Annotated in this window: 49 protein-coding genes and 2 pseudogenes (1 of these 51 only partly in view); 34 read left to right on the top strand and 17 right to left on the bottom strand. The window is 63.2% G+C overall.

The features are described from left to right. Positions 1–30: the 5' portion of a choice-of-anchor D domain-containing protein gene (locus ACSVHC_RS22830; protein ID WP_439181343.1), read on the bottom strand. Its footprint begins 4,005 nt before the window's first position; the window shows 30 of its 4,035 coding nt (coding positions 1–30); it begins with the start codon at positions 28–30; its stop codon lies beyond the left edge, outside the window. Positions 31–1,164: 1,134 nt separating this feature from the next. On the opposite strand from ACSVHC_RS22830, the gene ACSVHC_RS22835 reads away from it, so the two are divergent. Next, entirely contained in the window at positions 1,165–4,044 is a 2,880-nt protein-coding gene (locus ACSVHC_RS22835) for a fibronectin type III domain-containing protein (protein ID WP_439181345.1), read from the top strand. A gap of 279 nt (positions 4,045–4,323) precedes the next feature. On the opposite strand, the gene ACSVHC_RS22840 is transcribed toward ACSVHC_RS22835, so the two are convergent. Both ACSVHC_RS22840 and ACSVHC_RS22845 read right to left on the bottom strand, forming a co-directional pair. Next, a complete protein-coding gene (locus ACSVHC_RS22840) occupies positions 4,324–4,581 on the bottom strand; it encodes a response regulator transcription factor (protein ID WP_439181346.1) in 258 nt (85 codons plus the stop codon). Continuing rightward, entirely contained in the window at positions 4,524–5,030 is a 507-nt protein-coding gene (locus tag ACSVHC_RS22845) for a hypothetical protein (RefSeq protein ID WP_437773798.1), read from the bottom strand. The genes ACSVHC_RS22840 and ACSVHC_RS22845 overlap by 58 nt, the downstream gene beginning before the upstream one ends. Before the next feature lie 660 nt (positions 5,031–5,690). Here ACSVHC_RS22845 and ACSVHC_RS22850 point away from each other — a divergent pair. Further along, positions 5,691–6,803 (top strand): tetratricopeptide repeat protein, encoded by a 1,113-nt coding sequence (locus tag ACSVHC_RS22850; protein WP_437773797.1) that lies wholly within the window; start codon positions 5,691–5,693, stop codon positions 6,801–6,803. 34 nt (positions 6,804–6,837) lie between these two features. On the opposite strand, the gene ACSVHC_RS22855 is transcribed toward ACSVHC_RS22850, so the two are convergent. Then, positions 6,838–7,485: a helix-turn-helix domain-containing protein gene (locus tag ACSVHC_RS22855; RefSeq protein WP_437773796.1), complete on the bottom strand. Its 648-nt coding sequence runs from the start codon at positions 7,483–7,485 to the stop codon at positions 6,838–6,840. A gap of 673 nt (positions 7,486–8,158) precedes the next feature. On the opposite strand from ACSVHC_RS22855, the gene ACSVHC_RS22860 reads away from it, so the two are divergent. From ACSVHC_RS22860 to ACSVHC_RS22885, 6 genes are all read left to right on the top strand, one after another. Further along, positions 8,159–8,554 carry a hypothetical protein gene (locus ACSVHC_RS22860; RefSeq protein WP_437773795.1) on the top strand — a complete coding sequence of 132 codons (396 nt, stop codon included), beginning with the start codon at positions 8,159–8,161 and terminating at the stop codon, positions 8,552–8,554. A gap of 93 nt (positions 8,555–8,647) precedes the next feature. After that, positions 8,648–10,069: a glycosyltransferase family 2 protein gene (locus tag ACSVHC_RS22865; RefSeq protein ID WP_437773794.1), complete on the top strand. Its 1,422-nt coding sequence runs from the start codon at positions 8,648–8,650 to the stop codon at positions 10,067–10,069. Positions 10,070–10,186: 117 nt separating this feature from the next. After that, positions 10,187–10,897, top strand: coding sequence for a hypothetical protein (locus ACSVHC_RS22870; RefSeq protein ID WP_437773793.1), 711 nt, complete (start codon positions 10,187–10,189; stop codon positions 10,895–10,897). Positions 10,898–11,237: 340 nt separating this feature from the next. Beyond that, on the top strand, positions 11,238–11,771 hold the full coding sequence (locus ACSVHC_RS22875) for a hypothetical protein (protein WP_437773792.1): 534 nt from the start codon (positions 11,238–11,240) through the stop codon (positions 11,769–11,771). Between the two features lie 688 nt (positions 11,772–12,459). Next, complete coding sequence (locus ACSVHC_RS22880) at positions 12,460–12,849, top strand: lipopolysaccharide assembly protein LapA domain-containing protein (RefSeq protein ID WP_437773791.1); 390 nt, start codon at positions 12,460–12,462, stop codon at positions 12,847–12,849. Between the two features lie 294 nt (positions 12,850–13,143). Then, positions 13,144–13,422 (top strand): hypothetical protein, encoded by a 279-nt coding sequence (locus ACSVHC_RS22885; RefSeq protein WP_437773790.1) that lies wholly within the window; start codon positions 13,144–13,146, stop codon positions 13,420–13,422. A 108-nt stretch (positions 13,423–13,530) separates the two neighbouring features. Here ACSVHC_RS22885 and ACSVHC_RS22890 read toward each other — a convergent pair whose 3' ends face one another. Both ACSVHC_RS22890 and ACSVHC_RS22895 read right to left on the bottom strand, forming a co-directional pair. After that, entirely contained in the window at positions 13,531–14,898 is a 1,368-nt protein-coding gene (locus tag ACSVHC_RS22890; protein ID WP_437773789.1) for an MFS transporter, read from the bottom strand. A 123-nt stretch (positions 14,899–15,021) separates the two neighbouring features. Beyond that, positions 15,022–15,957 carry a dihydrodipicolinate synthase family protein gene (locus ACSVHC_RS22895; RefSeq protein ID WP_437773788.1) on the bottom strand — a complete coding sequence of 312 codons (936 nt, stop codon included), beginning with the start codon at positions 15,955–15,957 and terminating at the stop codon, positions 15,022–15,024. Positions 15,958–16,119: 162 nt separating this feature from the next. Between ACSVHC_RS22895 and ACSVHC_RS22900 the strand changes: the two genes are divergently transcribed. Next, complete coding sequence (locus ACSVHC_RS22900; protein ID WP_437773787.1) at positions 16,120–17,142, top strand: LacI family DNA-binding transcriptional regulator; 1,023 nt, start codon at positions 16,120–16,122, stop codon at positions 17,140–17,142. Positions 17,143–17,165: 23 nt separating this feature from the next. Here ACSVHC_RS22900 and ACSVHC_RS22905 read toward each other — a convergent pair whose 3' ends face one another. Genes ACSVHC_RS22905 through ACSVHC_RS22925 form a run of 5 tightly spaced genes read right to left on the bottom strand, consistent with a single transcriptional unit; the run spans position 17,166 to position 22,819 of the window. Next, positions 17,166–18,146, bottom strand: coding sequence for a D-2-hydroxyacid dehydrogenase (locus tag ACSVHC_RS22905; RefSeq protein WP_437773786.1), 981 nt, complete (start codon positions 18,144–18,146; stop codon positions 17,166–17,168). After that, positions 18,143–19,279: a tartrate dehydrogenase gene (locus ACSVHC_RS22910; RefSeq protein WP_437773785.1), complete on the bottom strand. Its 1,137-nt coding sequence runs from the start codon at positions 19,277–19,279 to the stop codon at positions 18,143–18,145. Before ACSVHC_RS22910 ends, ACSVHC_RS22905 begins: the two co-directional genes overlap by 4 nt. Further along, entirely contained in the window at positions 19,276–20,823 is a 1,548-nt protein-coding gene (locus tag ACSVHC_RS22915; protein WP_437773784.1) for an aldehyde dehydrogenase family protein, read from the bottom strand. The genes ACSVHC_RS22910 and ACSVHC_RS22915 overlap by 4 nt, the downstream gene beginning before the upstream one ends. 17 nt (positions 20,824–20,840) lie before the next feature. Next, the gene (locus ACSVHC_RS22920; protein WP_437773783.1) at positions 20,841–22,118 is read right to left on the bottom strand and encodes an NAD(P)/FAD-dependent oxidoreductase; all 1,278 of its coding nucleotides are present in this window, start codon (positions 22,116–22,118) and stop codon (positions 20,841–20,843) included. A gap of 26 nt (positions 22,119–22,144) precedes the next feature. After that, positions 22,145–22,819 carry a haloacid dehalogenase type II gene (locus tag ACSVHC_RS22925; protein WP_439181347.1) on the bottom strand — a complete coding sequence of 225 codons (675 nt, stop codon included), beginning with the start codon at positions 22,817–22,819 and terminating at the stop codon, positions 22,145–22,147. 340 nt (positions 22,820–23,159) lie between these two features. Between ACSVHC_RS22925 and ACSVHC_RS22930 the strand changes: the two genes are divergently transcribed. The 7 genes from ACSVHC_RS22930 to ACSVHC_RS22960 all read left to right on the top strand — a co-directional run bounded on the left by ACSVHC_RS22930 (position 23,160) and on the right by ACSVHC_RS22960 (position 30,480). Next, positions 23,160–24,086: an ABC transporter substrate-binding protein gene (locus ACSVHC_RS22930; RefSeq protein WP_439181348.1), complete on the top strand. Its 927-nt coding sequence runs from the start codon at positions 23,160–23,162 to the stop codon at positions 24,084–24,086. Positions 24,087–24,099: 13 nt separating this feature from the next. Then, positions 24,100–25,032 carry an amino acid ABC transporter permease gene (locus ACSVHC_RS22935; protein WP_437773782.1) on the top strand — a complete coding sequence of 311 codons (933 nt, stop codon included), beginning with the start codon at positions 24,100–24,102 and terminating at the stop codon, positions 25,030–25,032. Next, on the top strand, positions 25,029–25,796 hold the full coding sequence (locus tag ACSVHC_RS22940) for an amino acid ABC transporter ATP-binding protein (protein ID WP_437773781.1): 768 nt from the start codon (positions 25,029–25,031) through the stop codon (positions 25,794–25,796). Before ACSVHC_RS22935 ends, ACSVHC_RS22940 begins: the two co-directional genes overlap by 4 nt. Positions 25,797–25,799: 3 nt before the next feature. Continuing rightward, positions 25,800–26,933, top strand: a complete 1,134-nt coding sequence (locus ACSVHC_RS22945) for an FAD-dependent oxidoreductase (RefSeq protein ID WP_437773780.1) — start codon at positions 25,800–25,802, stop codon at positions 26,931–26,933. 79 nt (positions 26,934–27,012) lie between these two features. Then, the gene (locus tag ACSVHC_RS22950) at positions 27,013–28,266 is read left to right on the top strand and encodes an aspartate aminotransferase family protein (protein ID WP_439181350.1); all 1,254 of its coding nucleotides are present in this window, start codon (positions 27,013–27,015) and stop codon (positions 28,264–28,266) included. A 27-nt stretch (positions 28,267–28,293) separates the two neighbouring features. Beyond that, complete coding sequence (locus tag ACSVHC_RS22955) at positions 28,294–29,748, top strand: NAD-dependent succinate-semialdehyde dehydrogenase (RefSeq protein WP_437773778.1); 1,455 nt, start codon at positions 28,294–28,296, stop codon at positions 29,746–29,748. Between the two features lie 39 nt (positions 29,749–29,787). Beyond that, positions 29,788–30,480, top strand: coding sequence for a GntR family transcriptional regulator (locus ACSVHC_RS22960; RefSeq protein WP_437773777.1), 693 nt, complete (start codon positions 29,788–29,790; stop codon positions 30,478–30,480). 319 nt (positions 30,481–30,799) lie between these two features. Here the strand turns inward: ACSVHC_RS22960 and ACSVHC_RS22965 are convergent, their stop codons facing one another. Next, positions 30,800–31,090, bottom strand: a complete 291-nt coding sequence (locus tag ACSVHC_RS22965) for a MerR family transcriptional regulator (RefSeq protein WP_437773776.1) — start codon at positions 31,088–31,090, stop codon at positions 30,800–30,802. A gap of 133 nt (positions 31,091–31,223) precedes the next feature. Here ACSVHC_RS22965 and ACSVHC_RS22970 point away from each other — a divergent pair, with 133 nt between their 5' ends. The 4 genes from ACSVHC_RS22970 to ACSVHC_RS22985 all read left to right on the top strand — a co-directional run bounded on the left by ACSVHC_RS22970 (position 31,224) and on the right by ACSVHC_RS22985 (position 33,046). Then, the gene (locus tag ACSVHC_RS22970) at positions 31,224–31,649 is read left to right on the top strand and encodes an Hsp20/alpha crystallin family protein (RefSeq protein WP_437773681.1); all 426 of its coding nucleotides are present in this window, start codon (positions 31,224–31,226) and stop codon (positions 31,647–31,649) included. Positions 31,650–31,862: 213 nt separating this feature from the next. Beyond that, positions 31,863–32,318 carry a J domain-containing protein gene (locus tag ACSVHC_RS22975; protein WP_439180395.1) on the top strand — a complete coding sequence of 152 codons (456 nt, stop codon included), beginning with the start codon at positions 31,863–31,865 and terminating at the stop codon, positions 32,316–32,318. A 34-nt stretch (positions 32,319–32,352) separates the two neighbouring features. Beyond that, positions 32,353–32,727, top strand: a complete 375-nt coding sequence (locus ACSVHC_RS22980) for a hypothetical protein (protein WP_437773775.1) — start codon at positions 32,353–32,355, stop codon at positions 32,725–32,727. Between the two features lie 22 nt (positions 32,728–32,749). Continuing rightward, the gene (locus ACSVHC_RS22985; protein WP_439181351.1) at positions 32,750–33,046 is read left to right on the top strand and encodes a hypothetical protein; all 297 of its coding nucleotides are present in this window, start codon (positions 32,750–32,752) and stop codon (positions 33,044–33,046) included. Between the two features lie 536 nt (positions 33,047–33,582). Here ACSVHC_RS22985 and ACSVHC_RS22990 read toward each other — a convergent pair. Both ACSVHC_RS22990 and ACSVHC_RS22995 read right to left on the bottom strand, forming a co-directional pair. Continuing rightward, positions 33,583–34,014 carry a hypothetical protein gene (locus ACSVHC_RS22990; RefSeq protein ID WP_437773773.1) on the bottom strand — a complete coding sequence of 144 codons (432 nt, stop codon included), beginning with the start codon at positions 34,012–34,014 and terminating at the stop codon, positions 33,583–33,585. Positions 34,015–34,214: 200 nt separating this feature from the next. Next, the gene (locus tag ACSVHC_RS22995) at positions 34,215–35,198 is read right to left on the bottom strand and encodes an aldo/keto reductase (protein ID WP_437773772.1); all 984 of its coding nucleotides are present in this window, start codon (positions 35,196–35,198) and stop codon (positions 34,215–34,217) included. Positions 35,199–35,424: 226 nt separating this feature from the next. On the opposite strand from ACSVHC_RS22995, the gene ACSVHC_RS23000 reads away from it, so the two are divergent. Both ACSVHC_RS23000 and ACSVHC_RS23005 read left to right on the top strand, forming a co-directional pair. Further along, complete coding sequence (locus ACSVHC_RS23000; protein ID WP_437773771.1) at positions 35,425–36,435, top strand: aldo/keto reductase family protein; 1,011 nt, start codon at positions 35,425–35,427, stop codon at positions 36,433–36,435. Between the two features lie 49 nt (positions 36,436–36,484). Then, a complete protein-coding gene (locus tag ACSVHC_RS23005) occupies positions 36,485–36,826 on the top strand; it encodes a hypothetical protein (protein ID WP_437773770.1) in 342 nt (113 codons plus the stop codon). A 39-nt stretch (positions 36,827–36,865) separates the two neighbouring features. Here ACSVHC_RS23005 and ACSVHC_RS23010 read toward each other — a convergent pair whose 3' ends face one another. Both ACSVHC_RS23010 and ACSVHC_RS23015 read right to left on the bottom strand, forming a co-directional pair. After that, the gene (locus tag ACSVHC_RS23010; protein WP_439181412.1) at positions 36,866–38,329 is read right to left on the bottom strand and encodes an HIRAN domain-containing protein; all 1,464 of its coding nucleotides are present in this window, start codon (positions 38,327–38,329) and stop codon (positions 36,866–36,868) included. A gap of 60 nt (positions 38,330–38,389) precedes the next feature. Beyond that, positions 38,390–38,530: pseudogene (locus ACSVHC_RS23015) on the bottom strand (DUF4236 domain-containing protein); the annotation flags it as partial. Between the two features lie 266 nt (positions 38,531–38,796). Here ACSVHC_RS23015 and ACSVHC_RS23020 point away from each other — a divergent pair. The 7 genes and pseudogenes from ACSVHC_RS23020 to ACSVHC_RS23050 all read left to right on the top strand — a co-directional run. Beyond that, entirely contained in the window at positions 38,797–39,606 is an 810-nt protein-coding gene (locus ACSVHC_RS23020; RefSeq protein WP_437773769.1) for an IclR family transcriptional regulator, read from the top strand. A gap of 1,072 nt (positions 39,607–40,678) precedes the next feature. After that, the gene (betA, locus tag ACSVHC_RS23025; protein ID WP_439181352.1) at positions 40,679–42,376 is read left to right on the top strand and encodes a choline dehydrogenase; all 1,698 of its coding nucleotides are present in this window, start codon (positions 40,679–40,681) and stop codon (positions 42,374–42,376) included. After that, positions 42,373–43,926, top strand: a complete 1,554-nt coding sequence (locus ACSVHC_RS23030; RefSeq protein WP_439181353.1) for an aldehyde dehydrogenase family protein — start codon at positions 42,373–42,375, stop codon at positions 43,924–43,926. The genes betA and ACSVHC_RS23030 overlap by 4 nt, the downstream gene beginning before the upstream one ends. Continuing rightward, positions 43,923–44,957 (top strand): quaternary amine ABC transporter ATP-binding protein, encoded by a 1,035-nt coding sequence (locus tag ACSVHC_RS23035; protein WP_439181354.1) that lies wholly within the window; start codon positions 43,923–43,925, stop codon positions 44,955–44,957. Before ACSVHC_RS23030 ends, ACSVHC_RS23035 begins: the two co-directional genes overlap by 4 nt. After that, positions 44,957–46,990: an ABC transporter permease gene (locus ACSVHC_RS23040; RefSeq protein WP_437773765.1), complete on the top strand. Its 2,034-nt coding sequence runs from the start codon at positions 44,957–44,959 to the stop codon at positions 46,988–46,990. The genes ACSVHC_RS23035 and ACSVHC_RS23040 overlap by 1 nt, the downstream gene beginning before the upstream one ends. Positions 46,991–47,061: 71 nt before the next feature. Continuing rightward, positions 47,062–48,039 carry an ABC transporter substrate-binding protein gene (locus ACSVHC_RS23045; protein ID WP_437773764.1) on the top strand — a complete coding sequence of 326 codons (978 nt, stop codon included), beginning with the start codon at positions 47,062–47,064 and terminating at the stop codon, positions 48,037–48,039. Between the two features lie 209 nt (positions 48,040–48,248). Further along, positions 48,249–48,419 (top strand): annotated as a pseudogene (locus ACSVHC_RS23050) (MFS transporter); the annotation flags it as partial. A gap of 130 nt (positions 48,420–48,549) precedes the next feature. Here the strand turns inward: ACSVHC_RS23050 and ACSVHC_RS23055 are convergent. After that, positions 48,550–49,230 (bottom strand): GntR family transcriptional regulator, encoded by a 681-nt coding sequence (locus ACSVHC_RS23055; RefSeq protein WP_437773763.1) that lies wholly within the window; start codon positions 49,228–49,230, stop codon positions 48,550–48,552. Positions 49,231–49,349: 119 nt separating this feature from the next. Between ACSVHC_RS23055 and purU the strand changes: the two genes are divergently transcribed. From purU to ACSVHC_RS23080, 5 genes are all read left to right on the top strand, one after another. Next, a complete protein-coding gene (purU, locus tag ACSVHC_RS23060) occupies positions 49,350–50,264 on the top strand; it encodes a formyltetrahydrofolate deformylase (protein WP_437773762.1) in 915 nt (304 codons plus the stop codon). A gap of 54 nt (positions 50,265–50,318) precedes the next feature. Then, on the top strand, positions 50,319–52,811 hold the full coding sequence (locus tag ACSVHC_RS23065; RefSeq protein WP_437773761.1) for a GcvT family protein: 2,493 nt from the start codon (positions 50,319–50,321) through the stop codon (positions 52,809–52,811). Between the two features lie 119 nt (positions 52,812–52,930). After that, complete coding sequence (locus tag ACSVHC_RS23070) at positions 52,931–53,557, top strand: cyclodeaminase/cyclohydrolase family protein (protein WP_437773760.1); 627 nt, start codon at positions 52,931–52,933, stop codon at positions 53,555–53,557. Further along, positions 53,554–54,429, top strand: a complete 876-nt coding sequence (locus tag ACSVHC_RS23075) for a bifunctional 5,10-methylenetetrahydrofolate dehydrogenase/5,10-methenyltetrahydrofolate cyclohydrolase (RefSeq protein ID WP_437773759.1) — start codon at positions 53,554–53,556, stop codon at positions 54,427–54,429. The genes ACSVHC_RS23070 and ACSVHC_RS23075 overlap by 4 nt, the downstream gene beginning before the upstream one ends. Positions 54,430–54,714: 285 nt before the next feature. Continuing rightward, positions 54,715–57,042 carry an FdhF/YdeP family oxidoreductase gene (locus ACSVHC_RS23080; RefSeq protein ID WP_439181355.1) on the top strand — a complete coding sequence of 776 codons (2,328 nt, stop codon included), beginning with the start codon at positions 54,715–54,717 and terminating at the stop codon, positions 57,040–57,042. Positions 57,043–57,047: the final 5 nt, after the last annotated feature.

A 57,047-nucleotide genomic window follows, 5' to 3' on the forward strand; every position in this document is an offset into this window, starting at 1 on the left:
GCGGGGCAGCGGTTTGGGTTGACCACGCATGTGAGAGACCTGTTTCTGACCCTTGGCTACTGACTCATTGCGTGGAGCCTAGGCGCGGAAAAAGGGCCGCACAGGAGTGGTTCGTGCCCGACTTTGTGGCGCAGGACACCCTATTCCTGAGCCGTCACTACCTGCACTGTGTGTGCAGATCCGCGTGACTACTTGCTTGGTCGAAACCGCGCAGGCCAGAGCATGAGGCCAATCTGCGGTCGACAAAGACCGCATTAGAGACCGCATTCGACGAGGACTTGAGATCCTCCGGCTTCGAGTAGGCACTGGCGACCCACTCCGAAGCCGAAAGTGTTAACACTTTCAACGGCGCCGGATTCGAAGTCCGGTCGCTGGGAGCGCTCCAGTACCCAGGACATGCGAGTATTCCCACACAAAAACAGGTGCCGCCCACTCTCGCCCCAGGCACTGGCCGGCACCTAGGCTCCGGATCGGGCCGCTTTCACGGCCGTCATGAGGCGGGCCCAAATGACATGAGGAGAGCTTTCGATCGCGCGGCCACCGAGGTGCTGACTATGAACGGCTCTGTCCATCCACAGGAGGTCATGATGCGGGCCTGGATCACCAATGAAGTCGTTAACGCCGGCGGTGGTCCTTGGGCTAGCTCTCTGACCGGTCAGCGGCACCCTCGAGGTCCCGGCAAGCCGGCACCTCGCCCTCCGGCGTACCAGTGCCAGCCCCCGGAGGAACACAGCCCTCCGGGGCGAGTGGGAGTGGTCCGTGCCGCACAGTTCTCAGGTATAGCGCCTGCACCGATACCACCTCATAAGGGACACTCCCATGGCAAATACGGGGCATAAGGGAAATTCGGCACGAAGAGGGCGCCGCCCGGCTCTGGCAGCCTCGCTTGTAATGGCCGCTTTAGTGATTTATGCAAGCTTTGGTTCGGGAGGCAGCGTTCAGGCCAGTACGTCCCCCTGTAACCCCACCGCTCCGGCTCCCACTAACGCTGACCCCGGCACAGTGGTAGTGGCCGATAACTTTGAAACCAATGATTTCAGTAGATGGACGACTGTCACCCAGTTGGGCGACGCCACCGCCACGGTGCAATCGGCAATTTCCAACTCCCCCGCCTGCGCTGCACAAATACATGTGACGGGGAATAGCGGTTCCGAGGCTAACGTGGTGAAAAATTTGCCGGCTTCGGCCAGCGAGGTTTGGGCCAGCGGCTGGTTTGACATCACGCGCGAAGGCAGCGCTTCGAACAGTAACGTTCCCACCTTGCGCTTCTTCAACGGCAGCAACCGCCTGTTTGACGTATCGCGTCAAAACGGATCGGGCAGCCTGTTCGTGAGGTGGGCTAGCGGCTCCGGCTTCACCATCGTGGGCGTGGGTAATGTAGCCGTCGGCCAAAAGTTTGCCCTGAAAATTCACCTGGTAGTCAATGGTGCGCAAAGCCAGGTCCAGGTATGGCAGGACGGCACGAAACTCTTTGACCGTTCGAACAGCACGACCGGGTTTATAGATCTCGGTTCATATACTTCGATGAATGTGCTCCAGCTGGGAGCAGAGCACGCGGTGCAGGATGGCGACATGATCGCTGATGACATTATTCTGAAGACGGTGGCTGCCGGTATACCGGCACCTCCGGTGTTCACCGCGGACACTCCCCCGGGCACCGCCACCGCCCGCACCGCCTACAGCTACACCTTCGCCGCGACCGGCAGCCCGGCCCCGACCTTTGCAGTGTCTTCCGGTGCCCTGCCCGGCGGGCTGAGCCTGGACCCCACCACCGGGATCCTCTCCGGCACCCCGACGACGGCCGGCACGGCAACGTTCACGGTCGCCGCGACCAACGGGGCCGGCCCCGACGCGGTCACCCCACCCCTCACGATCACCGTGGCAGCGGCGCCGACCGCGCCTGCCGCGCCCACCGGCGTGACCGCGACGGCGGGCAACGCCTCGGCGTCCGTGTCGTGGACGGCGCCGGCCAACGGCGGCTCCCCGATCACCTCCTATGCGGTGACGCCTACCTCCGGGGGCACGTCTCTGGCTCCGGTGACGGTTACCGGGAATCCGCCCTCGACGACCGCGACCGTCACCGGACTGACCAACGGCACGGCCTACACGTTCACGGTCACCGCCACGAACGCCGTCGGGACCTCCGCGCCCTCCGCGGCCTCGGCCCCCGTCACCCCGACGGCCCCGACCGCACCCGCCTCACCGACAGGTGTGAGCGCGACGGCGGGCAACGCCTCCGCAGTGGTGTCCTGGACGGCGCCGGCCAACGGCGGCTCCCCCATCACTTCGTATGCGGTGACGCCTACCTCCGGGGGCACGTCTCTGGCTCCGGTGACGGTTACCGGGAATCCGCCCTCGACGACGGCGACCGTCACCGGGCTGACCAACGGCGCGGCCTACACGTTCACGGTCACGGCCACGAACGCCGTCGGAACCTCCGTGCCCTCCGCGGCCTCGGCCCCGGTCACCCCGACGGCCCCGGTTCCGGGCGTTGTCAACGGCGGGTTCGAATCCGGGCTCAGCTCCTGGACCACCGGCGGCGCCAGGGCACCGGTGGCCTCCGCCGTTGCCCACACCGGCACCGGCTCCGCGCTCCTCGGATTGGCGTCGGGGGCCGAGCCGCTCGGGGACAGTTCCCTGTCCCAGATGATCACCGTCCCCGCCGCCGGGACCTCCACCCTGTCCTTCTGGTACCAGCCGCACACCGCCGACGAGACCTGCACCGGCACCGCCTGCCGCTACGACTGGATGGAAGCGCAGGTCCGCACCACCAGCGGCACGGTCCTGGCCAGCCTGTTCAAGCTCTGCAGCGACTCCGGCACCTGGACCCAGCTCAGCGCCAACCTCTCCGCCTACAACGGGCAGAGCATCGTGCTCTGGTTCAACGTCCACCTCGACGGTTCCAGCCCGGCCGATGACACCTGGATGTACCTGGACGACGTGGCCCTCACCAACACCCAGACCAACCCCACGGCACCCGCCGCCCCCACCGGGGTCACCGCGACCGCGGGCAACGCCTCCGCGGCCGTGTCCTGGACCGCCCCGGCCAACGGCGGCTCCCCGGTCACCTCCTACACCATCACCCCGCACGCCGGCGCCACCACCCTGGCCCCGGTCACCGTCACCGGGAACCCGCCCGCCACCAGCACCAACGTCACCGGCCTGGCCAACGGCACCGCCTACACCTTCACCGTCACCGCCACCAACGCCGTCGGCACCTCCGTTGCCTCGGCGGCCTCGGCACCGGTCACCCCCACCGCCGGGGCCACGGCACCCGCCGCCCCGACCGGGGTCACCGCGACCGCCGGGAACGCCTCCGCGACCGTGTCCTGGACCGCCCCGGCCAACGGCGGCTCCCCGATCACCTCCTACACCATCACCCCGCACGCCGGCGCCACCACCCTGGCACCGGTCACCGTGACCGGGAACCCGCCCGCCACCAGCACCACCGTCACCGGCCTGGCCAACGGCACCGCCTACACCTTCACCGTCACCGCGACCAACGCGATCGGCACCTCACCGGCTTCGGCGGCCTCGGCGCCGGTCACCCCCACCGGAACCACCACTTCGGCCATCACCAACGGCGGCTTCGAATCCGGACTCAGCTCCTGGACCACCGGCGGGGTCAGGGCACCCGTGGCCTCCACCACCGCGCACACCGGCACCGGCTCCGCGCTCCTCGGTCTGGCCTCCGGGGCGGAACCGTTGGGTGACAGCAGCCTGTCCCAGACCATCACCGTCCCCGCCACCGGAACCACCACCCTGTCCTTCTGGTACCAGCCGCACACGAATGACGACACCTGCAACGGCACCACGTGCCGGTACGACTGGATGGAAGCGCAGTTCCGCTCCACGAGCGGCACCACCCTGGCCAGCCTGTTCAAACTCTCCAGTGACTCCGGCACGTGGACCCAGTTCAGCGCCGATCTCTCGGCCTACAAGGGACAGACCATCACGCTGTGGTTCAACGTCCACCTCGACGGCTCCAGCCCCGCCGACGACACCTGGATGTACCTCGACGACATCACCCTCACCACCAGGTGAATTGCTGGGTCTCAACCGTCCGCCGCGACCGAGGGCTCATGACCTCCACAACCACCAGAGCCGTGCAGTGTCCATAGTGGGTCGGTCCCTCGACCTGCCGGGCCAGATCATCGAATTACCGATGGTGTACGGCGCGTCAAGGTAGCGGGACCGCTGGGCCTCGTTCAGCGTCGTAGCGGTACCAATGCTTCGCCCCGGGAGGCGTCAGTCAAGACGAGGTAGTCATCCCGACGGTGCGATCGGGGCAGATGGGGCGCCGGAGCGCAGCTTGAGCATAGGTCATCCCTCGCCCCTCAGGCGGCGGAGGGCGTCCACCCGGTTGTTGCTCCCGAGCTTGGCGTAGGCGTGTTCGAGGTGTTTCGCAACGGTCCTGGGACTACAGCCGAGCAGGTGCCCGATTGCGGCCGTCTTGAGACCTTGACCGAGCAAGCGCATGACATCCTGCTCGCGTGCGGTGAGAGAGAACGCTTCCGCACCGGCTATCTCCGATGAACTGTCCGCATTGCCTGCATACGCAGAATCGAGCAGCTGCAGCATTGGCTGGACCTGCCGGGCCAGCTCGACCTCGTTGTCATTGTCCAGCAGTGAAACGAATCCAGACGGCTGCCCACCGTGAGAAGCGCCAGCTGCCGCTTCACGTCAAGCAGCGAAAGTACTTCCTGGAAGGCGCGGGTTCGGTACAGCTCGAGGTCCGAGATCACGTCGCTCAGGCGGCGGGGACGCCAATCTCCATCCACGCTGTCAGCCTGGAAGCTGACAACGAGCGGGTGCTCGTCATACCTCTCGAGCAGCATCTTGGGCACCTCGGGGCAAGAGTAGTAAGGGTAGGCCAATATCTCCACGTGGCCGGCTCGCGCGTCCAAGGAATTCCAGGTTGCGTGGTCTGAGGGGAAGAGCTTCAGGAGGAGCTGGCTGGCCGCGTCCAGATACGCTTCCCGGTCCCCCAGGTGGTTCAGCTGCGCGGCGAAGTCGGCTGCAGGGTCCATTGCTCCCCCTCGAAGCGGGCGGGAAGGCTGCGGAAGGTTATAACCGCGCCCACCGCGACGTACAAGAAGGTTAGGACCGGGCCGTCCATACGTACAAGAGCGTATTTACGGATTCTTGAACAGAGCGGAACGATGTAGCTGAAATCATTCGACTCGTCGCCTTGAAACAGGGAGAGGGGAGCGATCCGTGTCTCACAGCACCCCTCTGAACCAAACGGGGCTGGGCCGGTAAAAAGCATCAGGGCCGTGGGCGCAAAAGCGTGTACAGGACATCCGCATCGCCAGATAACGAGCATGCTGGAGAGGCCCCCGGCCACCTACACCCACGACCTCGTATCGGAAAGGAGACTGAAACGAAACTCACCCTCAAGCGGGCCCTCTTGGCTGCCGCAGCAGGCATCGGCGCCGTCGTCGTCTCGGCAGGTCCCGCCCTCGCCGGCTCCGGCAATAACCACGCTGAGCCGCTAACACGTCGCTGAAGCGAGGGGCGGCCCTGCACCCCTGAAGTCCGGGGCCGCCTCATCATGAACAATGCCAGGAGGCCGGACATGAAGCCCACCATCACGCGAACGCACGTCGCGGCAGCCTTCCTCCCAGCCACGTCGCGGGAAGTCCCCCAGCCAACCCAGGAACCAAACGGCAGCGATTGCAGGGGGAAAAATGGTCAGGGAAGAGCGCACCAGTTGGACCCTCGTGCGGGCCTGCCATGCGCTGAGCCGGGCAGCTCCGGCGGAGTCGGCGCGTCTCGCGGGTTCGGCGCTTGGACTGCTACCGGCGCAGACGCCTCCATACCTCGCGGCCGTTGCCCGCCGCAGCGGGGTGCTCATGGCCCTCGCGTCCGCCGCTGCGGCACTCCGCGATCACGGGACGGCGATCGCCAACCTGCAGGAAGCCGAGCACCTGCTGCTGCGACTGCCCGGATCGAAGGGCCGAGACAGATGGCTGGCAGAGGTCCTCCTGCGGCTCGGGAACGAACTTCGACTCGCCGGAGATTACGACCAGTCAAGGCTGGTACTTGAGCGCGCTGAGCGCCTCGCGTCAGCAGACCTGGCACGGCCGCTCCGGCTGGCCGCTGTACGGAACCACCAAGGCATCCTGGCCAAAGACACGGGCCGGTTCCCTGAAGCCTCAGAGCGTTACACCATGGCACGCAAGGCGATAGAGTCTCAACTCGGCCCCGCGGCACCGGAGCTCGCTGGCGTCTACCACAATCTTGCCGGGCTTCTCTGTGCACAGGAACGCTTCGCCGACGCCGCGACCCCGGCACTCCGGGCCGTCGCGCTCCGCATGAAGGCCCGCCCTCCCGACGCGGAAGGACTAGCCTCGGACCAGTCCGTACTCGGTACCGTGCTCATCGGCCTCAACATGTTTGACCAGGCCGAGGACTCGTTCCGACGCTCAAATGCGATCTGGTCCACACGGTTAGGTCACGAGCACTACGAGGTCGCCGTCCAGCTGAACGGGCTGGCAGTCATCCACCAGGCGCAGCACCAGTTCGAAACGGCAGCATCGGAGTTTCAGGAAGCACTGCGCATCAAGGAGCGCGTGCTCGGGCCGGCACACCGCGAGATCGCGGCCCTGCTGAACAACCTCGGCACGCTGGAGACGGACAGGGGAGACCTCGAGGAAGCTATGCGCCTCTACGTTGACGCCCTGCGCATCTTCAAAGCCGCGGTGGGCGACCGGCACCCGGACGTCGTCGTCTGTGCCTCCAACTTGCAACGGGCGAGACGCCGACTCGCTTCGGATCCGTCCGGCATAGGCAAACTGTAGGTAGGGAATCGCTCCGCGGATCGTGGCCGGTTCGTCAGCACGTTGGGCCTGGGCCCCTGTGCCCGGTGCCGGAGTTCTTGGATCCTGCATCTTTTGCACCGGCCAGGATCTTCTGGATGCGCTGGTAGGACACTCCGACGACCTCGGCGATTTCCGGAGGGGTCATGCCTTCATCCATCAGTCCCCCGATCGCGTGCACCCGCCGTTGCCCGGCCTCATTCAGCAGTTCGTCGGCCCGGATCTTCAAGGACTCGGCCTGCATCCATGCGAGCATGCCAGGGCACATAGCCTCATAGACGACGTCGAAGAGTATCTGGTCCCTTCCAATCCGCAGGATATCGGAGAGCCGCTCGGCCAAGGACCGTTGCGCGGCCATCAGGCGGGGGCCCGTGACACTCACAGACCTTTCAACATCGCAGATGGTCCACTTCGCACCGTCCCAGGTGGCCCTGATCTTAACCGTCACCGGGGACTCTTCGGGCATCCCCCGGCTGCTGAGCCAGGTGCGGAGCTGCACCGGGTCGTACCGGGCCGCGCCACGGTTCCCGGGCAGACGCAGATCAGCCGCCGTCCCGTTTAGTGCATCAGCCAGGGCTTTGAAGGACATCACGTCCTGCCCTGCCCGCATGGCTGCTTGCCGCAAAGTCAACGGAGCCTCCCGTGACGGCACTCCAGCATCCATCCCATGTCCTCCCCAAAGGCATCAAGGTTCCTGGTTAGAGCAAACAGCCCACGGGTAAGTAGTGGCACGAGTAGCGGCTACTTGATTTCTGGTGGTCGATTCGGACGGAAACACTCAGCCTACTTAGTATCCGGGGTCGTTGCGCTTCCAAGGAAGTCCTTGCCGATGCAGTACGCGGAAAGCCCGACGACGGGCTGTGGTCCCTGCCGCGGAGCGGTTTCGGACCAGGAAATTCACTCCCCCTGAACCGCGCGCCCGAAACCCGGAGGGTGGATCTCGCTACCTGAGAGGGATTCACACTGGCGTTTCAACGTTGAAATCCAAGGGATTTCACAGGCAAATCGCGTCTCGATCACACCTGTCCCGTCAAGCGCGTCTCAGTGTCTTCCAAGTAGCGATTTCCGAGTGTTGCGGTCGAAACGACCGCCCCCAGGCACACGCCGTGCAAGTGCACTTGTCCGGCCACCCAGACGTTCCGCGCCGGATTCGGGTAGCGGCCACTCGGGGCCGCGGCAGCTTCCCGCGCATAGATTCCAACACGAAGGAAACCAAACAAAACGGACAGGAGCCGGGCACGTATGGGTGCAATCCATCGATCGAAACCACCGAAAACCAGTGTGATTCACCGTGTCCGCGACCGGTCAGGGAACGCCCGAGCCTCCGGAGCCCCGCAATGACGATGCCGAAGCAACCCGAAGGCGGGCAGAAGGCCTACCGGGAAGCCGTGAGCATGGAGGTCCCCGCGTTGGTGGAAGCGCTCTGTGATCTGCTCGGGCCGCGTCTGGTGGCCCAGATCGGCGCCGTCAAGGAAACCCGGGCCGTGCGTCAGTGGATTGCCCATGAGCGCGCCCCATCCGCACCCACCGTGAGACGACTCCGCGACACCTACCAGATTGCCCATTCCTTGTCCGAATCATGCAACCCGGAGGTAGTTCAAGCCTGGTTCGACGCCATGAACCCGATGCTGGGCGATTCCTCGCCGGCACGGCTGTTGCGTGACGGCGAGGGCGACGAGACCCCGCTCAGGGTTCTGGCCGCCGCCCGCGACTTCGCTTCCGGCTCCGCATAACTGCGAAGCCCGCCTCACCCCGGAACCCTTTCGTACGAGACCCGGACCAGCCACCAAGCAGGCCCGCCACTGCACTATGCCCAGGAGACAGCTATGACAGAACTACTCGAAAACAGCACCAAGAACCCCTATCTGACCATCGCCCCCCGCAGCACGGCCGAGGATACGGCCCGGGCCACGATTGCCTGCGTGATCCCCGCCTACAACGAGGAAGAGAGCATCGTCGAAGTGCTCCGCGCACTGCTGAGGCAGAGCCGGCTTCCGGACGTGATCCATGTGATCATCAACAACAGCGACGACGACACTTTCTACCTCGCCCGGGAGTTCGCCGGCCCGCACGAACACACGTACCAGGACGTTACCTACCGCACGGAAGTCTTCGTCCATGACATCGGTTCCAACAAGGACAAAAAGGTCGGGGCACTGAACTACGGCTTCGCCCAGGTCTGCGACGAGTACGACTATTTCCTCGGAGTGGACGGCGACACCGTCGTCGACAAGATGGCGGTGGAACGGCTCGAAGCCGAAATCATCTCCGACCCGCGCATCGGCGGCATCTCCGCCATCTACACGGTTTCAGAGTCAGCAGCGGAAGGTTTCACAGCCAAGTTCCTGACCGCGGGACAGCGCGCGCAGTTCGCCGCGTTCAACATGGACAACCTACTGCACGGACGCAATATGGCGGTCCTGGGCGGGCAGTGCTCGATCCTGTCCATGGAAGCACTCAAAAACGTCATGATCGACAACCGGCAGGCAACACCGTGGGTCAAAGACTCCGAGGTAGAGGATTCGCTGCTCTCCCTGCAGATCAAGAACCTGGGCTACGCCACAAAAATCTCCGCCAACGCCCGGGCCACCGTCGGCGGCATGCCCACCATGCGCTCCCTGGACGGCCAGCAAGTGAAGTGGAACTACGGAGCGATCGACCTGATGTGGCCCGGACAGCGCAGCAACACCGCCGGCCAGCCCTTCCATCCAAACCTGCGTTTGCGCTGGAGCGAGAACATCTCGATGCTGTTCAACATCCTCACCCGGCTCTCCTTCATCATGCTCCTGGCGGCCTCATTGAGCATCCAGGCCTACGTCTTCTACCCGGTCTGGCTTATCCCCCCGCTCGTGGCCATCATCCTGAATCTCCGCATCGCCACCTCAATCCAGGGCAAATCCGGCAAGGACATCGCCTTTGCCCTCCTCGCCATACCGGCGGAAATATACCTCTGGCTCCGCATGGGGCACTTTGTCCGCGCCTGGACGAAATTCTTCACCAGCACCCAAACCGACAACTGGGCAGCACAGGCCCGCGCCGAACGGGGAGCCGGCAGCGCCCACATCATGCCCGCGGTGGTGTTCGCCATCATCAGCATCGGCCTGATCGCAGCCTGGCTGCAGCAACCCGTGGACGTGCAGTCCGCCATCCTGTCGGTGGGCTGGCCGGTCCTCTACATCACCACCATGGTCCAGACCGCCTTCATGCTCCGCAAGGCAATCCGCCGCCACCGGGGATTTCATGTCTGACACCCCGCAGCCCGCGACCACAGCCCCCAAACCAGCTGGCCCTCTAGAGCCTCGCCTTCCAGAGGTGCGCTGCAGCAGCCCGGCACGCCCAGAACCCCTCCCACCAAAGGAAAAGCCATGACTCCACGACACTCCGCATCCCGGCAGCCCCGGCGCCCTGCCGGCATTCCCGTCATCGCCGCCGCAGTGACGCTAACCCTCGCCGGCTGCGCTGTTCCCGGCCTCCCCGGAGCCACCGGGGCACCAGGCGCGCCCGAAATGCAACGGGTCGTCGCCGCCGGCGTCCACACCACCGACCCCGTTCCTGCCGCCACGCCCGCCCCGACACCGTCTCCGAGCCCCACCGCTATCGTCACCCCTCCGGCAGCTCCAGCATGGGTTCCGGCGAAGAACGATCTGGGAACCGGCTCCGTGACACATCGAGTTGACGCCGCGTCGCACACCCTGATCATCGACTACTGGACCAATGAGGACCCGGCATCCTGGACGCCGGAAAGTTCACCCCTCATCCGACTCAATGCCCGGATTGACGGCCCCGACAACGGCAACGCGATCAAGGTGACACGATTCAACGTCCGGGCAGACAGCCTCGCGGCTGTGCTCGCCAACGACGCTGGTGAATTCACCGTCGCCCCGCCCTTCAGCTATTCCTCCGGCGTGGTCGTTCCATCAAACCCCAAAGCACACAGCACCCAGCTGTTGCTTACCTTCGACCTGCTCACCGAGACCGCCCCCGGATCAGGCATCTACGCCCGACAAACGGTCCTGGACACCCTGAACATCGGCTACGCGAAGCCCGGATCCGCGACCGTCACACCCGCCCCCTAGCCCCAAAGGCTGCGGGCCGGCACCAGTGCGACCTGCGGAGGTATGCGGCTGATCGCCCGTCGGGCCTCCGCGACGTTCCCTGAACACCTATGCACTAGGACGCGACCAGCACTCTTGCGACTAGAACAGGCACCACAGACTTGCACAGCCTGTTTCCCCCGCGAATGGTTTGGCGGCCGCAGCCGGGACTACCATTCAAGTAATAAGTGTGCTTAGTATGTTCCCAAGCGTGACTTTGGCGCTACAGCCCCTCGCGGCAGACCTAGGGCGCAGAGTCCGCGTTCTTCGGCTCCACCTTCGATCCCACTTCATGTTCGACCTTTTCGTTAGGAACCACATCATGGCAGGAAATCTACTGGCCCGCGCTGTTCACGATCTGTCCGCGGCCGCCTGGTTCGGCGGATCTCTGATGGGCGCCATCGGCCTGAACGGAGCTGCGGCGGAGGCCAGGGACCCTGCCGAACGCACCCGGCTTTCGAGCCTCGGCTGGATGAAATGGGCGCCGGTTCAAACAGCAGCCTTTGCCACGCATCTTATTGCCGACGTCGCCATCGCATGGGAGAACAAGGGCCGGATTGCCAAGCAAGACGGCGTGGGCGTCAACACCGTCTACAAGACGGCAGTCACCTTGGCCGGCGCCGCCGTGACCCTGTACGCGGGCACCCTGGGTAAGCAAGTCGAGCAGATGGCAGACGAAGGCGCGCGTGGTGCCACCGAGCCCCGTGCAGGGGCATCGAAAGAGCTTCAGGCAGCGCAGAAACAGTTGAAGTTGCTGCAGTTCGCCATTCCGGCATTCGCCGCCTGGGTCATCGTCCTCGGGGCGAAGCACGGTGAGATGCAGCGGCCCAAAAACGTTCTCAAGGGCCTCCGCTGACGCCTTGCCACGTGCAGCTTCAAACGCGGGAGATTGCGAGTATTCCAGCCGCCATCCGCACGGGCGCCCCGTGCTGGACGACGCGCGGTTTGCCCGGTATCTCAGATCGTAGGACATCATCACTGGAAGTTCGGTCAGGTACCAGCGCACGCCGGAGCTGACGTAATCGGTGAACACGATGGCATTGCCCGAGTGGCTTTCCAACAATGAATCAAGCCCATTGCGAGAGACTGCCGCAGGACGGTCCGGTGCTCCGAATCCACCACCGGGCCGATGAGCACAACATGGGAGACGAGCTCAGGGCGGCGATCGATGGCGTGAGTGTCCCCTTGTCCGGCCAGGACCGTTTGAAGCCTGCGATGTTAGCGGTGGGACATCCCGATGCCGTGCACCCTCCTGTTCGGCGCAGAGTTCGACGCCGAAATGGAACGCGGGCGGGAACTGCCGGCAGGACTCGACGCCGAAGAAACCATCCAGCTCCCACCCCGTGGAACCACGCGCAGGGGAGAAACTCGAGAAACACGAAGAAGAACACATCGTCGACGGCGAGAGGCTTAGCGGGCACAACCGGGAGGCGGACTGACCCGTCCCGGGACCGGACAAGGACTCAATCGCACGCCATATCTCCTTGACCCGGCCAGGCGATGCTTGATAGGCAGGCAACAAATCGACAAAAGGATGACCAATCATGACCTCGAACCAAGCGATGCCCGAAATACCCGATCCGCAGCCCGGCGGTCCCCCACTCTCTGGATCCACCTCACCGACAGCCGGCGCGCCGCAGGGCGCTTCCGTCGCCCCAAAGCCGAGAACCACACGTGCCGGCGTCGTTTGGGCCGCAGTCGTCGTGGGCTTGCTTGCGCTGATATTGCTGATCATTTTCATCCTGCAGAACCAGCAGCCGGTCAACGTCTTTTTCCTCGGACTGGCCGTCACGGTCCCCCTGGGCATGGCGTTGTTCATCGCCGCAGTCGCCGGAGGGGTCCTCGTAGCCGCGGCCGGTGCAGCACGGATCATTCAGCTCCGGTCCGACGCCCGCAAAATACGAAAGACGCGCAATAAGCCGAATCCAGAGTGAGTCCCGAGCACGATAGCCAAAGTCGTCGTCACCATCTTTCAGGGTGTCATGACACCACGCAGACTTGTCGATGAGGCCAGAACACTCTCGAAGGCAGGAGCACGTCATGTCGGCAGGGACACCTCGGCACACGATCGCCGACTCCCTCGCCCACCTGGTCCCCCGGACGTTTTCGACGACCTGCACGGCCCCGCGACCGGAACCATGGAATTCCCCCTGCACCTGGACTGGGGACCGGAAAGAAGCTACGACGTGGACGATGACCGTAGCTGTTCGGTGCTGTAACAACTCACCTTGCAGAATTCCGGGTCCATCGAGGAAATCTTCCGCACGGTCCATGCGGCACGCCTGACTGCACTGTGGCCGACCATGATCGCGCTCGAGGTCCTGGCCGACGACGCCTTCCTCCTCGCCGGCGGCCAGGCCCTGATTGAACACGGCATCACCGAACGCCCCTCGAACGACGTCGACCTCTCCCTGAAAGACCCCGTCGCGTCCAAGCTTCTCGCCGTCTACTCGCGCGGATACGCCCGCGACTACCTCGACGCCTACTCCATCATCACCAGCACCTGATCACCCTCTGTCAACACCGCCAGGCACGCTGCCCGGCGTGTCAGGCCAACCCTGAATCCACCGTTATTCAGACCATCCCCCGGTTTTCCTTTCTCCGGCTTGTTGCCGCTATTCGAGGTCGGCGATGGTGCGTCCCGTGCGGTCGGGCGTGAGGACGGAGAAGACGACGCCTGCCACGGGGCCGATGATGCCGAGTGCGAGAGCGAACGGGACGGTGCCGGCGAGGGTGAGTGCGAAGAGGGGGAAGACTCCGGCGCCGAGGCCACGTCCTACGTAGTAGCTGGCGCTGGATCCGGTGGAGCGGATGCGGGTGGGGAAGAATTCGGACATCCAGACACCGAGGACGCCGAATCCTCCTGCCCCTCCGGCGCACATCATGAGTGCCCAGAACGCGGGGGCTGTCCAGAACGCGCCGGTGATGTGCGCGTGTCCCGAGGTGAGCAGGGACAGGAACCAGACGAAGCCGACTGTTCCGAAGAGGCAGGCTGCCGTGAATGCGTACTTGCGGCGGATGCGGTCGGAGATGAAGCCGGTGGTCGAGTAGGTGATGATCGTGGAGACGTAGCCGAGCAGGACGATCAGGCTCGCGGTGTCCAGGGGCAGTTGCTGGGTCTTGAGCAGATAGGTGGACAGGTAGGCGCCCACCGAGTTGGTTGTCAGGAACATCGCCGTCGAAAGGATCATGAACAGGACGGTCCCATAGGCGAAACGCGGGCGGAAGATGTCGATAACGGGAACTTTGGAGCGGCGCAGCTCCGGAGGGAGCGTGCCGTTCCTGCGGTGTTCCTGATAGGCGAGCCATTGCTTGGATTCGGGCAGCAGCTTCAGGGATGCTGCCCCGATCACGAGGCTGACCAGGCCGATCGCGATGTAACCGGCCCGCCAACCCAGGTCGTGGCCCAGGGTGGACAGGAACAGGTAAATGAGGCCTGCGGTGAGAATTTCGCCGACGAAGTACATGGACTGGATGATGCCGCCCATGGTGCCGCGCTTTTTGGTCTGCCAGCATTCGGTAAACATCGAGAACGAAAGCCCGAAGAGGCCACCCATGCCGATGCCGGCGAGCACCCGGGTCAGAAGGAAGATTTCGTAGTTGGTTGCCAGCCCGCCGAGGGTAGCGGCGACACCGAATGCCAGGACGGAGATGGCGAAGGTGCGGCGCCGGCCGAGGGTGTCCCCGAGGGTGCCGAAGACGAATCCGCCCAGGATGGAGGCGAAGCCTTGCACCGTGGCGACCGTGATCAGGGCGATGGTGGAGACGTGCAGGCTGTCGGAGATGTACGCGAGAGGGAAACCGATCAGGTTCAGCTCGGCGCCGTCGAACAGGGTTCCCAGCAGGGCGAAGGCCAGGATAAACCGGATTTCCCTGCGGGTGTAGAACGTGGACGTGCCGCCCGAGGGCGCGGCACCTGCTGCAGAGGCCGCCTGCGCCGGGTAGTCCTTAAAGGCGGGGGCCGTCTTGTTCAGCTCGCGCATTTTGCGAGTCCTCCTTCTCCAGCTGCGGTGCTGGGGGTCGTCGTTGACCAAGGTTGGAGAGAGTGAAAATTTGGGGGGGAGGATGGCGGGCGCTTGGCCCGCCACCCTTGGGATCGCTGAGGATCAGGCGGGAACGGTGACGCTGCCCAGGTTCGCGGACTTCAGGGCCCGTGCGATTTCATCGCTGGCGCCTTCAGCCAAGGGAAGCAGCGGCGGCCGGACGGTGGCGTGCTCCAGGATGCCGCGGGCGACGAGGCCTTCCTTGAGGGCGACGGTACCTTCCATATGGGACCCGCGGTGGTAGACGTTCTTGGTCACCGGCAGGAGGCGGTCGTGAATGGCGCGCGCCGCGGCGTAGTCCTTGGCCTTGCCGGCCGCGATCAGCTCCACAAGCGGTTCGGGGGCGAGCCCGCCGTAGCCGACCAGTGCACCGTCGACGTCGAACATGGTGTGCAGCAGGTACTCGTCATGGCAGGTCAGGATCTGCAGCTCCGGGAAGGTGGCGCGAAGGACGGGGATTTCGGTGTCCCAGCGCTTCATGTTCCGCACGCCGTTCTTGGTGGCGAACACCCCTTCCTGCCCGGCGATCTCCAGCTGGGTCTCGAGATCGTAGGTGGCCTTCGTGGCATCCGGGTACTGGAAGAGAATGAGCGGCAGCCCGGACGTTTCGTAGATTTCCTTGTAGCGGGTCTGCGGGGCGCCCTTCTGGTACCCGAAGCGCAGCCAGCCGTGGGATGGGTAGACCAGACCGGCAGATGCTCCGGCCTCGACCGCGCGCTTGGCTTCAAGGGCGGCAACCATGTTGCCCTCCCCCGTGATGCCGGCGATGATCGGGATTTCGCCATTGACGGCGTTCTTGAATTCCCGGATGACAAGGACCTGCTCCTCCTGGGTCAAGAAGGTCCCTTCGCCTGCGTGGCCCAGGACCACCAGGCCCTTGACGCCCTCGACGCCGGCGAGCCAGCCACCCAGGCGGTGGATCGCGTCGACGTCGACGCTGCCGTCCCGGTTGAACGGGGTTACAGGTGCGGGAACGAGCCCGCGAAGATCGATGGTCATGAGAGCTTCCTCTGTTTTCTTGATCGTAGTCCCGCTACAATGTGAGAACGTTTGCGGGAACGTTTTCATTGTGTGGTGTGTTCCGGCTCACTGTCAAGGGCCTGCCAAACACAAGGAGGAAATAGAGTGTCTTCTAGGACAATCCCGAACAGGAGTATTCACATGGAACCGGCCGAACCAGGCGCAAGCGTCACATTGCGGGATGTTGCCGCGGCCAGTGGCGTGAGTCTTTCCACCGCCAGCCGCGCCCTTGACGAGCGGGGGCCGGTATCGCGCTCGGTCGCCGCCCAGCACGTCCGGAAGATTGCCGAGGAACTCGGCTACCGCCGGAACTCCTTCGCATCAAGCCTGCGCCGGGGGGAAACCCGGACGCTAGGGGTGCTCGTGCCGCGCCTGAGCGACACCGTCATGGCACTGCTGTTCGAGGAACTGGAACGCGCGGCGTCGGACCGCGGCTACTTTGCCATGGTCGCCACCAGCGGCGATGACCCCGAAGACGAACGCCGCGCCGCCGAAACCCTGCTGGACCGCAACGTTGACGGGCTGATCCTGGCAACAGCCCGGCTCGACGACGACCTGCCCCGCCTGCTACGCAAACGCGGCGTCACGCACGCCTTGGTCCTGCGCACCGACGGCGTGAGCCCCTCCGCAATCGGCGACGACGAAGTGGGCGGATACCTCGCCGTCCGGCACCTCCTCGATCTGGGGCACCGCGACATCGCAGTGGTGACCGGACCCTCCTTCACCTCCAGCGGCGTCGGGCGTCTCGCAGGCGCACACCGGGCATTCGACGAAGCCGGCATTAACCCTCCCCGGGAATGGTTGATCGCCGCCGGCTATGGAATTGAGAGCGGATTCACGGCCGGAGAAGCGCTGCTAGGCGGAGGCTCCGGGAAGCGGCCGACGGCCGTGTTCGCGGCCAACGACAACATAGCGCTGGGCATCATCGCCGCAGCGCACCGCTTCGGGATCACCGTCGGGAAGGACCTGTCGCTCGTCGGATACAACGACACTCCCCTTTCGGCCAGGCTCTCCACCCCACTGTCGTCGGTCCGGGTGCCCCTAGCCCAGATCGCCAGCACCGCCATTGATCTCATCGTCAACCAGGGCAAGGAACCCCACATCCGGAAATCCATGCCCACCCTTATCCCCAGGGAATCCAGCGGCGCCCCAAGACGCGCGTGACGGGATCCATTGAAACAGGAAGGTCAGGGAACTGAGACGAATCCGAGGGACTTGTCCACGACGTTTTGAAGCTGCTGGCCCTTAATGAAGAGACGGAGGTTGTCCACGAACAGTCTTCCGAGATCGTCAAGATGGTCCTCGGTGTCACCGCTCATGTGAGGGGTGACGATGACGTTCTCCATGCTCCAAAGCGCGTGTCCCCCAGGTAACGGCTCCGGGTGTACGACATCGAGGGCGGCACCGGCGATGGAACCCGATGCCAGTGCTTCAGTAAGGGCGCCGGTGTGAACAAGTTCGGAGCGGCCGACGTTGATCAGGTGCGCCGACGGTTTCATGGAGGCAAGCACGTCGACGTTCACCAGCCCTCTGGTCTCCGCAGTCAGCGGAGCGGCGAGCACCACATAATCAAAGTCATTGACGATGCCGGGCAGGTCTTGGGAGGAGTAGATCCAGTCGAACTCATCGTCCCCAGGACGAGCTGTGCGTCCGGCACCGCTGACTTCCATGCCCACGGCACGGAACAGGCGCGCGGTTTCACGTCCGATGGAGCCTGTGCCCACTACCAGCACGCTCCGGCCCTGAATCTTTCGGGTGACCCGGTGTTGCCAGCGCTGTTGCTGCTGGAGCCGGAACGAACCCTGCATATCCTTGGCCAAATCCAGGACGAAACCAAGGGCAAATTCGGCGATGGCCCGGCTCAGCACACCCCGGGAGTTCGTGCACACAACGTCGCTCTGGATCAGCTCCTCGAAGAGGAGCTGATCCACGCCTGCCGCCGAGACATGGACCCACTTCAGCGACGAGGCTGCAGCCCAGTTCTCCTTCAAGGCAGGTGAGAATGAATGCCACTGGTACAACACGTCCGCGCCGTCCAGCGCCTCAGCAAGCCCGTCGGCCTTGGTAAGGCGGACATCCGCCAGCTCCTCGATCTCCTGCAGCCGGGGCGGCAAAGCCTCACGGTACAGTGCTACGACTACGGGCCGCTCGCGTTCCGTAGCTGTCATGACGACGCCGTTGCTGCCGCCGGCTTGTTCCCGGTCATGGCGTCCATCGCGCCAACGGCGCCAACGGCGCCAACGGCGCGGATGGCGTCAATGGCGACCAGGACCGCTGCGGTGAATTCGGACGTCGAGGACGGTCCTCCGACGTCGCGTGTGCCAAGCCCCTCGCGGAGGACAGACTCGAAGGCCAATTGGAGGTGCTCGGCAGCTTCCGAATGCCCGAGGTGCTGAAGCATCATGGCCCCCGACCACATCTGGCCCACGGGGTTGGCCAGGCCTTTGCCTGCAATGTCCGGTGCTGATCCGTGGACAGGTTCGAAGAGGGACGGGAAGTCACCTTCGGGATTGAGGTTGGCACTCGGGGCAACTCCGATGGAGCCGGTGACGGCGCTACCCAAGTCCGAGAGAATGTCGCCGAGCAGGTTGGAAGCAACGATCACATCAAAGGTCCAGGGTTTCAGGACCAGGTGCGCGGCCAACGCGTCCACAAGTTCGCTGGTGAGCGCCACTTCGGGATAGAGGCGGGCTGTTTCTTCCACCACTTCGTCCCAGAACGGCATGGTGTGGATGATGCCGTTGCTCTTGGTTGCCGAGGTCAGTCGGCCCTTCCGGGAGGATGCGAGCGATGCGGCGTAGTGTGCGGCCCGCGATACTCCCAGGCGGGTGAACATGGTTTCCTGGACCGCGGTTTCATGCGGCAGCCCGCGATAGGTCCGGCCGCCAACCTCCGAGTACTCCCCTTCGTTGTTTTCACGAACGATGAGGATATCGATCGGTTCCTTGGACGCAAGGGGTGACTTCACGCCGTCGAGCGTTTTCACCGGGCGGAGGTTGATGTATTGCTGGAATTCCCGGCGGATAGGAATCAGCAGACCCCATAGGGACTCTGCGTCCGGCACAGCCGGAGAACCCACGGCACCGAGGAAAATGGCATCGTGCGCTGACAGCTGTTCGAGCCCGTCAAGCGGCATCATGCGCCCGTGTTCGGCGTAGTAGTCCGATCCCCAGTCGAAATAGGTGAACTCAAGGTTCAACGAGTGGAGTCCAGCGATGCGTTCAAGGCATTCGATGGCCGCCGGGACAACTTCCTTGCCGATGCCGTCGCCCGGGATCACCGCGATTTGGTGGGTGGTCATGATGCATTCCGTTCTGCGGTCGTCAGCTGTTGCCACCCGGTGGCCGGCTCGGTCAGTTTGATGATGGTGCTTTTGGGTTCGGTCATCTCACGGACGGCGTGCTTGACGCCTTCACGCCCAACACCGGATTTCTTGAACCCGCCAAACGGCATGGAATCGATCCGGACGTCGCTGGTCTCGTTGATCACCACGGCCCCCACGAGCAGCTTGTCAGCAATCGCCAAAGCCAGCTCAAGTGATTCGGTGAAAACGCCCGCTTGGAGCCCGTACTCGGAATCATTGGCTGCGTGGATGGCGTCGGAGACCTGGATAAACGGCATGATGCTGACCACCGGGCCGAACACTTCCTCGCGGATGACCCGGCAGTCGGACGGCACGTCGGTGAGAACCGTCGGCTGGTAGAAGGCGTTGCGGCGCTGCCCGCCCACGTGGACGGTGGCGCCCGCAGCCTTGGCCTCGTCCACCCATTCCTCTACCCGGCGTGCCTCTGTCTCGGTAATAAGGGGGCCGATGTCGGTCCCGCGGTCGAATTTCGCCCCGACGCGGAGCGCCTTGGTCCCGCTGATCACGTGTTGGAGGACCTCGTCGAACAGGGAAATGTGGACGTAGACGCGCTGGACGGACAGGCAGTTCTGGCCGGCCACTCCGAACGCACCGGCCACGATTGCCTCCGAGGCTTTCGCTGGTTCAGCATCGGCGCAGACGATCGTGGCGTTGTTGCCGCCCAGTTCCGAGAGGATCTTCTTGGCACCTGCGGCAGCAGCGATACGGTCCGCCGTCTTTGGGCCGCCGGTGAAGGAAATGAGGTCCACCTGTGGGTCCGTCACGATCGCCTCGGAGACTCCGGGTCCGGCGACAATCGCCGCGATGCGTCCGGCAGGGACACCGGCGTCCAGCAGCAGCTGGACGAAGGCCAGCCCAGTCAGCGGCGTTCGGCCCGAGGGTTTAAGTACGACGCCGTTGCCTCCGATGAGCGCTGGCCCCAGCTTGTGTGCCACGAGGTTGAGCGGATCATTGAACGGTGTGATGGCGGCGACGATTCCCACCGGTTTGCGGCTGTACCATCCGATCTTGTTTGCTCCGGCCATGCTGTCGTCAAAAGCGAGGGTTTCACCATTGAGTTCGCTGGACGCAGCAGCGGAGAGCCGCAACGTTTCGGTGCAGCGGCGCACCTCACGTTCGGCCTCGTTGATGGTCTTGCTGCTTTCCGCGGCAATGATCTCCGCGAAGCGAACGGACTGCTCCGCCAACAGCGCGGCCGCACGTTCCAAAGCCTCGCGGCGGGCCCGTACGGGCCATTCACCGTCCTCCAGGTGCCGATGAATGTAGGCTATGGCCCGCCGTACATCCTGCGGGGTTGAGGAACACACATTTCCCAAGAGGACGCCGTCTTCGGGATCCCGGACCTCCAGGACCATCTCGGCTCTCTCCCAAAGGCCTTCCAGGAATGCGCCACCCGGAAGCGCGGCAATGTTTGCCCGCCTGTAGGCCGTTTCTTCCGCTGTTTTTGGGCGCCGTTCAGCGACGGTTGTTGACGAACTCATAGGAAACCTTCTCTTGCCTAGCTGAATCGGTCGATAATCTTCGCGGCTCCGCCAATGAAGGGCAGGAACCACGGCGGGCCGAAGTGGCCGGGCACGGGCGGGTTCTTAAGGTCTTCCCACACGTTCGCCTGCTTGTCACCGGCCATATAGTGGGCCATCTTCTTGCCCATGTGGGCGGCCATTTGCACGCCGTGGCCGCTGTAGCAGAGCGAGTAGAACAGGCCATCGTGCGCGCCGGCATGGACCATTTGGTCCATGGAGAGGTCCACCAAGCCGCCCCAGGTGTAGTCCACCTTCACGTTGGCAAGATACGGGAAGAGCTCAGTCATCGCCTTGTGCAGGATCTCGCCGCTCTTGACGTCTGAATCCGGGCTGGACAGCGCAAATCGGGCACGGCCACCGAACAGCAGCCTGTTGTCCGGGGTGATCCGGAAGTAGTACGTCAGCATCTTGCTGTCCGAGGCTTGGCGCCTGTGCGGAAGGATGCGGTTCACGACGTCCTCCGGCAAGGGTTCGGTGACAATGATGAAGCTGCCTACCGGGATCACGCGGCGTTGGAGCCATGGTGTGACATTGCCTGTGTATCCGCTTGTGGCGATCAGAACCTGCTTGGCGCGTGTAATGCCACGGGTGGTGTGTACGTCATGGACCGTGCCGGAGACTTTCTTCAGCTCGGTGACGCCGGCGTTCTCACAAATGTCAGCCCCGGCAGCAGCGGCTGCACCGGCCAATCCGTGAACGAACTTGCCCACGTGGAGGCCGGCCCCCAGCGGATCAAGCATGGCGCCGTGATAGAAATCTGTACCGATTTCGCTGTAGATCTCGGCCTCGGGAATGACTTTCACGTGGTAGTCGGCAAGTTTTGCCAATTGCTCCTGGGACTTCAGCATCCCCTCGTAGTGCGATTTGTGGAAGGCCAGTGAAAGTTTGCCAAAGCGCTTGTAGTCGCAGTCGATGCCGTTGTCCTGGACGAGCTTCTCGATGCTGTCGATCGCGTCGTTGTACTCACGGAACATCTCAACAGCACGGGTACTGCCGTACCGCTTCACCGCGGTATTGAAGCTGATGGCCAAGCCGGTCGTTGCCATGCCGCCGTTACGTCCGGAGGCGCCCCAGCCAACAGTGTGGCGCTCGAAGACAGCGACGCTTGCGCCTTGCTGGGCAAACTCAAGGGCTGCGGATAGTCCGGTAAATCCGGCGCCGATGATCGCGACGTCGACGTTCTCCGGCACCGGAGTGCGCCTGTAGTCTCCGGACGGTTCGGCAGTATCCAGCCAATACGGGGTGAGTTTCACGGTTGACCTTTCAGCTCAGGATCGGTTTACAGACCCAGGTGCTTGTTGAGCTCGTCGAGGGAGTTAACGGTGGAGTAGTCGTATCCGGCCGTAATGGGGTCATAGCCACGGTCCAGCATCACCAGGTTCCGGAAGCCCATGTCGTGCATCGGCATCATGTCGTATCGCGTGTGCGAGGAGACGTGCAGGAAGTCCTCCGGCTGGGCGTTCAGGGTGTCCAGCATGTACTCGAATGCCTGGTACCGCGGCTTGTAGGCCTGCGCCTGCTCGGCGGTGTAAACGGCGTGGAAGTCTGCGCCGAGCCTCGGAACGCTGATGTCCAGGAAGCTGTCGTCTGCGTTGGACAGAATCACCAGCTGGTAGTTATCGCCCATCGTCTTCAGCGGGGCCGGCACGTCCTCGTGGGCAACCCAGCCGCGTACGGCCTCCGCGAACTGTGCGCCGGCACCTTCGGTCGGCCCAATGCCCCACCGCTTGCACACGCGGTCAAAGGAATCCTGAAGGATCTGCTCGTAGGGCTTGTAGTTGCCACAGACTTCGTCGAACCGGTACCCGCGGAACACCTTCTTGAACGCGGGCCATTGCTCTTCTGGCAACCGGCCCGCCAGAACGCGACGCGTGGTCGGATCAATGTCGAAGTTGATGAGGGTGCCGTAGCAATCGAAGGAGATGTACTTCGGCCGGAAGTTGGTGTCTGCCATGTTCGGTTCCGTTCTTTACCTGGAAGTGGAAGCGGGTCGCCGTCCCTGCGTATTGGAGGTTTCGGGAAGCGCGGTGAGCCGGGAAGGGGTTCCCTGCAGGCTGGAAAATCCTGCTCGATGACTCGACTCTAGGCTTCGAAATTGTAAATTGTCAACAGTTCAACTGCGGTTGATGATGACTTTCCCGCTCCGGCCGGCCACTCAAAAAAGTTGCTGTAAATTGTTGACAATCTACTGTTGGTGGAGTTGCATTGCATTAGATGGCGGAGAGATCCAGATCACACTTCTCCCCCTCCTCGGCGACTACCACCAACTGACTACCCCTTTGAAGGGAAGCATTATGAAGACCCGAACCAAGGCACAAACTGCGGCCGCAGCACTGGCTGCACTGCTTGCGCTGACCGCCTGTGGAGCCACCACCACCAGCACCCCGGCACCGGACAGCTCCAAGACGTCAAACACCGCCGATATTTCCGAGGGCGTCCAGCCCGATGCGGCCGCACTCAAGCTGCTGCCGCAGTCCTACAAGGACAAGGGCGAGCTGACGGTGGCCATGGATCTGCACTACCCGCCGACGACGTTCCTCTCGGATGACAACAAGACGCCGATCGGCCTGAACCCGGATATTGCCCGCTTGGTGGCCAAGAAGCTTGGGCTGAAGCTGAAGTTCGAGAACACCGTGTTTGACACGATCATTCCCGGTATTGACGGTGGCCGCTACGACTTCACTGTGACCACCATGTCCCCCACACCCGAGCGGTTGAAGGTCCTGGATATGGTCGACTACTTCAAGGCCGGCAATTCAATAGCCGTGAGCGCAGGAAATCCGCTGAAGCTCACAAATGAGAGCCTGTGCGGCAAGAACATTGCCGTCACAGCCGGATCGACAGGCCAGCTGAAGCGCCTCCCGGCCCTCTCGGATCAAACGTGCACTTCCAAAGGCCAGCCGGCCATTAACGCCGTGACGCTCCCCAACGTCCAGGACGCGCTGACCCAGTTGGCGTCAAAGCGCATCGACGGCATCCTCTACGACACCACGTCCCTTGCGTGGGCCGCAAAGCAGCAGCCGGGCGCATTCACTATTCTCACCCCCCAGATCAACGTCGGCTCAAGCGACCTTACATCTGTCGGCCTCAAGAAGGGCTCGGCGTTGACCCCCGCTCTTCAGGCTGCCGTCCAGTCGGTCCTGAACAGCCCGGAGTACAAGAAGTCGCTCTCGAACTGGGGCCTCGAATCGGGTGCCATCACGGATGCCAAGCTCAACTAGGAGGGGTGCTTCCATGGTGCAGACCATCAGTCGCGGAAGCGGTCACAAGACAGAGGGGACCGACCCGGCCCTCAAGCCCAGGCTGCGCCGACGGAGCGTCTTCGAATACGTGGCCTGGGTGGTGTGCAGCCTGATTGGCCTGGGCATCCTCGTTTCCGTGTCAACCAACCCCAACTTCAAGTGGGACGTCGTCGCCAAGTACTTCACCTATCAGACGATCATCAATGGGCTGATGCTGACGATCTTCCTCACGGTCGCCAGTATGCTCCTGGGCACCATTCTGGGTCTGGCGCTGGCGATCATGAGGTCCTCACGGATCAAACCGATCGCGACCACGGCTGGCGTCTACATCACCCTTTTCCGGGGTACACCGGTCCTGGTCCAGCTGATCTTCTGGTTCAACATTGCCGCCCTCTACCCGAACCTGACCATCGGGATTCCTTTCACCAACATCAGCACTGCGGTCGACATCAACGCCCTGATGGCACCGATCACGGCAGCCCTGATTGGCCTGAGCCTCAATCAAGCCGCGTACATGGCAGAAATCATTCGCGGCGGCTTCTCGGCTGTCGGGAAGGGCCAGATTGAAGCTGCCGACTCATTGGGAATGAGCGGCGCCACGAAAATGCGCAAGGTCATCATTCCCCAGGCCATGCCATCGATCATCCCTGCCACCGGCAACCAATTCATCGGCATGTTCAAGGAAACCTCACTGGTCAGCGTGCTGGGTGTCGCAGAGCTTCTGCAGAGCGCCCAACTCATCTACGCCCGCACTTACGAGACCATCCCGCTGCTGATCGTTGCCAGCCTGTGGTATCTCGTGATGACCCTTCTTCTGAGCTACCCGCAATCCCTGCTCGAGAAAAAATACTCCCGAACATCTTCCAGACTTCCCAGGAAGGCAAAGAAGATCGTGCTCACAGAACCGGAAGGTGTTGCCCGATGACTACCGACGGCACCATTCACGCCCGTAGGATCAAAAAATCGTTCGGCTACAAGACAGTCCTGCAGGACATCGACCTGGACATCGCCTGCGGTGAGGTCTGTTGCATCATCGGACCGTCCGGCTCCGGCAAATCAACGCTCCTTCGCTGCATCAACGGGCTCGAGACTGTCGACTCAGGAGTCCTGAAGGTCAACGGTGAAGACTTCGGCTACTACGAGACCGACACTGCCTACCACGCCCTCAGTCCGAAAAAGCTCGCCGAGCAGCGCACCAGGGTGGGCATGGTTTTCCAACAGTTCAACCTCTTCCCCAACATGACGGCACGGGAGAATGTCATGGCCGGCCCCGTACTGGTCAAACACGGTGACAAGAAGCAGGCTGCCCAACGGGCCAATGATCTGCTGTCCAGCGTCGGCCTCGGCGCTTTCGGCGACCACTACCCGGCCCAGCTTTCCGGCGGACAGCAGCAGCGCGTCGCCATCGCGCGTTCCCTGGCGATGGATCCGGAGATCATGCTCTTCGACGAACCCACCAGCGCCTTGGACCCCGAGAAAGTCGGCGAAGTCCTTATGGTCATGCAGGACCTCGCCAAAAAAGGCATGACCATGGTCGTCGTCACCCATGAAATGGGCTTCGCCCGCGAAGTCGCCGACTCGCTGATCTTCATGGATGAAGGCTTCGTCGTCGAACGCGGCGATGCCCGGGAGGTCCTTGCCAACCCCAAAGAACCCCGGACCCAAGCCTTCCTGAAGCAGGTGCTCTGAACCATGGACGGAAAACTGGCCGTTATCGGCCTGGGCAGCATCGGAAGCATGGCTCTGTGGCAGGCATCCCGTTTGACCGATTCCGTCGTCGGATTCGAGGCGCAGTCACCGGGTCACGCCCGGAGCGCCGCTGGCGGCGACACCCGCCTGTTCCGCATGATCTACCGCGGCAACCCCAGCTATTACCCCATCCTGCAGCGTTCCCGCAGCCTCTGGGCCGAACTCGAGGAAGAATCAGGCCGGGACATTTTGACGCGCTGCGGCGGGCTATCGATCGGGACGGTCGATGGCCCCTACATCGCCGCCCTGCTCGAAACGACTCGAATAAACGGGGCTGAGCATGAGATCCTGAGCCGCGACGCCATGGCGGAACGGTATCCGCAGCACAACCTTCGGCCTGATGACTGCGCCTTGCTCGATCCGCAGGCCGGCGCCCTGCGCACTGACCGTGCAGTAACGGCGGCAGTTGCCGCCGCACAGGCAAACGGGGCCACAGCGATCACCGGTACGACGATCGACAGTATCCGGGAAACTGACGACGGCGTGGTCGTCACCTCGGACAACACGTCCTGGACCTTCGAAAACGTGATCGTCTCGTCCGGCGGCTGGTCCCAAAAGCTCATGCCCGACTATCTGAAAGCGGCAACTGGGACGCGGCGGATCTTCCTGTCCTGGTTCGTGGCCAGAGACGCGACGGAATTCTCACCTGAGAGATTCCCCGTCTTCATCAGGATTTCCGGAGACCGCTCCATGTACGGCGCACCGAGCGTTGACGGAGTGACGGTAAAAGCCACCCTGGATGGTCGCGGCGCGCCAACGCCTGCGGCTGACTCAGTGCCAAGGGATCTCACCGCAGCGGAAATCGCCGAAACCACCGAGACGGTAATTGAGTTCCTGCCCGGCCTGTTCCCCAACATCGTTCGCTCGGACGCGTTCCCGGATCTCTACACCACGGACTCCCAGCCTTTGCTGGGTTTCCTCCACAATTCCAGCAGGATCTACGCCGCCACTGGTTTCTCCGGTGCCGGGTTCAAAATGGCTTCCGGATACGGAGAGATCGCAGCCAGCGAAGCCCTTGGCAAGCGCTGGTTTGACGGCCTCGACTTCGTTCGGCCGCAGAGGTTCGAGAAGATCTAGCGCCTTCCTGTGGGTTCCCTGGGTGAACTCAAGATCGCGTATTGTTGACAATCTACAGTTACTAAGAAAGTATGAAGCCATGGCAGCACTTAGCCCCATCCTGAAGCAGGCGACCCCTGTCGTCGTCGATTACGCGTCCGGGAGCTGGATCCACGCGACCGACGGCAAGAAGTACCTCGATTTCACCACCGGGATTGGTGTCACCAGCACTGGCCATTGCCACCCGGATGTGGTGGCTGCAGCCCGCGAGCAGGTGGGCAAAATTGTCCACGCCCAGTACACGACCGTGATGCACAAGCCCTTGCTGGAGCTCACGGAGCTGCTTGGCACCGTATTGCCTGAGGGATTGGACAGTGTCTTCTACGCGACGTCCGGATCTGAAGCCGTGGAAGCATCAATCCGCTTGGCCCGCATGGCAACCGGCCGCCCCAACATCATCTCCTTCCAGGGAGGCTTTCATGGGCGGACGGTGGCAGCAGCGTCCTTGACCACCGCCGGAACCAAGTTCCGCTCAGGATTCTCTCCTTTGCTGGGCGGGGTGCACATAGCTCCCTTCCCGCACTGGTACCGCTACGGATGGGACGAAGCCACGGCTGTCGAGTTTGCCTTGAAGGAACTGGACCACCTCCTTCTGACCGTCAGCACCCCGGCTGATACGGCAGGCTTCATCATCGAACCTGTCCTCGGTGACGGCGGATACATCCCGACGCCGGTCGCCTTCCTCCAAGGACTTCGGGAACGGGCGGACCGGCACGGGATCGTGCTCATCCTCGATGAGGTCCAGGCAGGCGTCGGCCGGACGGGCAAGTTCTGGGGGCACGACTGGGCCGGGATATGCCCCGACGTGGTCATCACTGCAAAGGGCCTCGCAAGCGGCTTCCCGATTTCGGCAATTGCCGCGTCGGCGGATTTGATGGCCAAGGCGTGGCCAGGCTCCCAAGGCGGTACCTATGGAGGAAACGCGGTTGCGGCGGCAGCCGGCGTCGCCACCTTGGGCGTCATTCGGCGGGAAAACCTCGTGGAAAATGCCTTGCTCCGCGGCGATGAGCTGCGGGCAGGGTTGGACACACTGCAGGCGGAATTCACGGGAATCGGAAACGTGCGCGGACGGGGCCTCATGCAGGGCGTCGAATTCACCGCCGAAGGCAACGTTCCAGATGCGGCAGCTGCACTCGCGGTCCAGCAGGCCGCCATCAAGGAAGAGCTCCTGCTCCTCACCTGCGGCCCGCATGGCAACGTCATCCGTCTCATCCCCGCCCTTAACGTCAGCAGCGATGAAATCCAGACGGGTCTGTCCAAATTCACGCAGGCGCTCAAGTCGGCCGCTTCCTAGTCCCCCCTGATCACTGAAAGAGCGAACATGAACCTCTCCTTCGATCCCACCACTCTCCAGACACTCTTGTTCATTGACGGAACGTGGCAAAGCGCTGCTGGCGGAGCCACCTTCCCGGTAGAGAACCCGGCCACGAACGAAGTCATTGCCCACGTTGCCGACGGCGGTCCCGAAGACGCCGCCTTGGCCATCGAGGCCGCAGGTCGCGCACAGGCACAGTGGAGCAAATCCACGCCACGCCAACGGGCCGACATCCTGCGGCGTGCCTTCGATCTTGTCATTGCCAACACCGACCGGCTCGCGTCGATCATGACCGCCGAAATGGGAAAACCCCTCGCCGAAGCGAAGGGCGAAGTAGCCTATGGCGCCGAGTTCCTTCGCTGGTTCTCGGAAGAAGCCGTGAGGATCGGCGGTGACAGCACCACCTCCGTGGACGGACATACGCGCATCCTCATCACCAAGGAACCCGTCGGGCCCTCGATATTGGTCACGCCTTGGAACTTTCCGCTCGCCATGGGAGCGCGCAAGATCGCCCCCGCAGTTGCCGCGGGGTGCACCATGGTGTTCAAGCCGGCCGAGCTGACGCCGTTGACCTCCCTGGCCCTGGTGGAGATCTTCCGCGAAGCCGGACTTCCTGACGGCGTGCTGAACGTCGTGACGACGTCGAGCGCTTCCGCCGTCGTACGAACGTGGACGGACAGCGGAATCGCCCGCAAGATCAGCTTCACCGGTTCCACCGAGGTGGGCAAAATCCTCCTGAGGCAGGCCGCGGACAACGTCATGCGCTCCTCCATGGAGCTCGGCGGGAACGCACCGTTCATTGTGCTCGCCGATGCCGACATCGAGAAGGCGGTGGATGGAGCCATGAAGGCAAAGATGCGGAACATGGGCGAAGCCTGCACGGCCGCAAACCGCTTCTTCGTCCACCGCTCCGTTGCAGAGGAGTTTGGCGAGAAGTTCTCCAAAAAGATGTCAGAATTGCAGGTGGGCAACGGCGCTTTGGCAGGAACAGAAGTCGGCCCGCTCATCGAACAGTCAGGGTTGGACAAGGTGGAGTCACTCGTTGCCGACGCTGTGTCCAAGGGTGCCCGGGTGCTTACTGGCGGAAGCCGCCCGGAGGGTCCCGGCTACTTCTACTCCCCCACTGTCCTGACGGATGTGGCGCTGGAATCCGACCTGATGACCACGGAGATATTCGGCCCGGTTGCAGCCATTACGCCCTTCGACAGTGAGGACGAAGTACTGCGCATGGCCAACGACACCGCATGGGGCCTGGTGGGCTACGTGTTCACTGAAAGCATGGACAAGGCCATGCGGTTCTCAGCGGAACTGGAGGTCGGAATGGTCGGCCTCAACACCGGCATCGTGTCCAATCCCGCCGCTCCTTTCGGAGGCGTCAAACAGTCAGGCCTGGGACGCGAAGGCGGAAAGATCGGGATCGAAGAATTCCTGGAATACAAGTACACCGCGATAGCGGTCTAGTAGATTCAACTTGCTGAAGTATGAAATGAGGGGATGTCAATGGCGGCACCGGAGCGAATGTTCGTATTGGAGGGCCGGCCCACGGCGCAGCTGATCGCTGACCAACTCCGAGAGCTCATCGTCCAAGGGGCTTTCAGCCCCGGTCAGCAGGTGAACGAATCTGCCTTGGCGAGCCAGCTCAACACCTCAAGGGGGCCCCTCAGGGAAGCTCTGCAGCGCTTATGCCAGGAAGGCATCCTGGTGAGCAAGCGTAACCGCGGCGTTTTTGTGTTGGAGCTTTCAAACGAAGACATCAAAGAGATCTACGCCGTACGCGAGGCAGTGGAACTGGCCGCCGCCAACACTCTCCTCCATTCCGGTCCGGACCAGGTCACGGACACCTGTCGAGAGCTCAAGGGGATCATCAAGAACATGGCGAAGCAGGTTGCGGCGTCGGACTGGCAGGCGATCGCCAGGCTCGACATGCAATTCCACACCGCTTTCGTTTCCGGCACTGGAAACACGCGATTGATCCGGATTTACGAGACCCTCGCCGCGGAGTCCCGCATGTGTATCCTCAGCCTGGAAGTCGCGTATCCCCGCATAGATGTGCTGGTGCAGGAGCACCAAGACATCCTGGACCTTCTTGAGAGGCGCGACCAGAGCGGACTTCAGCAAGCCATAAAACGGCACATGCAGAAAGCCGTCGAGGACCTCACTTCGACACGGCAGCCAAGTGGTGTCACCGCGTAAATGTTGTTAGCTCCATAAAAACTACGGGCCCGGTTCAAGTGAACTGGACCCGTAGTTTTTCTCTTCAATGTTCCAGATATTGCGTGTCCTCAGCGTGACGACAACCCCGCTTTGGCCCCGGACGCCTCTCGGTGGGCCGGGAGAGTGCCGCTTGGTGTGACGCTCGGGACCCTGCAAGCCACCAGCCTCAAACTCCCCTCTGCCTCAGCTGGACGCTTTCGCGCTGCCCTGATCCGGCACTGAATCCCCATGCCCACAGACAGCGACGACGCCGTCCTCAGGATCGATTTAATCGAGACGGCCCAGCTCGCGGAGGTCCTCAAGCGCCGTTCGCGGACTTGAGTTCCGCCTCGAGGCGCCGGTTGTCGGCCTCCAGGACCAGGACCATCCGGATGCCGGCCAGGTTCAAGCCCGATTCCAGAAGCTCCCCGATCCGCCGCAAGGTCACGAGGTCGTTCTCGCTGTACTGGCGGGTCCCGCCCAGGGTCCTGCCCGGTTCCAGCAGGCCCTTGCGTTCGTAGAGGCGCAGGTTCTGCTGACCCGTTCCCACCAGTGCGGCCGCAACGGAAATCGCATACACGCCCCTCCCCCGGTCCCCGGCCTGCCCCATCGGGCACCTCCAAAATCCTTCGAAAATCAGGCTTGCCCTGACCCATATGCAGTGCTATAAGAAATATATACCAGCCACCATAGATCAGCTGGATTGACAACAAAAAACTGCGATCTGCAAGGAGTGACACACCATGCTGATGCGAACGGACCCCTTCCGTGAACTCGACCGGCTCGCCGAACAGGTACTCGGCACCACAGCCCGGCCGGCGGCCATGCCCATGGACGCCTGGCGGGAAGGCGAGGACTTCGTGGTCGCCTTCGATCTGCCCGGAGTCAACGTGGACTCGGTGGACATCGACGTCGAACGCAACGTCCTGACCGTCAAGGCCGAACGCCCGGACCCCGTCGGCGAGGACACGGAACTGATCGCCTCCGAACGGCCCCGCGGCATCTTCAGCCGCCAGCTCATCCTCGGCGACGCGCTGGACACCGAAGGCGTCAAAGCAAACTACGACGCCGGCGTCCTGACCCTGCGCATCCCGGTCGCGGAAAAAGCAAAACCGCGCCGCATCGAAATCGAAACCACCGGAAAACAGCGCCAGGAAATCAACGCCTGACCGCCGGCGCACCCTCCCGGACCGGGAGCACCACAGCGGCCCACCATGCAAAGAGGGCGGTCGAGTTCACAGACCACGCCACAGCGCAGCCAGCGCACGGATGGATGAGGCCCCGAGGATGACTCCCGCAACGATGGTCCCCGGCCGAACAGGCCGGGGACCATCCCCGCCCACGGAAACACCCCGCATCCAAAACACACACCACCGCCAACCATGAGGAACAACGGCCCCGACCTTTACGAGACCCTGCAGATCGCCCCCACCGCCACGGCACGCGAGGTGACCCGCGCCTACCGCACGCTCATCCGCAGCCGGCACCCCGACACCCGGGCGGCCCGCGAACACCCCACCGGCCCCGGCCCGACGGAACCGGAGACGAAGACCCAAAAAGAGCTGCAGGAGCTCCGGGACATCATGGCCGCCTACGCCATCCTCGGCAACCCGGAAAAGCGGGCCGCCTACGACCGGGAGCACCCGCGTCCAGCCGCGAACGCCACGCCGCAACGCCCCGGCCCCGTTCGGATCCCAAGGCAGTTGCCTCCCGCCACGGCGCTGCTGATCGGACCGGTCATCTGGGAGCCGCCCGCCCGACGGTCCCCGGGAACGCCGCTCCGGCAACCGTCATATCCGCCAACCCGCTACACGCTCATCCTGCAGATCAGGCGATAAGAGCCGGAAAACCACACCAGCCCAAGGAGCCCCCATGAGTGCCTGGCGACCCTACGACAACCAACTGATGCCCGCGTTCTACGAACGCTTCGAAAAACGGTGGGGCAAAGGAACAGCCCCGTTCCTGGACCCCGAAACCCACGAACAACCCACCCCCCGGGCCCAATGGATCAACCCGGACACCGGCGCCGCAGTCGCGGTCGTCCCCATCTGGACCGAAGACCCCCAGCACCGCTCCTTCGCCGTGTTCTACCTACCCCCGGCCGGCGACATCTGGATCCTGCGGCCCGGCTACACAAACTACCTCGAAACCGACCCCAAAAACCCCGGGCAAGCCACCCTCCGCAACGACGCCTTCCGAAAAGCCGTCGCACACGCCAAGGAATTCATCTACGGAACCCAACCCTGAAAACCGTTCCCCGGAGCACACCATGACCCCTCCACAGATCAGCCAGTTCCTCCAGGAATGCATTGTTCACGATGACCCAAGCGAGTCAGGGATCAACGCCGACGCGCTCTACGGGCTCTACGTCAGCTCGTGCTCCCTGAACCGCAAAATCCCCCTCCCCGACCACGCCTTCCGCACCGCCCTGCGCCTCGCCGGCCTTCGCACGGAAAACAACGGGAAGAGCAAAAAGAGAGTCTTCCAAGGCCTGCGCACGACAGGACCAGCCGCAGTGGACCACATCCTCAACAGCAGCGCCCAAACCCCGGCGGACCCCAGGTAGAGCAGGTGATGGACCGGGGCCAAGGTAACGCGCCAATGCCCGGTGTCACCCTGTGCCGGGCACTGGCGCAGCTACCGCCGAGAGCATGTTCCAGGGAAACGCCCTCGCCCCGATCGTAGGCCGCGGAACCGGCCCGGCACTTGAGTGCCGGCTACCTGTTTTGGCAGCCCTTGTGGCAGTGACGTGTCCGAGGCGACCTGGGGGCTGTCGCAGGAACCCCTGGCCCGGGCGTGCATTGACGCCCCCACATCGAAGACTCAGGGCGGACCGCAATAAGCACATCTACCAAGCAGACATAAGTGTGGACGCTGTCCAACCCCCTTTGGCAGGACAAGCGGACAGGCACAACTCCCCGCTACGACCGGGAGTAGCTTTCCAGGCAACTTCCGCGCCAAGGTCAGCCAATGTACGGCTCAGTCCAGCGGCATGGGTGTGCATCATTGTGCACACCCGTTCTTGCGCCACGGCCTCGATTCTCCGCTACGCGCCATGCCGAGAATTTAGCACAAGCGAACCCTAAGCAAGCGGTATTGCTCTTAGGGGGCCAGTTCGCCCGCCCGAGTCCAGCCGAGGGCCTCGTACCGGTCCGCTGCCCCGGCGTCCACGGGCGCGTAGACAACATCCGCGCCCTCGACGAAGGCTTCCTCCGCCAGGTGGGCCAGGACCACGGCCTCGTGATCGAGCGCCACAGCGTCGCCGTCCACTGCGCGCACAGGGCCCACCACAGCGAATCCATCGCCGAACGCCACCCGGCCCCGCGCCAGTGGGCGGTCAAAGCGGGTCAGCTCCACGACGTCGTAATCCTCCAAGGGCGCCTCGAGCACTCCGAACTCGGACTCCAGCGGCGGCGCACTGTTGACCTCGCCCGGCGGGGCGGTCATCAGGACGCCGACGGGAAGTGTTTCCTCGCCATCGTTGAGCCGCGCCCACAGGGGCCGCCAGTCGTGTGTGGTATCCGGTGCGCTCATTCACCAACCCTATCGTCGTGCCTGACTACCGGTAACTTGCGGAATAGCGGTTGATCTCCGCGGCCAGACGGGAATCCGAGGAGGATTCGCCAGCGAACCGCCGGGGCCTGGCATTCCGGCGCAGGACCGTTGAACGATCAGCCGGCGGGCACGGCTGCGGCCCTTCGGGCGTGGACCGAAAGGACGTGACCTTCCGGGGTTTACCAGCGTGAATGGATCATCTCGCGGAAGTACGTGTCGTAGATTTCCCTGACGCTGTTCTCGAAGTCCGGGCCTAGGTGGTCCAGTATTTGGCTGGAGGCGGCGTTGGCGCGGGCTTGTTCAGGGTTTCGGGCCCCTGGTATGACGGTGCTGACCCCGTCTTGTGCCGCGATCCAGGCGATGGCCGCTTGGGCTGTGGTTGCTCCGGACGGGACAAGCTTTTTGAAATGTTCCACCGCTTTGAGGCCCTGTTCAAAGTCAACTCCGGAGAAGGTCTCCCCGACGTCGAAAGCCGCACCGTTCCGGTTATATTTCCTGTGGTCATTTTCGGCAAAGACTGTGTCCTTGGAGTACTTTCCCGAGAGCAGGCCTGAGGCCAGAGGAACCCTGGCGATGATGCCGACTCCGGCGTTCTTCGCCGCGGGCAGGACCTTGTCCAGGGGTTTGAGTCTGAAGGCGTTCAGCATGATCTGGACGGTGGCCGTGCCGTGCTTGATGGCCTCGAGTGCTTCCTCGGTCCGCTCGACGCTGACGCCGTAGTCCTTGATTGCGCCTTCATTGACGAGCGTCTCCAGCGCATCGTAGATTTCCGGGCGGCTGTAAACCGGGGTCGGCGGGCAATGCAGCTGCACCAGGTCGAGGCACTCCGTCCGGAGGTTCCGCCTGGAACGGTCAACCCACTGCCGGAAGTTGGCCAGTGTGTAGTTCTCAGGTTTCTGTTCCAGGCGCCGCCCGATTTTGGTGGCTACCGTGATGTCCAGTCCGGGGTTGGCAGCGAGGTACTTCCCGATGGTTTGCTCGCTCCGCCCGTCGCCGTAGACATCGGCGGTATCAAAGAAGGTCACCCCGGAATCCACGGCGGCTTCCAGGATGTCGTTGGCTTCCTTCGGATCCACGTTGCCCCAGTCTGCACCGAGCTGCCATGTGCCCAGCCCCACAACGGAGACGGACCGCCCTGTCTTGCCCAATACTCGCTGCTTCATCCTTCGACTATAACCACGGCACAACGGCCCCGTCCCCAGGGAAGGGGGCCAGCTGATCCTAGGACCCGAAGGGCCAGCCACGCCGGGACAAAAGATGCTGTCGGACGCGTAGTCTCGAAAAACGGCTACCGGCATAGGGTCCGCTCATGGAACGACGTGGTCAGGGCCCGGGGTGCCGCCACACGGCCGGCTACTTCACGGACAAGAGAAAGCGCGTCAGAAAACAATGGAATTCAGGTACCTTGGCAACTCCGGCTTCAAGATTTCGGAAATCACGTTCGGCAACTGGCTGACCCACGGCTCCCAGGTCGAGAACGACACCGCCACCGCATGCGTCCGAGCAGCGCTCGACGCCGGAATCAGCACCTTCGACACGGCCGATGTCTATGCCAACACCGCGGCCGAGACCGTCCTCGGCAACGCCCTGAAGGGCGAACGTCGGGAGTCGCTGGAGATCTTCACGAAGGTATTCGGTCCCACCGGGCCCAAGGGCCACAATGATCTCGGGCTCTCCCGCAAGCACATCACGGAATCCATCAACGGCTCCCTCAGGCGCCTGCAGACCGACTACGTGGACCTCTACCAGGCCCACCGCTACGATTTCGAGACCCCGCTGGAAGAAACCATGCAGGCCTTCGCGGACATCGTTCGGCAAGGCAAAGCCCTATACATCGGCGTGAGCGAATGGACAGCGGAGCAGATCCGTGACGGCCACGCACTGGCCAAAGATCTGGGGTTCCAGCTGATATCCAACCAGCCGCAGTATTCCATGTTGTGGAGGGTCATCGAGGCCGAAGTGGTGCCGGCGTCGGAAGAACTCGGACTCTCCCAGATCGTGTGGTCCCCCATGGCCCAGGGCGTCCTGAGCGGCAAGTACCAGCCCGGGAAACCTGCTCCCGAGGGCAGCCGCGCGACCGACACAAAGGGCGGAGCGCAGATGATCAAGCGTTGGATGGCCAACGAGGTCCTGACCGGCGTCCAGAAGCTCAAACCGATCGCGGAAGAAGCCGGACTGACCATGGCCCAGCTCAGCATCGCCTGGGTCCTGCAGAACCAGAACGTGGCCTCGGCCATCACAGGCGCGTCCCGGCCCGAGCAGGTCGCGGCCAACGTGGCCGCATCCGGAGTGAAACTGGATCAGGAGATTATGGACAAAATCGACACCGCAATCGGCGCCCTCGCCGAACGCGACCCCGCCCGGACCAAAGATTCCTCACCCGCCACCCGGGAAGCATAAGCACCAAACGGCAGAGGACGGCCGGACGCCCACCTTTCAGCAGGGGACCTTGGGCCACGAACGGGCCGAACCCGGCAAGGCCATGGCCGTCCTCCACACCCTCGGGCTGTCGCTGACCGCCTCCGATCCTATGCCCCGGGGCAGCGACTACGATCCGGCATGGCGGGACTACGCCGAAACCTTCACCCCGCTGATCGGCTCGCGGGACTTCGAGTTCGCCATCAAGATGCTCGCCGACTACGCCGCCGCGTCCCTCAAGGCCGGGAGGCCGCTGCTCCAGCGCAGCCCCCGGCTCAAGGACCCGCACTCATCGTCGTCGACGACGCCCTCGACGCAGGCACCACCCTCAAGCCGGAATCCGGCGAATAGTCTTCACAAGACAGGCGCATGACCTTCGATCTCTTGTCCTAGTATCCGCCCGGTGCATCTCCTATGTGGCGTAAGCGGGTGGGACGTCATATCCCGTGGCCCACGGGACGAGCTTCGGGGCGGGGTGCGGCCCCTCGGATAACCAATCGTTGCTGATCTCGGTGGCCTTCGCCGCGTGCAGCACAAGCTGCGCAGCAAGGGCAGAGCCCGTGATTTTGGCGTAAGCGAGAGCGGTTTCCCCGACCGTCTCGGTGTGCTCGAGAAGCGGCAACAAATGCGAGGAGGTGACGTTGCTGAGCTCACCGACCCGTTCGCCGTCGAGCCGGACTTCGATAAATGGACGCTCGGTACCGTTCCTGAGAGTGCGGATAACCTCGTGGAGGCTGACCAGCAGGAGGCCGACCCCTTCCGGTGGCACGTGGTTGCACAGGATATCGAAATGGTCCTCTTCCTTGAGGACTTGGATCGCCGATCCCCACGGCACAAGAGTGGTGACGCCCGCCGGGGCCTCGTTCAGCGGCGCGATCAGCTCCGGCTCCGGCAACGCCACGGTGACCCGGGCCTGGAGCCGGTCGCCGCCGTCGTACGCCCAGATGCGGGCCGTCGCGGCCGCAGCGAGCCCGCTGGCAATAATTCTCCTGATCGGTTGCGCGTAGCGGATCGCGTCTTCACGGCTGAGATATCCCAGGACCTGATTCCGCCAACGAACGCTGACGGCATTCTGGTCAAACGGGTTATCCGGCTCGGCCACGAGTTCAACCCGAACGCCTTCAGCTTCACCATCGCGAGCTACGGCCATGGGCCCCTTACTGGCGCGGAGCGAAGCCTTGATAGCCGTGCTGTACGCGTGCTCGCCCACGACGTCGACGTTCGGCCATTCCGAACGGCCGAGCGAGACCCGGTACAACCCCTGGCCTGAAATAACGGGCCGCGTGACTGGCGAAATCGGTGCCTGCCCCTCAACAGCAGCCGGTTGTGGCGCGGCGTGATTCGCCGGCGCCTCGATCCGCGCATCGGGAACCGCGATTCCCTGCACGGTGCCGACCGGACTCCCCGACCAGGTCGCGTCCTCCCACGCCTGCCGGCCACGGCGCCGCTTCCGCAACAGGAACATCAGCCCGACGATCCCCGCAGCCAGCAGGAACCCCGCGGGCGAGGACACCGTCACCATCACCACCAGCAACCCGAGCAAAGTCCACTGGGCCACAGTCCCGGCCTTCTCCAGCCCCGGCACTCCGCGGCCGCCGGAGGTCAGCTTGACCGGGCTCTGACCGACATATTCCAGGACCTTGGCGGCTTGTCCCAAGGTCAGGTGCATCAGGCTCGGGCGCTTGCCCGTTGCCCGTGCCACGGCCGCGCGAACGAAGTTACGCTGGAACTTCGATGCCGGAGCCGTCTCATCTGCAGCGAGGAGTTCCCGCCATGCCTCGTCGCTGATGATCTGATGCACGACCTGACGGCGGGCCGGTTGAGATGGCCGAGCGGCGTCCTTCCGTGTTGACCGGCGGTTCGAGCTGGTGGTCACATACGAGACTCCCGTTCCAGGGACCCTCACCGTACTCGTGGTGCGGCCTGTCGTGGACTTCGTCACCCGGAACGGACCGCCCCCAATGCTCGCACTCACTCCGCGCTTGGACGCCGTGATCCTCACAGGCCCGAAGCTCTTCGACTTGCGGTAACGAAAACCCAACTCGCACCCCCAAAATAGGCAAACACGAGGAAGCACCTGTCCCCGTACCGGAGATTCTAGGCCTCAGGGAGTCGCGAATGGGTTTGCGTCCCGTGAGCGTGCCCGTCACAAGCCGAATCCCGTACGCCACAACACTCCGACTACGGGACAGTTCTCCCTCATTGCCGGGACGCTTACGACGAAAGACTCCCGGTGGTATCTTTTAGAACTACAACTGGTATATGAGTCTCAACCTCCCTAACCTGATAAGCATCCGACTCCGATGAAACTGGAGACCACTCAACTACTCGAGAGAGTGCAGCATGCCTTCGAACAATGATGCTGAACCTGCTGTTGAAACAGGCGGAGTTCAGCAAGGGGGCGTCCAGTCCGTCGACCGCGCCCTTGCGGTCTTGGAAATCCTCGCAAGGGACGGCCATGCCGGCGTGAGCGAAATAGCGGAGGAGATGAACCTCCACAAATCGACGATCTTCCGTCTGCTGGCGTCGCTCGCGAGCAGGGATATGGTCCAGCAGAACAGCGGACGGGGCAAGTACCAGCTGGGCTTCGGAATATTACGGATCGCAAGTACCATCCCCGGAAGGCTGAGCCTGGTCTATGAAGCCCGTCCGGTATTGGAAAGCCTGGCCGAGAAATACGAGGAGACGGTGAACCTTGCCGTGCTCCGTTCCAACTTTGCGGTCAACGTCGACCAGGCCATGGGCCCTTCAATGCTTGCCACCTACGACTGGGTGGGCAGCCTGACCCCTCTGCATGCCACCTCTAGCGGAAAGGTACTGCTCGCAACTCTTCCAGCCGACGAACGGGGCAGGATCCTAGAGGAAACAGGGCTGCCTCCTAGGGCGCCGCGGACGATCACCAGCCGCGAAGAACTGGAAAACCAGCTTCTCGACGTCTCACGCAACGGATACGCAGTGACGAGGGATGAAATCGAGATCGGATTGAACGCCGCAGCGGCGCCGGTCTACAACCACACGGGAACTGTGGTTGGTGCAGTAAGCATTTCCGGACCAGCCTTCCGCTTCGACCCGGAAACGACGCCGGGACTTCTGGAAGCACTGAGGGAGGCGGGGCTGCGGATAAGTGCCAAATTGGGCTACACCCTTCGGTAGCAAGCGCATTAGGTGAACAATTCCAGCGGGCTAGCCGCTTATGCCTCATTGAGCGGGTCCCTTCACAGGCTGGCACCGCAACGCCTGAGCCGCCGCTTGACCGTGTAGGGCACAGCACAGGTGGACCACTAGAACGACGTCGGCCCCGCACATAGCCTCCGCCAACGAAGCGGAGCCCCTCACTCACGTCCCCGCCGCGTAATAGGACTCGATGGTAGCGTCACAAATCAGCCCGGCCACGTAAATTCCATGTAAAGCGGCCGGAGTCGCCGCCATCTCTTCACCGAAGTGGAGCCATGGCGGGTCAGCCGCCCTGCAACTCCGAGGGCTGGCGGCGGCACCCTCGAGGCCGATCGAGCCGGCCTCCGCCATGATCGATCTAGCCTGCCCTGTCCGCGCGGACCCAAGATTCTGCGCGGATTTCAAAGTCCGCAGGGTAGGAACATTCACCACGCGGCCCGTCTTGGGGCCGCTGCACCTCCTGCCAATCAGGCAGGTGCCTCCTAAAGATGCAACAAGGAGTTGCGCATCACGAGATGCGAATTCTGCATCCGAGAGGGGCGACGCACACGCACTGCGACAGTGCCGTCACAGGGGCCGCTTCAGCGCGTACAGAAACCTTGACAATGATCGTGGCGTAGATCACTCTGTTGCGTATGGTGATTCATGTTGATGATGCCACAACGGACAGGACGGGCAGAGCCCGTTAGGCGGGAGGAAGGTTTATCAGCGGATCCCGTGCCCGCTGACAGTACCGGCCCCGGAAACGACCCCTTGCTCAACACATCACCAACGGTCAATATCTTCCACAAACGACGGTGAGCAGATCGCTGTCGACGACACCCTGGCGTCAGCATCATCGTCTAGCACCACCAGGCAGTACTCCACTCCAAGCTAAGAGGCGGAACTCTTGAGGCTACAACTGAGCAACAAGCTGCACGAACGGACACGCTCCGCTGTCCCCCTACGGTCAGTCATGGACAGTGTCCGGGCATTGGGGAGACGCGGTTCGTCCTCACCGTTGCCGGCCCTTCGAAATGACTCCCAGACCACGCCCAAGGAGATCTACCCCATGACGAACGAGAGCTACGACTACGTGATCGTCGGCGGTGGAAGCGCCGGATCGGTGCTGGCGGACAGGCTCAGCGCCGACGGAACGCGCACCGTTCTGGTCCTTGAAGCGGGCCGCAGCGACTACCCGTGGGACCTTTTCATCCAGATGCCGGCGGCCCTCACCTTCCCCAGCGGCAACCGGTTCTACGACTGGCAATACCAGTCCGACCCAGAACCGCGGATGCACGGCCGCAGGATCGCGCACGCCCGCGGCAAGGTGCTGGGCGGCTCCAGCTCCATCAACGGAATGATTTTCCAGCGCGGCAACCCTTTGGACTACGAACGCTGGGGAGCCGACGCCGGGATGGAAACCTGGGACTTCGCGCACTGCCTGCCCTACTTCAAGCGCATGGAAACCGCGCTCGCCGCGGATCCAGACGATGACCTGCGCGGCCACGACGGACCCCTCGTGCTGGAGCGCGGGCCAGCCCGCAATCCACTGTTCCAGGCCTTCTTCCGCGCTGCCGCGGAAGCGGGACACAAGCGCACCGATGATGTCAACGGGTACCGGCAGGAGGGCTTCGGCCCATTCGACCGGAACGTGCACAAGGGCCAGCGGCTCTCGGCCTCACGTGCCTACCTGCGCCCCAACAAGGGTAGGAAAAACCTATCGATCCGCACCAGGGCGCTGGCGGCAAAGGTCAATTTCGATGGCACCAGGGCCACAGGAGTCACGTACCGCCGGAACGGCCGGCTGCACACGGTCAACGCCAAGGAAGTGGTGCTCTGCGGCGGTGCGATCAATACCCCTCAGCTGCTGCAACTTTCCGGAGTGGGAGATTCCGCGCATTTGAAGTCTCTGGGCATCACGCCGGTTGTCGACCTGCCGGGAGTTGGCGAAAACCTACAGGACCATCTGGAAGTGTACGTCCAGCACTCCTGCACCCGGCCAGTATCCATGCAGCCGAACCTGAGCCTCTGGCGCTACCCGCTTATCGGACTCCAGTGGCTGTTCGGGCGCAAGGGCCCCGCGGCCACCAACCACTTCGAAGGGGGCGGGTTCGTCCGCTCCAACGAGGACGTCGCCTACCCCAACCTGATGTTCCACTTCCTGCCGGTTGCCGTTCGCTACGACGGCCAGAAGGCCGACGCCAAGCACGGATACCAGGTCCACGTGGGCCCCATGTACTCCGACGCCAGAGGGAGCCTGAAGATCACCTCCACGGACCCCGCCGAGCACCCGTCCATGCAGTTCAACTACCTGTCCACGGACCAGGACCGGCGCGAATGGGTGGAAGCCATCCGGGTCACCCGCGACATCCTCGCCCAGCCGGCTCTCGCCCCCTACAGCGGCGGCGAGCTCTCCCCCGGACCGTCCGTTCAGACGGACGAGGAGATTCTCGACTGGGTGGCCAGGGATGCCGAAACGGCGCTCCACCCCTCCTGCACGGCCAAGATCGGCCCGGCCACGGACCCCCTGGCCGTGGTGGATCCGCTCACCATGAAAGTTCATGGCACCTCGGGGCTCCGCGTGGCAGATGCCTCCGCCATGCCTTATGTGACCAACGGCAACATCTACGCCCCGGTAATGATGCTCGCCGAAAAGGCCGCGGACCTCATCCTGGGACGCGCGCCGCTGGCACCCGAGCATAAGGACTTTTACCGGCACGGCTCCGCTGCCACAACCGAAGCCGCCCCGGGCCAGGGCCGCGCATGAGCGCCGTCGGGGTTGCCGGGATCAACAGCCGGACCGTGCCGGATCAGGAAGCGGCACCCGCACGGGGCCTGTTCCTCGACGGCCAGTGGCGCGAATCAAAAGCCGGGAAAACGCGGCTCATCACATGCCCGGCGGACGCCAAAAACGTCGCCGAGGTTGCCGAATGCACGGCCGCCGATGCCGAGGCCGCGGTTGCCAGCGCCCGCAGGGCGTTCGACGGCGGCGCGTGGCCCGGCACCAGCGAGAGAGAACGTGGCCAGGTCCTGCTTCGCACTGCCGAACTGCTGGAACGCGACAAAGCACTCTATTCCCGGGCCGAAGCCCTCGACACGGGCAAACGCTACGTCGAAGCGGAATACGACATCGACGATATCGCCGCCTGCTTCCGGTACTACGGTGGGATCGCCGGGACGGACGCCGGCCGCGTGATCGACACCGGCAACCCCGGAACCATCAGCCGCGTGGTGCACGCCCCGGTAGGGGTCTGCGGGCTCATCACGCCATGGAACTACCCCCTCCTGCAAGCCTCCTGGAAGGTGGCCCCGGCTCTGCTGGCCGGCAACACCTTCGTCCTGAAGCCCAGCGAACTGACTCCCTCCACCGCCATCCTCCTGATGGATACCCTTCGTGAGGCCGGATCGCCGGGCGGGGTCGCCAACCTCGTCACCGGCACCGGTCCCGACGTCGGCGCAGTCCTGAGCGAAAGCCCCGACGTCGACCTGATCTCGTTCACCGGCGGCCTGGCCACCGGGATCGGCATCATGAAGGCCGCAGCGAGCACGGTGAAACGGGTCGCATTGGAACTGGGCGGGAAGAATCCGAACATCGTCTTCGCCGACGCCGACCGCGAGTCCGCCTTGGACAACGCCCTCACCGCGGTGTTCCTGCATTCGGGCCAAGTGTGCTCGGCCGGAACCAGACTCATCGTCGAAGAGTCGATCCACGACGATTTCGTGGCGGACCTGGTGCGGCGTGCGCAGGCCATCCGGCTTGGCGGCCCCTTCGACGAGTTCGCCGAGACCGGACCGCTGATTTCGGCCGCGCACCGGGAGAAGGTCCATGCCTACGTGCAAGCCGGCATCGACGAAGGTGCCACCCTTCTGTGCGGCGGCTATATCCCCTCCTCCGGCGCGCTCGCGCTCGGCAGCTACTACCCACCCACCATTCTGGGCAGCTGCAACACCTCGATGAACGTCGTCCAGGAAGAATCGTTCGGACCAGTTCTGACCGTGGAGACCTTCAGCACGGAGGCCGAAGCCATCAGTCTTGCCAACGACACCCCCTACGGACTGGCCGGAGCCGTCTGGACTCAGGACGGGTCCCGCGCGCAGCGCGTGGCCGGGGCCCTCCGGCACGGCACAGTGTGGATCAACGATTACCACCCGTACGTACCCCAGGCAGAGTGGGGTGGCTTCGGCAAGTCCGGAAACGGCCGCGAACTGGGGCTCCAAGGTCTCGCGGAGTACCGGGAAACCAAGCACATCTGGCAAAACATCAACCCCAGGCCCAGCCACTGGTTCAAGCCTCCTCAGGCAGGAGTACAGCAATGAACAGTCCCGATATCTCAGTGCGCAACCTTTGGAAGGTCTTCGGACCGGGAGGCGACAAGATTCCCGGCAATCCTGAACTCTCGGCCCTCAAGTCCGCGGAACTGCTTGAGCGCACCGGCTGTGTGACCGCCGTTCGCAACCTGAGTTTCGACGTCGCCAAGGGCGAAGTCTTCGTGGTCATGGGACTCTCCGGATCCGGTAAATCCACCCTGATCCGCTGCCTAACCCGGCTGATCGAGCCCACCTCCGGGCAAGTCCTGGTGGACGGCAAGGACGTCCTGCAGGCAGGAATTGCCGAGCTCCGCGAACTGCGCCGGCGCAAGATGTCCATGGTGTTCCAGCATTTCGGCCTGCTCCCCCACCGCACCGTGCTGGACAACGTCTCCTACGGACTGCAGATCCGCGGGGCTGCCAAAACCGAACGCTATGCCAGGGCCCGTGAAATCATCGAACTCGTTGGCCTCAAAGGCTACGAACAGCACTACCCGGACCAGCTGTCCGGAGGAATGCAGCAGCGCGTCGGCCTGGGACGGGCCCTGGCCGGAGATCCGGACACCATCCTCTTCGATGAGCCCTTCTCCGCGCTGGATCCGCTCATCCGCCGGGACATGCAGGCGGAAGTCATCCGGCTCCATAAAGAAATGGGCAAGACCATGGTGTTCGTGACCCACGATCTCTCCGAGGCACTCAAGCTCGGCGACCGCATCCTGATCATGCGCAACGGCGAAACGGTCCAGTGCGGCACGGGAGACGAACTAGTGGGGTCACCGGCGGACAAGTACATTGAGGACTTCGTGTCCGAAGTCCCCCGCGCGGACGTCCTGACCCTGAAGTGGATCACCCGGCCCGTGGCAGACGGAACCCCGGGCGATGCTCCCGTCCTCAGCGCCGGAACGATCATCCGGGACGCCATCGCGGCGGTCATGGACTCCTCCTGCCCCGTCCTGGTTGAAGATGGCGGCAAGATCACAGGGCAGATCGACCGCGACAGCATTCTTTCGGTCCTGCAGCCCACGGAAGCGGCGGCCTGATGTCGACCCTCGTCCGGGATCGGGCCACGGCCCAGCCCACGCCGTCCCCCGCCCGCGAACCCCGCCGCAGGCCCAGCCGGCGCACCCTCCTGCTGGGGGGCGCCGCCGTCGTCTGGATCCTGGGATTCCTCGTCCTGCAGGGAACAGCCACCCTGACCCTGCCCGCCTCAGAGCTGACGGACCTGCACCGGTCCCTGAACCAGTTCAACGCCTGGGTGGCAGCAAACCGGGGCGACAACCCCGTCTTCCTCTACGTTTTCACGCCCCTGCGTGCCGCCGTCGACGCCGTCGCCAGCCTGTTCGTTACCCTCTTCGCCGCAAGTTCCACTGGCCTTCGCTTGCCGGAGATCGGTTGGCTCGGAACCGTGGGCCTACTAGGCTGGATTGCGTTCGCGTTCGGCAACGCCCGGGTCGCACTGCTCACCGTAGCCGTCTTTATGTTCTTCGGCTTCCAGGGCCTGTTCCTCGAGGCAACGTACACGTTCGCCCTTGTGGTCACCGCCGTCCTGCTGACCCTGCTCGTCGGAATCCCCCTCGGCGTCCTGGCCGGCATCTACGGCCGGGTTGCAAAGGTGATCACGCCGGTGCTGGACTTCATGCAGACGCTGCCCACGTTCGTGTACCTGGCCCCGCTTGCCCTGATCTTCCTCATTGGCCCGGCATCGGCTGTCATCGCCACTGTCATCTACGCGGCACCCCCCGTGATCCGCCTGACGGCGCACGGGATCCGGGGCATCCCTGAGAACACCCGCGAAGCCTCCGATTCGCTCGGCACGACAGGCCTGCAGCGGCTCCTCACCCTGCAGCTGCCCATGGCCCGGCGCACCATCGTCATGGGAATCAACCAGAGCACCATGGCGGCTCTGTCCATGGTCACCATCGCCGCTCTCATCGCAGCTCCCGGGCTTGGCCAGGTGGTTGTCCGGGCGCTGCAATCGCTGGACGTCGGCACGGCTGTGAACGCCGGGCTCTCCATCGTCCTGCTTGCGATAGTGCTGGATCGGGTGACCACCGCCGCGAGCCGCCGGGCGGAGCCTGGGGCGGCCCGCAACCGCAGGATCCCCCGCAGAACCAGGTACATCCTCCTTGGCATCACCCTGGTGCTTACCCTGACGATGGTGCAGTTGTCCCGGACCCAGCTGTGGGCCGCAGCATTCCCGGCAGAGCTCAACGTCGGCCCGGCGATCGTCCATGCCGTCGGCACGGCCAGCCAGTGGATGCAGTCCAACCTGTCCCTGTTCACAGTGTCATTCCGGGAAACCGTCACCCTCGGAATTCTCAACCCGTTCCAGTCGCTGCTCACTGACACTCCCTTCTACATACTCGTCGCCGTCATAGCCATCGCCGCCTACGCCCTCGGCGGCTGGAAGCTCGCGGCCCTGACCACGGCCTGCCTGGGCGTCATCATTTACCTCGGCCTCTGGAGCGACTCGATGGTCACCCTGGCAGGAACCCTGGTGGCCACCGCGGTTGTCATGGTCCTGGGCATCGTCTTCGGCGTGGCCATGGGCCGGTCCAACAGAGTGGACCAGATTATGCGGCCCATGCTTGACGCAGGACAGACCATGCCTGCTTTCGTCTATCTGGTTCCGTTCCTTGGGCTCTTCGGCGCCACCCGCTTCACCGCCATCATCGCCGGCATCATCTACGCCGCCCCCGTGGCCATCAAGATCACCGCCGACGGAATCGCAGCGATCTCCCCCACCGTAGTTGAGGCCGCCGTCGCCAGCGGCTCCACACCCTGGCAGGTCATCACCAAGGTCCAGCTGCCAATGGCCAGGCAGACCCTCGCCCTCGCAGCCAACCAAGGCCTGATCTATGTCCTCGCCATGGTTGTGGTCGGTGCGCTCGTGGGCGCAGGTGGCCTCGGGTATGACGTCGTCGCCGGCTTCGTCCAAAGTTCCCTTTTCGGCAAGGGCCTCGCCGCAGGCGTTGCCATCGTCTTCCTCGGCATCCTGCTGGACAGGATGACCCAGGCGGCCGCAGCCACCCCGGCGCGGAAAATCCCCTCGCCCAAAACCTCGACAACTTAACCGCATAACCGTCCTGCGCCCCCGCACGGCAAGCAGGATCCGCGCATTTCCCCCAATAAGGAGAACCAACCATGAAAAAAGCTGGACTGCTGTTGAAACGAACTGTCCCGGTCGTGGCTGGAGCTGCAGCCGCAGCCCTGCTGCTCGCAGGCTGCGGCGGTGCCTCCGTGAACCAGGCCGCTCCTGCCTCCGGGGCCGCCGCGGCCGCCTGCGGAAGTGTCAACGTCGCGATGAACGCCTGGGTGGGGTACACGGCCGATGCCGCCGTGTACAGCTATGTCGCGAAGAACAAACTCGGCTGCACTGTGGTGCAGAAGGACCTGAACGAGCAGATTTCCTGGCAGGGCTTTGCCTCCGGCGAGGTCGACGTCGTCATGGAAAACTGGGGCCACGACGATCTGGCCAAGCAATACATCACCGATCAGAAAGTCGCCGTCGACGCCGGGCCCACCGGCAACATCGGCCACATCGGCTGGTACGTGGCGCCTTGGATGGCAGAAAAGTACCCGGACATCACGGACGGGAAGAACCTGAACAAGTACGCCTCGATGCTCGCTACCTCTGAATCCGGAGGCAAAGGCCAGGTGCTCGACGGCGATCCCGCCTTCGTCACCAACGACGAGGCCCTCGTAAAGAACCTCAACCTGGACTACAAGGTAGTGTTCTCCGGCTCGGAGGCCGCCCTGATCCAGTCGTTCCGGACTGCGGAGCAAAACAAGACACCGATCCTGGGCTACTTCTACGAACCGCAATGGTTCCTGTCCCAGGTCCCGCTCAAGAAGGTCAATCTGCCTGCGTGGACGAAGGGATGCGACGCTAACGCAGAAAAAGTCGCCTGTGACTACCCCACGTACACACTGAACAAGGTTATTTCGAAGAAGTTCGCGGACAGCGGCTCGCCCGCAGCCAAGCTCGCGAAAGCCTTCAAATGGACCAACGAAGACCAGAACGCCGTCGCCACCGACATCCAGGGCGGAATGACGCCCGAGGCAGCGGCCAAGAAATGGGTGGACGCCCACCAAGATGCAGTGAACGCCTGGCTCAGCTAGGCCAGACCGTCGTAGGTATGCGACGGCAAATCTTCCCGGTTCTGTCGCACATATTTCAGGTACCGGTCCAGTAAACCCACCCGCCCACGGGTCACCCGTGGGCGGGTGGGCGAACCCGCTACCTCATTACCACCTTGGGCCCGTCTTCCTCCCGGAAGCTGACAGGTCCGTGCAGACCCTCTTCTTGCTCGGAACATTTCAATGCTGCCGGCGATGACATGGCTTCGGCCTACTATCTGATCGGCACTTCGGTGATAGGTGCGATCGCCATTTACTTCCTGCCGGAGTCGGCGCGCCGCGCTCTCCCCGGTTCAACGCCCAGCGTGGACACGATGGCCGAGGCACGCGCATTGGTGGGAGCCCAAGGGGAGACAGCCTGATCAACTCGGATGAGTCCCGGCCCCAGGTTCCTTCGCGCCTGGAGCTACCGGTGCTTCACTGGGTCAGCACTCGATGACCTTGACCTTCGGGGTGACCTGCTGTCGCAGCAGTTCCTGCTGAAGGTCTGGTCTAAGCAGCGAAAAGAGCTTCGCGAACAGCGTGCTCGAAGCCGCTGACGTGGATGCGCGCGAGCTCCGCCGCCTGGATCTCATCCCCGTCGATAACCGCACGAAGCAGGTCCACGTGCTCATGCACGTGGCGCGAAAGGTCGGGAAGCCGATCCAAGACCAGGCACCAGATTCGGATCGCGAGGTTGTCGTAGCGAATCAGAACGTCTTCGAGATGGGGATTGCCGGCGGCGGCGTAAATGCCTTGGTGCACCCGAGCATCCAGCCGCAGGGTTTCGACCACGGACGCCGTACCGGTGTCGAAAGACTCGACAGCGCGCATGACTCCTCGCAATCGCTCCCTCATCGATTCCGTCGCCACGCGAGCAGCGCGGGCGGCGGCAACGGGTTCGAGTTGGGCGCGTATTTCGGAAATGAACGCAAGGTCGGTAACCTCAACTCGCGTCGCAAAAGTTCCCCTTCGCGGATAGGAAACTACCAGGCGATCGAGCTCCAGCCGCTTCAAGGCTTCACGTACCGGGGTCCGCCCGACGCCGAGGTCCTTAGCGAGGTCTTCGTCATTGAGGAGATCGCCGGGCTTGATGTCAAGCATCAGCAGCCTGTCCCGGATGCGCTCATAGGCGACGTCAGCCAACGACCTCTTTGCCGCATCGTCGGCGATTGCCAGACCTTCAAAAGCCATAACTGGTTTCCTTTTCATTCAAGCCAAGAACGCTATTGACCTCACCCATTGACCAGTATACGCTAAATGTCACGTTAATATATCAGTTATGAATCTCAAAATATATCTAAGGAGGAGACATGACCCTAGTGGCGGCAGACTCATCTACCAGCACGCTGACCCAGTCAGAAGCCCGAGCGGAAGCCCAAACGCAGAAATTCGTGCTCACACTGTCGTGCGGCGAACGCGCGGGCATCGTCCAGGCGGTCACCACCTTTCTCTTTGAGCGTGGCTTTAACATCGATGAACACCAGCAGTTCGACGACGGCCTCCGCCAGACGCTGCATCTGCGCACCTCCTTTTCGGGCTCGGCGGACCACACCCCAGAGAGTCTCCAGGAAGAATTCAGTTCGATCGCTGACCGGTTCGACATGAAATTCAGCTTTCATGACCAGACCAAGCAACGCGTCCTCGTGATGGTGTCCAAGTTCGGCCACTGCCTGAACGACCTGCTCTTCCGCTGGCGCGGCGGCAGCCTCGGGGGTGACATAGCCCTCATAGTTTCCAATCATGAAACCCACCGGGCCATGGCCGAAGCCGCGGGCCTCCCCTTCATCTACCTCCCGGTAACCGCTGAGACAAAGTCAGATGCCGAACGGCGCCTCCTGGAACTGGTGGATGAGCACAACATCGACCTCGTCGTGCTCGCCCGGTACATGCAGGTACTGTCCGACGACCTCTGCCGCTCTTTGGAAGGGCGGGCTATCAACATCCACCACTCCTTCCTCCCCGGGTTCAAGGGTGCACGCCCCTACCACCAGGCGTACGACCGTGGAGTCAAGCTGGTGGGCGCCACGGCCCACTACGTAACCGCGGAACTGGATGAGGGGCCAATCATCGAGCAGGAGGTCATCAGGGTCGACCACAGCTACGGTCCGACCGCCCTTTCAACGGTGGGGCAGGACGCCGAGGCACTGGCATTGTCCCGTGCCGTGCGCTGGCACTGCGAACACCGTGTGCTGCTGGATCACACCAGCACCGTCGTGTTCCGCTAAGCACGGCCACCAAACCAGCAGAGACAACGCACGAATATCAGCAGGAGAGACCACATGGCTTCGACGCCAAGCATTGTCATTATCGGAGCTGGAATCGTCGGCACGAACCTGGCCGATGAACTAGTCACCCGGGGTTGGAACAACATCACGGTCCTGGACCAAGGGCCGCTGAACATGCCCGGGGGCTCAACGTCTCACGCCCCAGGTCTTGTCTTCCAGACCAACCCCTCAAAGTCCATGGCGCTCTTCGCCAAGTACACGGTGGAGAAGCTTTTGTCCTTGACCGAGGACGGCGTCAGTTGCTTCAACCAGGTCGGTGGCCTCGAGGTCGCCACCACCGAGACCCGTCTCGCGGACCTGAAGCGAAAGCTCGGATACGCAGCATCGTATGGAATTAGCGGCAAGATCCTTTCGCGTGAAGAGTGCATGGAGCTCTACCCGCTCCTGAACGAGGAAGACATTCTGGGAGGCCTGCATGTCCCCAGCGACGGCCTGGCCAACGCCGCCCGCGCGGTTCAGCTGCTGATCAAGCGTACGGAAGCCGCGGGCGTCAAGTACCGGGGCAACACCACGGTCACGGGTATCGAACAGTCCGGCCGGCGGGTCACGGGCGTCCAGACGTCTGAAGGTGTTGTCCCCGCGGACATCGTGGTTTCCTGCGCAGGCTTCTGGGGTGCCAAGATCGGCGAAATGATCGGCATGTCCGTCCCCCTTCTGCCCTTGGCCCACCAGTACGTCAAGACCACCCCGGTGCCGGGGTTGAAGGGCAAGAACGAACTGCCCAACGGGGCCTCCTTGCCCATCCTGCGACACCAGGACCAAGACCTTTACTACCGCGAGCACGGCGAACGCTACGGCATCGGTTCCTACGCCCACCGCCCGATGCCCGTGGACCTTGACGAACTCGGCACCTTTGATCCCGCCGCGATGAGCGAACACAACATGCCCTCGCGGCTCGATTTCACCTTGGAGGACTTCCTCCCGGCATGGGAAGCCACCAAGCGCATCCTTCCTACGCTGCGGGAAACCGACATCGAGGATGGCTTCAACGGCATCTTCTCCTTCACTCCCGACGGCGGATCCCTGGTGGGCGAGTCCAAGGAACTGGACGGCTTCTTCGTCGCGGAAGCCGTGTGGGTGACCCACTCTGCCGGTATCGCCCGCGCCGTTGCCGAACTGCTGACCACCGGCAGGTCGGAGATCGATCTGGGTGATTGCGATATTCACCGCTTCGAAGAGGTCCAGCTGACACCGGAATACGTCAGCGAAACGTCACAACAGAATTTCGTGGAAATCTACGACGTCCTCCACCCGCTCCAGTCCAAGCTCTCCCCCCGCAACCTCCGGGTCAGCCCTTTTTACGCCCGCCACAAGGCTCTGGGAGGGTTCTTCCTGGAGGGCGGCGGATGGGAGCGGCCTTACTGGTTCGAAGCCAACGCGGAGCTGCTCAAGGAGATGCCGGCTGATTGGCAGCCCCCGGCCCGTGACGCTTGGTCGGGGATGTTCAGCTCGCCCATTGCCGCCGCCGAAGCCTGGAAGACCCGCACCGCGGTGGCCATGTACGACATGACTCCGCTCAAGCGCCTCGAGGTCTCCGGCCCGGGAGCGCTGAAGATGCTGCAGGAACTCACCACCGCGGACATGGCAAAGAAGCCCGGCGCAGTCACCTACACGCTCCTGCTGGACGACGCCGGCGGCATCCGAAGCGACATCACCGTGGCTCGGCTGAGCGAAGACACCTTCCAACTCGGAGCCAACGGAAATATCGATGCCGCTTACTTTGAGCGCGCAGCCCGCCATCAGACGGAAAGCGGGAGCGCCAGCGACTGGGTCCAGGTGCGTGACACGACGGGCGGCACGTGCTGCATCGGCCTGTGGGGTCCGCTGGCCCGGGACCTGATCAGCACCGTCAGCAGCGACGATTTCTCCAACGACGGTCTCCGTTACTTCCGCGCCAAAAATGTTGTCATAGGCGGCGTCACCGTCACCGCGATGCGCCTGTCCTACGTCGGCGAGCTGGGCTGGGAGCTCTATACCAGTGCAGACAACGGCCAGCGCCTCTGGGATGCCCTGTGGAAGGCCGGGCAGCCTCACGGCGTTATTGCCGCGGGCCGGGCCGCCTTCAGCTCGCTCCGTCTTGAAAAGGGTTACCGCTCGTGGGGCACTGACATGACCACCGAGCACGACCCGCTGGAAGCCGGCCTCGGATTCGCCGTCAAAATGACCAAGGATAACTTTGTCGGGAAGGCCGCTTTGGAAGGCCGCACCGAGGAATCCGCCGCCCGCCGCCTGCGCTGCCTGACGGTCGACGACGGCCGCAGCATTGTGCTGGGCAAGGAACCGGTCTTCTACAAAGACCAGGCGGTCGGCTATGTCACCAGTGCCGCCTACGGCTACACCGTCGCCAAACCGATCGCTTACGCCTACCTCCCGGCCGCTGTGTCCGTGGGTGACTCAGTCGAGATCGAGTACTTCGGACGACGCATCCAGGCTACAGTCACCGCGGATCCGCTTTACGACCCCACGATGACCAGGCTCCGCGGCTAACCCCCTCCGAACCATTAAAGGGCCGGCGGCCCGGACCCACCGGAGTCCGGGCCGCCGCTCTTCGATGGCTTGTCCCCCAATCCCGCCTCGTCGGCTCGAGCTTCAGCCCAGGAAGACACATGATCAGTTCAGAAACAATCACCGGATACCTCGCCGGCCTTGCCTCACGGGAACCCACCCCAGGGGGCGGCGCAGCTGCGGCCCTCCACGCCGCTCAGGGGGCGGCTCTCGTCGCCATGGTTGCCAGATACACCACCGGTGCGAAATACGAGCAACACGCCGAACTCGTTCAACGGATCATCAGCGCCGCCGACGGACTGGTAGTCGAGGCACTTCGCCTGGCTGACGCCGACCAACAGGCGTTCCAAGGCGTCATCGATTCGTACAAGCTTCCGTCCGGAAAGGAAGATCTCAGGGCCGCTCGAACCGCAGCCATCCAGGAAGCCCTCATCCTGGCCGCGCACCCCCCGGCCGAGCTCATCAAGCTCGCCGGCGCCATCGTGGAGCTTGCCACGGAACTCTTCGAGGTCGCGAACGCAAACGTGATCAGCGACATCGCCGCGGCCGCCGACGCGGCCCGCGCAGCCGCCACCACCGCAAGGGTGAATATCGACATTAACGTCGTAGCCATCAAAGATGCCGGAGCCCGTTCACGGTTGACTGACCAGACCGACGGCCTGGAGGAAAAGGTCATCCTGCCAGCGGACTCCCTCGTACGGCGCGTGCGCGAAAGGATTTTCGGTTGAGCACCTTACTCCTCTCCGGAAAGACACTGGCGAAGACCATTCAGCAGAATGCCCACGATGAGGCCCGGCGCCTCGACGCCGACGGCCTGCACCCAACGCTCGCAGTGGTTGTGGCTACCGACGACGGCTCCACGCATTGGTATGTCCGGTCCATCGAACGGGCCGCAGAAAGGGCCGGGATCAGTTGCCGGATTGTGGACCTTGGCCACGATGCTACCGGCGAGGTCTTAGCCGCTTCACTTCAGGGGTTCAGCGCTGATCCATCAGTCAACGGCATCATCCTCCAGACTCCTCTGCCCCCCGGGGTCGAGACAGATGAGCTGGTCGGGCACATTACCCCGGAGAAGGACATCGATGGCGCGAACCCGTTGAGTCTTGGCCGACTGGCTGTCGGCCAGCCCTCGTTCGCACCTGCCACGGCCCGCGCCGTAATCGAGATCCTTGACCACTTCGACATCCCAATCGCAGGCCGGAACGTCGTCGTCATTGGCCGTTCCGCCGTCGTGGGGAAGCCGCTGTCCCTGCTGCTGCTGGAACGCGACGCCGCCGTCACTGTCTGCCACTCCAAGTCAGGTCCGCTTGAGAACTACACCAAGACCGCCGACGTCGTGGTCGTCGCTGCCGGGCGGACCGGCCTGTTGAATGGCGACCACGTTTCTTCTGCTGCCGTAGTGATCGACGTCGGCACCAACGTCCTTCCCGACGGCACCCTCGTGGGGGATGTCGACGAAGCCAGCGTGCGCGGCGTTGCCGCGGCACTGACACCCGTCCCCGGCGGCGTCGGCTCCGTCACCACATCCCTGCTTCTCCTGCACACAACCGAGGCCGCGTGGAAACAGTCGCGCACCTTGATCCTTGGAACTACCGGATGATCCGTCCTGGACGTTGAAGGCGTTGTCAGCCGCGCAGCTGTTTCGGAGTCCCCTTCGGCGATGCATTCGAGAAGTTCACTATGCTGCGACACTGGCGGAAGCTCTTCCAGCACAAGGCTCCAAATCCGCGTTTGCAGAAGCTGCCCGACTTCGCGGGCAAAGTCCCTAAGTTCCCGCCGAAGCTGCGGCGATGCCATCGAAGGCCACTACTGGCTTAGCAAGCACATTGCCTCAAAGAGTCGCCGCCCACACCCATTTTCCTGCAAGGTCTGAAGGGAAGATCACATGGCTTCAAAAGCCCCTCAACAGAATATCGACGAGTCAAAGCTGACCGTCACCAAACCCAAGAACAAGGCCGTTGGTATTCCCGCGGTCGTCAACTCGCTGAAGATCTCCCTTGAGCAGATGGGTCCGTTGCGCAGTGTCCAAACACTGCTGGCAGTCAACCAGACCGACGGGTTCGACTGCATGGGCTGCGCGTGGCCCGAGCACGAAAAGCGCAACGCAGCCGAGTTCTGTGAGAACGGAGCCAAGGCAGTAGCCGAAGAGGGCACCCGCCGCCGCGTCACGCCCGAATTCTTCGCCCAGCATTCCATCGAGGACCTGAAAACGCGGGACGACTACTGGCTGGGCCAGCAGGGCAGGCTCACACAGCCGATGCTGTTGGATGAGGGCGCAACGCACTACACACCCATCGAATGGGACGCTGCCTACGAGCTGATCGCCCAAGAGATCAAAGGCATGGACCACCCAGACGAAGCAGTTTTCTATACTTCCGGGCGGACATCGAATGAAGCAGCTTTCCTCTACCAACTCCTCGTGCGGGGACTGGGCACAAACAATCTCCCCGATTGCTCCAATATGTGTCATGAGTCCTCGGGTTCAGCCCTCGTTGAAACCATCGGCATCGGCAAAGGCTCCGTCAGTCTCACCGACTCGGAGACGTCTTCGCTGATTTTCGTGGCCGGGCAAAATCCGGGCACCAACCACCCTCGCATGCTCAGCGCACTGGAAAAAGCGAAGAAGAACGGTGCCTGCATCATTTCCGTCAATCCACTTCCCGAGGCTGGGCTCCTCCGGTTCCAGAATCCACAGACCATCTCCGGCACGCTCGTGGGCACGCAACTGACCGACGACTTCCTGCAGATCCGGGCCGGTGGCGATCAGGCCCTCTTCCAAGGGCTCGGCAAGTACCTCCTGGAGGCGGAGGCCCAGGGTAGGAAGACCCTTGGACTGCCCACGGTCCTCGACCATGAATTTATCGAGGACCACACCGTGGACATCGAGGAATACCTGCGGTACCTCGAAAAGGTCGAGTGGGATGACATCGTCGAAGCCACCGGCTTGACCCTGGAGCAAATCAAGTCCACAGGCGAACGCCTGCTGGCTTCTAACGCCACCATCGTCTGCTGGGCCATGGGCCTGACGCAGCACAAGCATTCAGTTCCCACCCTCCGTGACGTGGTCAACGTGCTGCTTCTTCAGGGCAACATCGGAAAGGCCGGAGCGGGAGTCTGCCCCGTCCGCGGCCACTCAAACGTCCAGGGCGACCGCACCATGGGCATCTTCGAAAAGATGCCAGAGGCGTTCCATGACAGGCTGGACAAGGAGTTCAAGTTCCGTTCCCCCCGCAAGCACGGCTACGACACGGTTGCAGCGATTCGCGCCATGCGGGACGGCAAGGTCCGCGTGTTCATTGGAATGGGTGGAAACTTCGTCCGGGCGGCCCCGGATTCCGAGGTCACGGAGCGGGCATTGGCCAACACGGACCTGACTGTACAGATCTCCACGAAGCTGAACCATTCCCACGTGTCCACGGGCCGACGCGCGCTGATCCTCCCGACGCTGGGTCGGACCGAAAAGGACGCGCAGCGCACCGGTGACCAGAGGGTAACGGTGGAAGACTCGATGAGCGCGGTCCATGCGTCCCGCGGACGCATTAAGCCGGCCAGCGAGCACCTCCACTCAGAAGTGGCCATAGTGTGCAACCTCGCCCACAAGCTGTTCACCGACAGTGACGGCCTCCCGCTGCCCAACACACCCAAGGCTGCGTGGCTCTCGATGAAAGCCGACTACTCCCTCGTCCGGAAACACATCGAGGCGGTCATCCACGGCTTCGAAAATTTCGAGGATCGGATCGAGCACCCTGGCGGCTTTGTTCTTCCCCACCCTCCGCGGGACGCCAGACAGTTCGAGACCGCGTCCGGCAAGGCGCACTTTACCGGCAACGAGCTGGAATACATCAAGGTACCCGAGGGGCGGCTGGTCCTTCAGACCCTGCGCTCACATGACCAGTACAACACCACCATCTATGGCAAGGACGACCGATACCGCGGTGTCCACGGTGGACGTCGGGTGGTTCTTGTTAACGAAGCTGACATCGCTGAGCTGGGCTTCAAAGACGGTGACATGGTTCATTTGATTTCAGAGTTCCGCGGGACAGAGCGGCGGGCCGACAACTTCCGGATCGTTTCGTACTCGACACCGAAGGGCTGTGCGGCAGCGTACTACCCGGAGACTAACGTGCTTGTGCCGCTCGATTCGGTAGCTGACACCAGCGGTACACCGACGTCAAAGTCCGTCATCGTGCGGCTGGAACGGACCAAAGCGTGAGCGCC

The sequence above is a fragment of the Arthrobacter sp. KNU-44 genome, assembly GCF_051843155.1.
GTDB lineage: Bacteria > Actinomycetota > Actinomycetes > Actinomycetales > Micrococcaceae > Arthrobacter.

What these genes read in the sequence shown, in the direction of transcription:
- ACSVHC_RS22840 (WP_439181346.1), bottom strand. Translation starts at nt 4,581, where the DNA reads ATGCTGCAGCTGCTCGATTCTGCGTATGCAGGCAATGCGGACAGTTCA.
- ACSVHC_RS22845 (WP_437773798.1), bottom strand. Translation starts at nt 5,030, where the DNA reads ATGGACCCTGCAGCCGACTTCGCCGCGCAGCTGAACCACCTGGGGGAC.
- ACSVHC_RS22850 (WP_437773797.1), top strand. Translation starts at nt 5,691, where the DNA reads ATGGTCAGGGAAGAGCGCACCAGTTGGACCCTCGTGCGGGCCTGCCAT.
- ACSVHC_RS22855 (WP_437773796.1), bottom strand. Translation starts at nt 7,485, where the DNA reads ATGGATGCTGGAGTGCCGTCACGGGAGGCTCCGTTGACTTTGCGGCAA.
- ACSVHC_RS22860 (WP_437773795.1), top strand. Translation starts at nt 8,159, where the DNA reads ATGACGATGCCGAAGCAACCCGAAGGCGGGCAGAAGGCCTACCGGGAA.
- ACSVHC_RS22865 (WP_437773794.1), top strand. Translation starts at nt 8,648, where the DNA reads ATGACAGAACTACTCGAAAACAGCACCAAGAACCCCTATCTGACCATC.
- ACSVHC_RS22870 (WP_437773793.1), top strand. Translation starts at nt 10,187, where the DNA reads ATGACTCCACGACACTCCGCATCCCGGCAGCCCCGGCGCCCTGCCGGC.
- ACSVHC_RS22875 (WP_437773792.1), top strand. Translation starts at nt 11,238, where the DNA reads ATGGCAGGAAATCTACTGGCCCGCGCTGTTCACGATCTGTCCGCGGCC.
- ACSVHC_RS22880 (WP_437773791.1), top strand. Translation starts at nt 12,460, where the DNA reads ATGACCTCGAACCAAGCGATGCCCGAAATACCCGATCCGCAGCCCGGC.
- ACSVHC_RS22890 (WP_437773789.1), bottom strand. Translation starts at nt 14,898, where the DNA reads ATGCGCGAGCTGAACAAGACGGCCCCCGCCTTTAAGGACTACCCGGCG.
- ACSVHC_RS22895 (WP_437773788.1), bottom strand. Translation starts at nt 15,957, where the DNA reads ATGACCATCGATCTTCGCGGGCTCGTTCCCGCACCTGTAACCCCGTTC.
- ACSVHC_RS22900 (WP_437773787.1), top strand. Translation starts at nt 16,120, where the DNA reads ATGGAACCGGCCGAACCAGGCGCAAGCGTCACATTGCGGGATGTTGCC.
- ACSVHC_RS22905 (WP_437773786.1), bottom strand. Translation starts at nt 18,146, where the DNA reads ATGACAGCTACGGAACGCGAGCGGCCCGTAGTCGTAGCACTGTACCGT.
- ACSVHC_RS22910 (WP_437773785.1), bottom strand. Translation starts at nt 19,279, where the DNA reads ATGACCACCCACCAAATCGCGGTGATCCCGGGCGACGGCATCGGCAAG.
- ACSVHC_RS22915 (WP_437773784.1), bottom strand. Translation starts at nt 20,823, where the DNA reads ATGAGTTCGTCAACAACCGTCGCTGAACGGCGCCCAAAAACAGCGGAA.
- ACSVHC_RS22925 (WP_439181347.1), bottom strand. Translation starts at nt 22,819, where the DNA reads ATGGCAGACACCAACTTCCGGCCGAAGTACATCTCCTTCGATTGCTAC.
- ACSVHC_RS22930 (WP_439181348.1), top strand. Translation starts at nt 23,160, where the DNA reads ATGAAGACCCGAACCAAGGCACAAACTGCGGCCGCAGCACTGGCTGCA.
- ACSVHC_RS22935 (WP_437773782.1), top strand. Translation starts at nt 24,100, where the DNA reads ATGGTGCAGACCATCAGTCGCGGAAGCGGTCACAAGACAGAGGGGACC.
- ACSVHC_RS22940 (WP_437773781.1), top strand. Translation starts at nt 25,029, where the DNA reads ATGACTACCGACGGCACCATTCACGCCCGTAGGATCAAAAAATCGTTC.
- ACSVHC_RS22945 (WP_437773780.1), top strand. Translation starts at nt 25,800, where the DNA reads ATGGACGGAAAACTGGCCGTTATCGGCCTGGGCAGCATCGGAAGCATG.
- ACSVHC_RS22950 (WP_439181350.1), top strand. Translation starts at nt 27,013, where the DNA reads ATGGCAGCACTTAGCCCCATCCTGAAGCAGGCGACCCCTGTCGTCGTC.
- ACSVHC_RS22955 (WP_437773778.1), top strand. Translation starts at nt 28,294, where the DNA reads ATGAACCTCTCCTTCGATCCCACCACTCTCCAGACACTCTTGTTCATT.
- ACSVHC_RS22960 (WP_437773777.1), top strand. Translation starts at nt 29,788, where the DNA reads ATGGCGGCACCGGAGCGAATGTTCGTATTGGAGGGCCGGCCCACGGCG.
- ACSVHC_RS22965 (WP_437773776.1), bottom strand. Translation starts at nt 31,090, where the DNA reads ATGGGGCAGGCCGGGGACCGGGGGAGGGGCGTGTATGCGATTTCCGTT.
- ACSVHC_RS22970 (WP_437773681.1), top strand. Translation starts at nt 31,224, where the DNA reads ATGCTGATGCGAACGGACCCCTTCCGTGAACTCGACCGGCTCGCCGAA.
- ACSVHC_RS22975 (WP_439180395.1), top strand. Translation starts at nt 31,863, where the DNA reads ATGAGGAACAACGGCCCCGACCTTTACGAGACCCTGCAGATCGCCCCC.
- ACSVHC_RS22980 (WP_437773775.1), top strand. Translation starts at nt 32,353, where the DNA reads ATGAGTGCCTGGCGACCCTACGACAACCAACTGATGCCCGCGTTCTAC.
- ACSVHC_RS22985 (WP_439181351.1), top strand. Translation starts at nt 32,750, where the DNA reads ATGACCCCTCCACAGATCAGCCAGTTCCTCCAGGAATGCATTGTTCAC.
- ACSVHC_RS22990 (WP_437773773.1), bottom strand. Translation starts at nt 34,014, where the DNA reads ATGAGCGCACCGGATACCACACACGACTGGCGGCCCCTGTGGGCGCGG.
- ACSVHC_RS22995 (WP_437773772.1), bottom strand. Translation starts at nt 35,198, where the DNA reads ATGAAGCAGCGAGTATTGGGCAAGACAGGGCGGTCCGTCTCCGTTGTG.
- ACSVHC_RS23000 (WP_437773771.1), top strand. Translation starts at nt 35,425, where the DNA reads ATGGAATTCAGGTACCTTGGCAACTCCGGCTTCAAGATTTCGGAAATC.
- ACSVHC_RS23020 (WP_437773769.1), top strand. Translation starts at nt 38,797, where the DNA reads ATGCCTTCGAACAATGATGCTGAACCTGCTGTTGAAACAGGCGGAGTT.
- betA (WP_439181352.1), top strand. Translation starts at nt 40,679, where the DNA reads ATGACGAACGAGAGCTACGACTACGTGATCGTCGGCGGTGGAAGCGCC.
- ACSVHC_RS23030 (WP_439181353.1), top strand. Translation starts at nt 42,373, where the DNA reads ATGAGCGCCGTCGGGGTTGCCGGGATCAACAGCCGGACCGTGCCGGAT.
- ACSVHC_RS23035 (WP_439181354.1), top strand. Translation starts at nt 43,923, where the DNA reads ATGAACAGTCCCGATATCTCAGTGCGCAACCTTTGGAAGGTCTTCGGA.
- ACSVHC_RS23040 (WP_437773765.1), top strand. Translation starts at nt 44,957, where the DNA reads ATGTCGACCCTCGTCCGGGATCGGGCCACGGCCCAGCCCACGCCGTCC.
- ACSVHC_RS23045 (WP_437773764.1), top strand. Translation starts at nt 47,062, where the DNA reads ATGAAAAAAGCTGGACTGCTGTTGAAACGAACTGTCCCGGTCGTGGCT.
- ACSVHC_RS23055 (WP_437773763.1), bottom strand. Translation starts at nt 49,230, where the DNA reads ATGGCTTTTGAAGGTCTGGCAATCGCCGACGATGCGGCAAAGAGGTCG.
- purU (WP_437773762.1), top strand. Translation starts at nt 49,350, where the DNA reads ATGACCCTAGTGGCGGCAGACTCATCTACCAGCACGCTGACCCAGTCA.
- ACSVHC_RS23065 (WP_437773761.1), top strand. Translation starts at nt 50,319, where the DNA reads ATGGCTTCGACGCCAAGCATTGTCATTATCGGAGCTGGAATCGTCGGC.
- ACSVHC_RS23070 (WP_437773760.1), top strand. Translation starts at nt 52,931, where the DNA reads ATGATCAGTTCAGAAACAATCACCGGATACCTCGCCGGCCTTGCCTCA.
- ACSVHC_RS23080 (WP_439181355.1), top strand. Translation starts at nt 54,715, where the DNA reads ATGGCTTCAAAAGCCCCTCAACAGAATATCGACGAGTCAAAGCTGACC.